The 56909-nt window shown below is 68.7% G+C and carries 48 protein-coding genes, 1 tRNA gene, 1 other RNA gene and 3 pseudogenes (2 of these 53 running past the window's edge); 18 read left to right on the top strand and 35 right to left on the bottom strand.

Translation table 11 applies throughout. The features are described from left to right. Positions 1-4036, bottom strand: partial view of a filamentous hemagglutinin/adhesin gene (gene fhaB / locus BN118_RS09625; RefSeq protein WP_014905776.1) — the 5' end (the start) only. 6719 nt of this gene lie to the left of the window's left edge; the window shows 4036 of its 10755 coding nt (coding positions 1-4036); its start codon is at positions 4034-4036; its stop codon lies beyond the left edge, outside the window. Between the two features lie 426 nt (positions 4037-4462). Between fhaB and bvgA the strand changes: the two genes are divergently transcribed. Further along, on the top strand, positions 4463-5092 hold the full coding sequence (gene bvgA / locus BN118_RS09630) for a virulence response regulator transcription factor BvgA (RefSeq protein ID WP_010930609.1): 630 nt from the start codon (positions 4463-4465) through the stop codon (positions 5090-5092). An 8-nt stretch (positions 5093-5100) separates the two neighbouring features. Continuing rightward, on the top strand, positions 5101-8817 hold the full coding sequence (bvgS, locus tag BN118_RS09635; RefSeq protein WP_014905777.1) for a virulence factors two-component system sensor histidine kinase BvgS: 3717 nt from the start codon (positions 5101-5103) through the stop codon (positions 8815-8817). A gap of 43 nt (positions 8818-8860) precedes the next feature. Here bvgS and bvgR read toward each other — a convergent pair whose 3' ends face one another. From bvgR to clpB, 8 genes and pseudogenes are all read right to left on the bottom strand, one after another. Next, positions 8861-9736 carry a virulence regulation phosphodiesterase BvgR gene (bvgR, locus tag BN118_RS09640; RefSeq protein ID WP_003816497.1) on the bottom strand — a complete coding sequence of 292 codons (876 nt, stop codon included), beginning with the start codon at positions 9734-9736 and terminating at the stop codon, positions 8861-8863. 133 nt (positions 9737-9869) lie between these two features. After that, a complete protein-coding gene (locus tag BN118_RS09645; protein WP_010930607.1) occupies positions 9870-10664 on the bottom strand; it encodes a putative hydro-lyase in 795 nt (264 codons plus the stop codon). Between the two features lie 57 nt (positions 10665-10721). Next, entirely contained in the window at positions 10722-12071 is a 1350-nt protein-coding gene (locus tag BN118_RS09650) for an amidase (protein WP_010930606.1), read from the bottom strand. Between the two features lie 60 nt (positions 12072-12131). Next, a pseudogene (locus tag BN118_RS09655) lies at positions 12132-12818 on the bottom strand (DUF2848 domain-containing protein). Between the two features lie 55 nt (positions 12819-12873). Beyond that, positions 12874-14115 (bottom strand): annotated as a pseudogene (locus BN118_RS09660) (TRAP transporter large permease). Further along, positions 14088-15038 (bottom strand): IS481-like element IS481 family transposase, encoded by a 951-nt coding sequence (locus tag BN118_RS09665; protein ID WP_005012067.1) that lies wholly within the window; start codon positions 15036-15038, stop codon positions 14088-14090. Before BN118_RS09665 ends, BN118_RS09660 begins: the two are co-directional and overlap by 28 nt. 87 nt (positions 15039-15125) lie before the next feature. After that, positions 15126-15479, bottom strand: a pseudogene (locus BN118_RS19495) (autotransporter outer membrane beta-barrel domain-containing protein); the annotation flags it as partial. Positions 15480-15794: 315 nt separating this feature from the next. Further along, complete coding sequence (gene clpB / locus BN118_RS09670) at positions 15795-18392, bottom strand: ATP-dependent chaperone ClpB (protein WP_003818587.1); 2598 nt, start codon at positions 18390-18392, stop codon at positions 15795-15797. 337 nt (positions 18393-18729) lie between these two features. Here clpB and btr point away from each other — a divergent pair, with 337 nt between their 5' ends. Further along, on the top strand, positions 18730-19458 hold the full coding sequence (btr, locus tag BN118_RS09675; protein ID WP_010930241.1) for an oxygen-responsive transcriptional regulator Btr: 729 nt from the start codon (positions 18730-18732) through the stop codon (positions 19456-19458). After that, positions 19455-20609 carry an alpha/beta hydrolase gene (locus BN118_RS09680; RefSeq protein WP_003818585.1) on the top strand — a complete coding sequence of 385 codons (1155 nt, stop codon included), beginning with the start codon at positions 19455-19457 and terminating at the stop codon, positions 20607-20609. Before btr ends, BN118_RS09680 begins: the two co-directional genes overlap by 4 nt. 33 nt (positions 20610-20642) lie before the next feature. On the opposite strand, the gene BN118_RS09685 is transcribed toward BN118_RS09680, so the two are convergent. From BN118_RS09685 to BN118_RS09710, 6 genes are all read right to left on the bottom strand, one after another. Next, positions 20643-20984, bottom strand: coding sequence for a 2Fe-2S iron-sulfur cluster-binding protein (locus BN118_RS09685; RefSeq protein WP_003818584.1), 342 nt, complete (start codon positions 20982-20984; stop codon positions 20643-20645). Further along, positions 20981-21598 carry an NUDIX domain-containing protein gene (locus tag BN118_RS09690; RefSeq protein ID WP_010930239.1) on the bottom strand — a complete coding sequence of 206 codons (618 nt, stop codon included), beginning with the start codon at positions 21596-21598 and terminating at the stop codon, positions 20981-20983. Before BN118_RS09690 ends, BN118_RS09685 begins: the two co-directional genes overlap by 4 nt. Before the next feature lie 49 nt (positions 21599-21647). Further along, positions 21648-21866, bottom strand: coding sequence for a DUF3820 family protein (locus tag BN118_RS09695; RefSeq protein WP_003810443.1), 219 nt, complete (start codon positions 21864-21866; stop codon positions 21648-21650). 24 nt (positions 21867-21890) lie between these two features. Next, positions 21891-22217 (bottom strand): hypothetical protein, encoded by a 327-nt coding sequence (locus BN118_RS09700; protein ID WP_003818581.1) that lies wholly within the window; start codon positions 22215-22217, stop codon positions 21891-21893. Positions 22218-22361: 144 nt separating this feature from the next. After that, entirely contained in the window at positions 22362-23267 is a 906-nt protein-coding gene (locus BN118_RS09705) for a sigma-70 family RNA polymerase sigma factor (protein WP_003818580.1), read from the bottom strand. Further along, complete coding sequence (locus BN118_RS09710) at positions 23260-23706, bottom strand: carboxymuconolactone decarboxylase family protein (RefSeq protein WP_003810437.1); 447 nt, start codon at positions 23704-23706, stop codon at positions 23260-23262. The genes BN118_RS09705 and BN118_RS09710 overlap by 8 nt, the downstream gene beginning before the upstream one ends. Before the next feature lie 227 nt (positions 23707-23933). Here BN118_RS09710 and BN118_RS09715 point away from each other — a divergent pair, with 227 nt between their 5' ends. Continuing rightward, a complete protein-coding gene (locus tag BN118_RS09715) occupies positions 23934-24362 on the top strand; it encodes a copper resistance protein NlpE (RefSeq protein WP_003818579.1) in 429 nt (142 codons plus the stop codon). A gap of 7 nt (positions 24363-24369) precedes the next feature. On the opposite strand, the gene BN118_RS09720 is transcribed toward BN118_RS09715, so the two are convergent. The 3 genes from BN118_RS09720 to BN118_RS09730 all read right to left on the bottom strand — a co-directional run bounded on the left by BN118_RS09720 (position 24370) and on the right by BN118_RS09730 (position 25835). Beyond that, the gene (locus BN118_RS09720; RefSeq protein WP_003818577.1) at positions 24370-24588 is read right to left on the bottom strand and encodes an oxidoreductase-like domain-containing protein; all 219 of its coding nucleotides are present in this window, start codon (positions 24586-24588) and stop codon (positions 24370-24372) included. Positions 24589-24599: 11 nt separating this feature from the next. After that, positions 24600-25484, bottom strand: coding sequence for a hypothetical protein (locus BN118_RS09725; RefSeq protein ID WP_010930237.1), 885 nt, complete (start codon positions 25482-25484; stop codon positions 24600-24602). Positions 25485-25640: 156 nt separating this feature from the next. Further along, positions 25641-25835: a hypothetical protein gene (locus BN118_RS09730; RefSeq protein WP_019247642.1), complete on the bottom strand. Its 195-nt coding sequence runs from the start codon at positions 25833-25835 to the stop codon at positions 25641-25643. 285 nt (positions 25836-26120) lie between these two features. Between BN118_RS09730 and BN118_RS09735 the strand changes: the two genes are divergently transcribed. The 9 genes from BN118_RS09735 (at position 26121) to BN118_RS09770 (ending at position 33368) form a co-directional block, all read left to right on the top strand. Next, entirely contained in the window at positions 26121-26801 is a 681-nt protein-coding gene (locus BN118_RS09735) for an RraA family protein (RefSeq protein WP_010930236.1), read from the top strand. Next, complete coding sequence (locus tag BN118_RS09740) at positions 26798-28000, top strand: aminotransferase class I/II-fold pyridoxal phosphate-dependent enzyme (RefSeq protein WP_010930235.1); 1203 nt, start codon at positions 26798-26800, stop codon at positions 27998-28000. Before BN118_RS09735 ends, BN118_RS09740 begins: the two co-directional genes overlap by 4 nt. Before the next feature lie 162 nt (positions 28001-28162). Then, a complete protein-coding gene (locus BN118_RS09745) occupies positions 28163-28879 on the top strand; it encodes an ABC transporter substrate-binding protein (protein WP_010928212.1) in 717 nt (238 codons plus the stop codon). 103 nt (positions 28880-28982) lie between these two features. Then, positions 28983-29672, top strand: a complete 690-nt coding sequence (locus tag BN118_RS09750; RefSeq protein ID WP_003810422.1) for an amino acid ABC transporter permease — start codon at positions 28983-28985, stop codon at positions 29670-29672. Then, entirely contained in the window at positions 29665-30354 is a 690-nt protein-coding gene (locus BN118_RS09755) for an amino acid ABC transporter permease (protein ID WP_003810420.1), read from the top strand. The genes BN118_RS09750 and BN118_RS09755 overlap by 8 nt, the downstream gene beginning before the upstream one ends. A gap of 19 nt (positions 30355-30373) precedes the next feature. Beyond that, positions 30374-31111 (top strand): amino acid ABC transporter ATP-binding protein, encoded by a 738-nt coding sequence (locus BN118_RS09760; protein ID WP_003818574.1) that lies wholly within the window; start codon positions 30374-30376, stop codon positions 31109-31111. A gap of 112 nt (positions 31112-31223) precedes the next feature. Next, positions 31224-32159 (top strand): LysR family transcriptional regulator, encoded by a 936-nt coding sequence (locus BN118_RS09765; protein ID WP_010930233.1) that lies wholly within the window; start codon positions 31224-31226, stop codon positions 32157-32159. Positions 32160-32219: 60 nt separating this feature from the next. Further along, complete coding sequence (locus tag BN118_RS20485; RefSeq protein WP_019247643.1) at positions 32220-32384, top strand: hypothetical protein; 165 nt, start codon at positions 32220-32222, stop codon at positions 32382-32384. 120 nt (positions 32385-32504) lie between these two features. Beyond that, positions 32505-33368 carry a DMT family transporter gene (locus BN118_RS09770; protein WP_014905778.1) on the top strand — a complete coding sequence of 288 codons (864 nt, stop codon included), beginning with the start codon at positions 32505-32507 and terminating at the stop codon, positions 33366-33368. Positions 33369-33433: 65 nt separating this feature from the next. On the opposite strand, the gene BN118_RS09775 is transcribed toward BN118_RS09770, so the two are convergent. The 9 genes from BN118_RS09775 to BN118_RS09805 all read right to left on the bottom strand — a co-directional run bounded on the left by BN118_RS09775 (position 33434) and on the right by BN118_RS09805 (position 45891). Then, positions 33434-34384 carry an IS481-like element IS481 family transposase gene (locus BN118_RS09775; protein ID WP_005012067.1) on the bottom strand — a complete coding sequence of 317 codons (951 nt, stop codon included), beginning with the start codon at positions 34382-34384 and terminating at the stop codon, positions 33434-33436. A 98-nt stretch (positions 34385-34482) separates the two neighbouring features. Next, a complete protein-coding gene (gene recR / locus BN118_RS09780; protein WP_010930424.1) occupies positions 34483-35091 on the bottom strand; it encodes a recombination mediator RecR in 609 nt (202 codons plus the stop codon). A 50-nt stretch (positions 35092-35141) separates the two neighbouring features. Further along, the gene (locus tag BN118_RS09785) at positions 35142-35468 is read right to left on the bottom strand and encodes a YbaB/EbfC family nucleoid-associated protein (RefSeq protein ID WP_010930423.1); all 327 of its coding nucleotides are present in this window, start codon (positions 35466-35468) and stop codon (positions 35142-35144) included. A gap of 46 nt (positions 35469-35514) precedes the next feature. Continuing rightward, on the bottom strand, positions 35515-37605 hold the full coding sequence (locus BN118_RS09790; RefSeq protein ID WP_010930422.1) for a DNA polymerase III subunit gamma/tau: 2091 nt from the start codon (positions 37603-37605) through the stop codon (positions 35515-35517). 166 nt (positions 37606-37771) lie between these two features. Then, positions 37772-37869: signal recognition particle sRNA small type (gene ffs, locus BN118_RS19500), an RNA gene on the bottom strand. A gap of 538 nt (positions 37870-38407) precedes the next feature. After that, positions 38408-41812, bottom strand: a complete 3405-nt coding sequence (locus BN118_RS09795; RefSeq protein ID WP_010930421.1) for a UvrD-helicase domain-containing protein — start codon at positions 41810-41812, stop codon at positions 38408-38410. Between the two features lie 12 nt (positions 41813-41824). Then, complete coding sequence (locus BN118_RS09800) at positions 41825-44485, bottom strand: PD-(D/E)XK nuclease family protein (protein WP_010930420.1); 2661 nt, start codon at positions 44483-44485, stop codon at positions 41825-41827. 21 nt (positions 44486-44506) lie between these two features. Then, positions 44507-44653, bottom strand: a complete 147-nt coding sequence (locus BN118_RS20490) for a hypothetical protein (RefSeq protein ID WP_004568212.1) — start codon at positions 44651-44653, stop codon at positions 44507-44509. Between the two features lie 35 nt (positions 44654-44688). Next, positions 44689-45891, bottom strand: a complete 1203-nt coding sequence (locus BN118_RS09805; RefSeq protein WP_010930419.1) for an MFS transporter — start codon at positions 45889-45891, stop codon at positions 44689-44691. Between the two features lie 246 nt (positions 45892-46137). Between BN118_RS09805 and BN118_RS09810 the strand changes: the two genes are divergently transcribed. After that, positions 46138-46212, top strand: a tRNA-Arg gene (locus BN118_RS09810). 365 nt (positions 46213-46577) lie between these two features. Continuing rightward, positions 46578-47690, top strand: coding sequence for a D-alanyl-D-alanine endopeptidase (gene pbpG / locus BN118_RS09815; protein WP_023994932.1), 1113 nt, complete (start codon positions 46578-46580; stop codon positions 47688-47690). A 6-nt stretch (positions 47691-47696) separates the two neighbouring features. Here the strand turns inward: pbpG and BN118_RS09820 are convergent, their stop codons facing one another. From BN118_RS09820 to BN118_RS09840, 5 genes are all read right to left on the bottom strand, one after another. Beyond that, the gene (locus BN118_RS09820; RefSeq protein WP_010930418.1) at positions 47697-48065 is read right to left on the bottom strand and encodes a ribbon-helix-helix domain-containing protein; all 369 of its coding nucleotides are present in this window, start codon (positions 48063-48065) and stop codon (positions 47697-47699) included. A 105-nt stretch (positions 48066-48170) separates the two neighbouring features. Continuing rightward, positions 48171-48749, bottom strand: coding sequence for a DJ-1/PfpI family protein (locus tag BN118_RS09825; RefSeq protein WP_010930417.1), 579 nt, complete (start codon positions 48747-48749; stop codon positions 48171-48173). A 117-nt stretch (positions 48750-48866) separates the two neighbouring features. After that, a complete protein-coding gene (gene ybaK, locus BN118_RS09830; RefSeq protein ID WP_010930416.1) occupies positions 48867-49355 on the bottom strand; it encodes a Cys-tRNA(Pro) deacylase in 489 nt (162 codons plus the stop codon). 13 nt (positions 49356-49368) lie between these two features. Further along, positions 49369-50301 (bottom strand): site-specific tyrosine recombinase XerD, encoded by a 933-nt coding sequence (gene xerD / locus BN118_RS09835; RefSeq protein ID WP_010930415.1) that lies wholly within the window; start codon positions 50299-50301, stop codon positions 49369-49371. Positions 50302-50338: 37 nt separating this feature from the next. Next, entirely contained in the window at positions 50339-51226 is an 888-nt protein-coding gene (locus BN118_RS09840; protein ID WP_010930414.1) for a LysR substrate-binding domain-containing protein, read from the bottom strand. 157 nt (positions 51227-51383) lie between these two features. On the opposite strand from BN118_RS09840, the gene BN118_RS09845 reads away from it, so the two are divergent. Then, on the top strand, positions 51384-53078 hold the full coding sequence (locus tag BN118_RS09845; RefSeq protein WP_003819848.1) for a thiamine pyrophosphate-binding protein: 1695 nt from the start codon (positions 51384-51386) through the stop codon (positions 53076-53078). A 79-nt stretch (positions 53079-53157) separates the two neighbouring features. Continuing rightward, the gene (locus BN118_RS09850) at positions 53158-54351 is read left to right on the top strand and encodes an acyl-CoA dehydrogenase (protein WP_010930413.1); all 1194 of its coding nucleotides are present in this window, start codon (positions 53158-53160) and stop codon (positions 54349-54351) included. Between the two features lie 137 nt (positions 54352-54488). Here the strand turns inward: BN118_RS09850 and BN118_RS09855 are convergent, their stop codons facing one another. From BN118_RS09855 to BN118_RS09865, 3 genes are all read right to left on the bottom strand, one after another. Continuing rightward, positions 54489-54932 carry a MaoC family dehydratase gene (locus BN118_RS09855; protein ID WP_010930412.1) on the bottom strand — a complete coding sequence of 148 codons (444 nt, stop codon included), beginning with the start codon at positions 54930-54932 and terminating at the stop codon, positions 54489-54491. Positions 54933-55065: 133 nt separating this feature from the next. Beyond that, positions 55066-56625, bottom strand: coding sequence for an acetolactate synthase large subunit (locus BN118_RS09860; RefSeq protein ID WP_014905779.1), 1560 nt, complete (start codon positions 56623-56625; stop codon positions 55066-55068). A 128-nt stretch (positions 56626-56753) separates the two neighbouring features. Then, a protein-coding gene (locus BN118_RS09865; RefSeq protein ID WP_010930410.1) for an amino acid ABC transporter ATP-binding protein crosses the window boundary here: on the bottom strand, positions 56754-56909 show its 3' end. 597 nt of this gene lie beyond the right edge of the window; the window shows 156 of its 753 coding nt (coding positions 598-753); its start codon lies off the right edge, out of view; the stop codon is at positions 56754-56756.

A 56909-nucleotide genomic window follows, 5' to 3' on the forward strand; every position in this document is an offset into this window, starting at 1 on the left:
CGGCGATCTGCATCTCGCCTTTGGTGGCCATGACGCCGTCGTGCACGATGGCCTCGGCAGCCTTGACCACCAGGGCGCCGGCCGTGCCCGCCGGAGCCTGGCTCTGGAAGGTGCCCCTGTTCTCGATGCGCTGCGCCTCGATGCGCTGGGTGCCGTCCGAGCCGACCAGGAACTCGTTCGTCAAGGCGCCGCCCACCTCGAGCACGCCCTGCTTGCCGGCCGAGATGTAGCCCTTGTTGACCAGGTTGCCAGTCGTGCGCACGGTGACGCTGGCGCCATTCTCCTTGTTGCGGCCGTTGCCGATACCGCCGGCATGGCTGACCAGCTCGCCGGCCTCGACCACGATCGGACCGCCATCGGCCACGAGCGCGGCGTCGGACACAACCGATTCGTCCTTACGCGCTTCGCCCGTGACCGCGTCGGTGATCTGCGGACGTCCGTCCACGACGTCGATCTGGCGCCCGGACATGGTTTCGTTGTTGTCGTTGACGGCCCGCAACGTACCATTGAGAAACAGCTTCTTCGCGACCTTCACCGACACCGCCGGCTTGCCCTTGTCCCCTTTGGCAGCCAGCACGCTCTGGCTGATCTTGCTCTCGATGGTGGAATGCTCGAGCACGGCCGAATCGGCCGATATGGTGACCGTCCCGTTCTCGGTCAAGGCATCGTTGCGCAACAGCAAGGTGCCGCCCTTCGCATCCATGATGATGTCGCCCTGGGCCAGCACGCCCTGATGCGGATCGCCGCGCCCGACCGTGACATTGCCCTGGGCGCGGACCACCACGCTGCCGGGCGTGAAGAAATCCTGCCGCAGCGCGCGGCGCGCCCGCCGTGGCGAGGCGGTCTCGACAGCGCCTGCCTTCAGCGCGCCGATGCCGACCGAACCGGTGCTGTCGATGCGTGCCCGGCTAGCGCTGGCTCTGTCTACGGTGACGCCCTGGCCCGAGAGCTCCAGCGCCCCTGCGACTTCCGCCGCCGCCAGGCTGAGGGCCCCGCCGGCGGCGGCCTGAAGGCCGCCATCGCTCTTAACCGACCCGAGCTCCAGCTTCTGCTGCGCGCGCGCCTGCAGATCGCCGGTCGTGTCGACGATACCCAGCGTCATGGAGCGCCCCGCTTGCAGATCGGCGCCTGCATCGCTCACCAGCTTCGCAACGCGCACGTCTCCCGTGCCATTGACGTCCACCGCCCCTACGGCGGCCAACGTGCCCAGGTCCAGGTGCTCGCCGCCCTGCACATGCAGCGTGCCGCTAGCCTTGGCCGATTGCAGCGCCACGCCGGCGCCTCCGTCCAGGGCCAGCGCGCCGCGCGCCTGCACGGCGCCCAGATCGAGCTGGCGGCCGCTCGACACATGCAGACCGCCCCCGCTGGTGGCGGCCGTTACGCGCACCGCATCCTTGCCGCTGACCCGAACGTCGCGATTGGCGTGCAGCGAGTTCGCCGCCACCGTGGATCCGCCGCGCACGTCGATCGAACCGGCGGCCTCCACCGCGCCCAGCGTGGCGCCGCCTTCCGCCCCCAGCGAAATGTCGGCAAGACTGCGGGCGTGATCGACCCTGACCGCATCGCGCCCGGACACGCTGATCGCGCCGTCGGAACCGAGGGAGTCCGCTCCGACCGCGCCCCAGCCTTCGAGCCCGATACCGCTCTTGGCGGAAACCTTGCCTACATCCAGCGCGCCGTGCGCCGAAATGGCGACCCTGGACGCGCTGTTGACGCTCTGAACCGACACGCGTTCGCCGCCCGTCACGGAGATGTTGTCCAGCGACTTCAACTCGGCCACGGTCGCCGCGCGCGCGGCCGATACCGTCAGCTCGCCCTTGGCCGCGAGACTGCCCAACGCAGCCTGCCCGTCGCTGGAAACCCGCAATTGCCCGCCCGCGTGCGCGCCATCCAGTCGCACGGCATCGCGGCCGTTCACGGTCATGGCACCGGCCGATTTCAGGAACCCGGCCTGCAACGCGTCGCCCGCCTGCAGCGCAAGGTCGGCGGCAGCCGCGACGTCTCGCACCGTCATGGCGCCCGCGCTGGTGGCGCGGACCTGCCCATCCGACTGGACATCGCCCAGGTTGACGGCGCCGCCGCCGCTGACGGTGACGGCGCCACGGCTGCGCATATCCTTGGCCGACACGCTGCCGCCTGCCTGGACGCCGATCGCACCGAGGGCCGTCATGCTATCGATCGACAAGGCGCCGTGCGCGGAGACCTTCACATCGCTATCGCTGCGCGCACGGCCGATATTGACGCGCCCCTCGCCGGAGATATCCGCGCCGCGCGCTGCGCTCAGGTCGTGCAGATCCACCTGGCCGCGCCCGCGCACGCGCAATTCCGCGTCGCTGTTCGCGTTGGCCACGCTGACCGCCTCTCCACCCTGTACGCCGATGGCGCCCTTGGACTGCAGGTTGCGGGCCGCCAGCGCTCCTGCGGCAACCACGGTCATGCCGCGTGCGCTCGAAGCGTCATCCAGCGCGACCTCCCGCTGCCCACGCACCTCAAGTTGGGCACTGGAGACCAATTGCTTCGCCCGCAGGTTTCCGCCAGCGCTTACCGACAGCGCACCGTCGCTCGCAACCGAACCCAGCGTGACGGCCTGCTTGCCGTCCACGTCCAGTCGCCCCGTCGCCGACAGCTTGCCCGCCTTGAGGGCGCCGCCGGCACGCACCGACAGCGCATTGCTGCTGGCCGACCCCAGCGCGACGGCCTGCTTGCCATCCACGTCGACCCGTCGCGTCGCCGACAGCTTGTCCGCCTTGAGGGCGCCGCCCGCGTTCACGGACAGCGCCTGACGGCTGCTCGCCGCGCCAAGCTGGACGGCCTGGCGGCCCGACACCAGCAACGTCCCCCCGGCATTCAACAGCGTGGCCTGTACCTTGCCGCCGCCTTGCACCGCGAGGTTTCCAACGCTGCTGGCCGACGCGATCTTCACCGCCCCGCCGCCCGCGACGTTCACCGCCCCCCCCCCGGAGGCCAGTTTGCCGGCCGACACGACCCCCGCGCCCTTGAGGCTGAGCGGGCCGCGCTGGACCGTGGCGTCGCCCAGCGCGATTTCGCCCTGCGACGACACGGTGATGGCCGATGGCGAGGACAGGCTGCCGAGCTGGCGCACGCCCAGGCCTGAATCGCTGGACACCAGCGTGATGTGCTTGCCGTACATGGCGCCCGCCGCCGTGCCGTCAATCGCGTAGGCGCCCGCGGCGGCGCCGCGCGCGCCTGCGGCGATCGGCGTGGCGCGGCGGGTTGCGTGGTCGTACCGGTTGGCGCCGGCGATCACCGCGATGTCGGCCAGGGGCTTGCCCTGCTTGCTCGACACGGCACCCTGCAGCTTGACCAGGCGCGCCACCACGTCGAAATAGCCCAGGCCGGTGGCATTGACGCCGCCTCGTTCGATCGTGACGGTGCCCTGTTGGACATCAAGGCCGATGCGGCCGCCGTTGACGCTGGGACGCCCCGTCGTGAGCGTCAGGTTGCTGGCGTTGAGCGTGCTCAGGCCGTTGACGCTGATGCCGTTGGGGTTGGCGATGATGAGGTCGGCGCCCTTGCCATAGACTTCGAGCGTACCGGCCAGGCGGCTGGGCGAAGTGTCCGTGACTTCGGCAAGAATGGCCGAGGCCTGGCGAGTCAGGTTGGGGTTCTTGGTCAGCGCCCCGCCGATCCTGGACACGCCGTCGGTCAGGCCGTTGTTGAAGACCACGCCAGGGTTGGCGACGTTGAACTGCTGGAACTTGTTGTGCGAGACGCCGCCGGAATTTGGGTCGGCGATATTGACAACGGGAACCTTGTTCCCGCCCTGCAGCACCTGTGTCTGCCCCTGAGGAACCAAGCCCTGGGCGTGCGTTACTAACGGAAGACCCGTACACGCCAACATCAGGGCCCAGGCCAGCGCATTGGGCGCTACGGACAGGCTCGTGGCGCGGGCCCCACTTCGCGCTTGACCACGCGTGCGCCCACAGAAGGTGTTTCCGACGGTGCAATGCTCGCTCACGGGAACAAGCATGCCGCGAACATGGCTGAAGACCAGCCTGTACAGGTTCGTGTTCATATTCCGACCAGCGAAGTGAAGTAATCGGCAGAATCCGTTATCGGCCTGCTCGTTTTAGGTTTTGAAATCCAGTGCCATAGTCTGGATAAACCTCAGCACTTCGTCAGTCAGTAATGATCCCGTCCATCAATGGATATTTATACAAGACTTGTAGGAAATTTCTTAGTCAAACCATCAAACCCTGTCCGGCACGTATAGGCGTGCGCCGACAACCCGCTCCCCGGCCCGCCGCGGGTGCCAGCGCGGGAATTCAGACTTTTCCTATTTTGGTATAGGATACTGTTTAGCAGCACTCATGCCCGTATCGTTGCTTGCTGACGTATAGGAGAATGTGAAATTTCGCAGCCATTCCTTTGACGCATCAATGACATTACGCGTTGCAGGATTTTTTTCTCGCCACGAAACTCAAAGCATATTCTTCTTATCATGTACAACAAAGTCCTCATCATTGACGATCACCCTGTACTGAGATTCGCCGTCCGGGTCCTGATGGAAAAGGAAGGATTCGAAGTCATCGGCGAAACCGATAACGGCATTGACGGGCTCAAGATCGCCCGCGAGAAAATTCCCAACCTCGTCGTACTCGACATCGGCATTCCCAAGCTGGACGGGCTGGAAGTCATCGCCCGGCTGCAATCGCTGGGGTTGCCGCTGCGCGTGCTGGTGCTGACCGGCCAGCCGCCTTCGCTGTTCGCCCGCCGCTGCCTGAACTCCGGCGCCGCAGGCTTCGTGTGCAAACACGAGAACCTGCACGAGGTCATCAATGCCGCCAAGGCGGTGATGGCCGGCTACACCTACTTCCCCAGCACCACGCTCAGCGAGATGCGCATGGGCGACAACGCCAAGAGCGACAGTACGCTCATCAGCGTGTTGTCCAACCGCGAACTGACCGTCCTGCAACTGCTGGCGCAAGGCATGTCCAACAAGGACATCGCTGACAGCATGTTCCTCAGCAACAAGACCGTCAGCACCTACAAGACGCGCCTGCTGCAGAAGCTGAACGCCACGTCGCTGGTGGAACTGATAGACCTCGCCAAACGCAACAATCTCGCCTAGCGCCGCGCATGCCCGCCCCGCACCGCCTGTACCCCCGCAGTCTGATCTGCCTGGCTCAGGCGCTATTGGCATGGGCTTTGCTGGCATGGGCGCCCGCGCAGGCAAGCCAGGAGCTGACCCTGGTCGGCAAGGCTGCCGTTCCCGACGTCGAGGTCGCGCTCGACGGCGACGACTGGCGTTGGCTGGCCCGCAAGCGGGTACTGACGCTGGGTGTGTACGCACCGGACATTCCTCCGTTCGACGTCACCTATGGCGAACGCTACGAAGGCCTGACGGCCGACTACATGGCGATCATCGCGCACAACCTGGGGATGCAGGCGAAAGTGCTGCGATACCCCACGCGCGAACAAGCCCTCAGCGCGCTGGAAAGCGGGCAGACCGACCTCATCGGCACCGTCAATGGCACGGACGGCCGGCAACAGAGCCTGCGTCTGAGCGTTCCCTACGCCGCCGACCACCCGGTGATCGTCATGCCCATCGGCGCACGCCACGTTCCAGCCTCGAACCTGGCCGGCCAGCGGCTGGCGGTCGACATCAACTACCTGCCCAAGGAAACGCTCGCACGGGCCTACCCGCAGGCTACGCTGCATTACTTCCCCTCATCCGAGCAGGCGCTGGCCGCGGTGGCCTATGGGCAGGCCGACGTATTCATCGGCGATGCCCTGACCACCTCGCACCTCGTATCGCAAAGCTATTTCAATGACGTTCGCGTAGTCGCCCCGGCCCATATCGCGACGGGCGGAGAATCCTTCGGCGTGCGCGCCGACAACACCCGCCTGCTGCGGGTGGTCAACGCCGTACTCGAAGCCATTCCGCCTTCCGAACACCGCAGCCTGATCTACCGCTGGGGACTGGGCAGCAGCATTTCGCTCGATTTCGCGCACCCCGCGTATTCCGCGCGCGAGCAGCAATGGATGGCAGACCACCCCGTCGTCAAGGTGGCGGTCCTGAATCTGTTCGCGCCCTTCACCCTGTTCCGCACCGACGAACAGTTCGGCGGGATCAGCGCCGCCGTGCTGCAGCTGCTGCAATTGCGCACCGGCCTGGACTTCGAGATCATCGGCGTCGACACGGTCGAGGAACTGATAGCCAAGCTGCGTTCGGGCGAAGCCGACATGGCCGGCGCCCTGTTCGTCAACAGCGCGCGGGAGTCCTTCCTCAGTTTCAGCCGGCCGTATGTGCGCAATGGCATGGTGATCGTCACGCGCCAGGACCCCGACGCGCCCGTCGACGCCGATCATCTGGACGGCCGCACGGTCGCGTTGGTGCGCAACAGCGCCGCCATTCCCCTGCTGCAGCGGCGCTATCCCCAGGCGAAGGTGGTGACCGCCGACAACCCGAGCGAGGCGATGCTGATGGTGGCCAATGGACAGGCCGACGCCGTCGTGCAGACGCAGATCAGCGCCAGCTATTACGTCAACCGCTACTTCGCCGGCAAGCTGCGCATCGCCTCGGCGCTGGACCTGCCCCCGGCCGAGATCGCGCTGGCGACGACGCGCGGCCAGACCGAACTGATGTCCATCCTGAACAAGGCGCTCTACAGCATTTCGAACGACGAGCTCGCCTCCATCATCAGCCGCTGGCGCGGCAGCGACGGCGATCCGCGCACCTGGTACGCCTACCGCAACGAGATCTACCTGCTGATCGGGCTGGGCCTGTTGTCGGCCCTGCTGTTCCTGAGCTGGATCGTCTACCTGCGGCGCCAGATCCGCCAGCGCAAGCGGGCCGAGCGGGCGCTGAACGACCAGCTGGAATTCATGCGCGTGCTCATCGACGGCACGCCTAACCCCATCTATGTGCGCGATAAGGAAGGCCGCATGCTGTTGTGCAATGACGCCTACCTCGACACCTTTGGCGTGACTGCCGATGCGGTACTGGGCAAGACCATTCCGGAAGCCAACGTGGTGGGCGACCCGGCGCTGGCCCGCGAAATGCACGAGTTCCTGCTCACGCGCGTGGCCGCCGAGCGCGAGCCGCGCTTCGAGGACCGCGATGTCACGCTGCACGGCCGCACCCGCCATGTCTACCAGTGGACGATTCCGTACGGCGACTCGCTGGGCGAACTCAAGGGCATCATCGGCGGCTGGATCGACATCACCGAACGCGCCGAGCTGCTGCGCGAGCTGCACGACGCCAAGGAAAGCGCCGACGCCGCCAACCGGGCCAAGACCACGTTCCTGGCAACGATGAGCCACGAGATCCGCACGCCGATGAACGCGATCATCGGCATGCTGGAGCTGGCGCTGCTCCGTCCGACCGACCAGGAGCCGGATCGCCAGTCCATCCAGGTCGCGTACGACTCGGCCCGCAGCCTGCTGGAGCTGATAGGCGACATCCTGGACATTGCGAAGATCGAGGCGGGAAAATTCGACCTGGCGCCGGTGCGCACGGCGCTGCGCGTCCTGCCCGAAGGGGCGATCCGCGTCTTCGACGGATTGGCGCGCCAAAAAGGCATAGAGCTGGTATTGAAGACCGACATCGTGGGCGTCGACGATGTATTGATAGACCCCTTGCGCATGAAGCAAGTGCTCTCGAACCTGGTGGGCAACGCCATCAAGTTCACCACCGAAGGCCAGGTTGTCCTTGCCGTGACCGCACGCCCCGACGGCGACGCCGCGCACGTGCAGTTCAGCGTGAGCGACACCGGCTGCGGCATCAGCGAGGCCGACCAACGGCAGCTGTTCAAACCGTTCTCGCAAGTGGGTGGCAGCGCCGAGGCCGGGCCGGCGCCGGGCACCGGCCTGGGCCTGTCCATCAGCCGGCGCCTCGTCGAATTGATGGGGGGAACGCTGGTCATGCGCAGCGCGCCAGGGGTGGGCACAACGGTTTCGGTGGACCTGAGGCTGACCATGGTCGAAAAATCCGTGCAGGCCGCGCCGCCCGCTGCGGCCACTGCGGCCACGCCGTCCAAGCCGCAGGTATCGCTGCGCGTGCTGGTCGTCGATGACCACAAACCCAACCTGATGCTGCTGCGCCAGCAGCTGGACTACCTGGGCCAGCGTGTCATCGCCGCCGACTCCGGCGAAGCCGCCCTGGCCCTGTGGCGCGAGCATGCGTTCGACGTCGTGATCACCGATTGCAACATGCCCGGTATCAGCGGCTACGAATTGGCGCGCCGCATACGCGCCGCCGAGGCCGCGCCCGGTTACGGACGTACGCGGTGCATTCTGTTCGGCTTCACGGCTTCGGCGCAGATGGACGAAGCGCAGCGCTGCCGCGCCGCCGGCATGGACGACTGCCTGTTCAAGCCGATCGGCGTGGACGCCTTGCGGCAACGCTTGAACGAAGCCGTGGCACGGGCCGCGCTCCCCACGCCCCCCTCGCCCCAGGCTGCCGCGCCGGCCACGGACGACGCCACCCCGACGGCGTTCTCGGCCGAGTCGATTCTTGCCTTGACGCAGAACGATGAGGCGCTGATCCGGCAATTGCTCGAAGAAGTGATTCGCACCAACCGGGCGGACGTCGACCAATTGCAAAAGCTGCACCAGCAGGCCGATTGGCCGAAGGTCTCGGACATGGCGCACAGGCTGGCCGGCGGCGCGCGCGTGGTCGATGCCAAGGCCATGATAGACACTGTGCTGGCGCTGGAGAAAAAAGCGCAAGGCCAGGCTGGCCCCTCACCCGAAATCGACGGCCTGGTACGTACGCTTGCGGCGCAGTCCGCCGCGCTGGAGACGCAACTGCGCGCCTGGCTGGAGCAACGGCCGCATCAAGATCAGCCCTGAAGCCACGAACCCGCCCGAACCGGCATCCCTGCTTGCGCGGACCTTACGGATAATTGGGCGGCATCTCGCGGCGGTAGTACCAATACAGGAAGCGCTGGCCCGTCATGGGCGGGGCCACATGGTCGCCCAGCAGATACCGGCATGGCAGCAGATCGGCGGCCTGGGCCATGGCCTCGTCGACCACGCCGGCGGCCATGACGGGAATCCGCTGCGCCGAGGCCTGCTGTGCGATGGCACGGCACGCCTCGCCGGCCCTGCCGCCCTGGCGCAGGGCATACATGAGTTCTGGCATCAGGGCGATGCCGCAGATTTCCAGCGCGTCCAGGTGCGGCGGCGACTCGGCATCGAACGTGCTGACGGTAAGCACCAGGTTGCATCCGGCCCGGTGCAGCCGCCGCAGGCTATGCAGGCTTTGCTGGCCATAGGGCGACTGCAGCAGGCTGGGCGAAACGGCCAGCGTCAGCGCAAACGGGGGCAGGCCGCGGTGGTCCAGATTGCGCAGGACGTCGTCGCTGTAGCTGCGGCTCATGAGGCATATGGGCTCTGGCTGGATGAACAGCCCCACATGGCGGTTGCCGCGGCGCATGGCCGCGGCCAGGTCGAAAACCTGCGCCAGCAGCTGTTGCGCCAGCGCGATATGCAGGTTGTCGCGCACCAAGGCGGCCATGTAGCAGTGCTCGGGCACCAGCCCCCAATGCCGGTGCGCCCACTGTATCGTCGTGGCCACGCCGAACAGGCTGCCCGTGCCGGCATCGACCACGGGCTGGAATGCTGGAATGAATTCATCGCGCTTGAGCGCGGCGCGCAGTTCTGCGACGGTGGGCCCTTCGACGGGCGCCAGCCGGGCGCGCAGGGTGCGCCGGGACGGACTGAGGGAAGCCTCGAAGCTGCTGCGAGCGCTGTTGGTCCAGTGGATCATGGAGCAGTACTGACGTTGGCGAAATGAACAACGTCATATTGGAATGGACCGATGCCATCCAAGCCATAGGATACAACTCACATGTCCGCCGTACTTTTCCCAATCGTACTGCGTGGGCGCGTTCGCCCATCTCTTAGAAGGCGGCCAGCCGGCTGTTGAGCAGATCGGTGACCAGCATGTGGCCGGGCGCATGGGTGATGCAGAATTCCGGACGCACGGCCGCGACGACCGATTGCGGCGTAACGCCGCAGGCCCAGAAAACCGGTATCTCGCCGGCGCGGATTTCGACCGCGTCGCCGTAGTCCGGACGGCCGAGGTCGGCGATACCGATCAATGCGGGGTCGCCCAGATGGACGGGCGCGCCATGCACGGACGGAAAGCGCGACGTGACCTGGATGGCGCGGATTGCGTCCGCGGCCTTCAGCGGCCGCATCGAAACCACCAGCGGCCCCGAGAACGGGCCGGCTGGATGCGTGGCGATGTTGGTACGGTACATGGGCACGTTGCAGCCCTGCTCGATGTGGCGGACCGGCAGGCCATTCTCGAGCATGGCCTCCTCGAACGAGAAGGAGCAGCCGATGAGGAAGGCCACCAGATCGTCGCGCCACAGGCCGCGCACGTCGAGCGGCTCGTCCACCAGCTTGCCGTCGCGCCAGACGCGGTAGCGCGGCACATCGGTGCGGATGTCGATATCGAGGCCGAGCTCGGGCAAGGACGGGTCGCCGGGTTCGGAGACCGCCAGCAAGGGGCATGGCTTGGGATTGCGCTGGCAGAAGCGCAGGAAGTCGCCCGCCACGGCCTGCGGCAGGATGGCCAGGTTGGCCTGTACATGGCCGGGCGCGAGGTTGGCCGTGGGCCCGGTCAGCATCCCGCCGCGCGCGTCCAGGCGCGCCTGATGGCCCGCGCCGGCCAGGGAAAGAATCGTCATGATGGCAGCAACTCGATGGTAAGGGGCGGGCCGGCGCACCGCCGGCCCGCCGGATGGTTACCCGCCCAGCAGGTCTTCGATGGCCATGCCGATGGCGAGCACGCGCCGGTCCGAGCCATTGGCCGCGGCGACCATCAGTCCGACCGGGGCGGTGCCGGCCTCGTGGCAAGGCAGGCTGAGCGCGCTGCCGTCGAGGAAGTTGATCAGCGTGGGATTGCGCAGGATCAGCAGGTTGGTGGAGCCGAACAAGGCATCGGAGGCTTCCAGGTCGGCGATGGCGGGCGCGACGACCGGCACGGTCGGCAGGACCAGGGCATCGTAGCCGGCGATGCGCGCCTCGACCCCGGCCCGCCAGGCCTGCCGGGCCGCCAGCAGGTCGATGTAGTCGGCCGCGGACATGTCGGCGCCGCGGCGGATACGCGCCACGACGCGCGGGTCGTAGCGATCGGCGGCGCGTTCGATCAAGTCGCGGTGCCACGCCCAGGCCTCGGCCGCGGTAAAGCCGCCCTTGCTGTTGATGTCGGCCAGTTGCGCGAACTCCGGCACGGCGATTTCGTCGATACACGCTCCCGCCTCGGCCAGTTTCGCCAGCGTCGCGGCAAAAGTGGCCGACACATGCGCATCCAGGCCGTCGAGCGCCAGCGTGGTCGGTACTGCCAGGCGCAGGCCGCGCAGCGCGGCCGGCGCGGGCATGTCCGCGTCGTCGCCGCCGGCCAGGATGGCGTCGAGCGTGGCGCAGCACCGCACCGAGGGCGCGAGCGGGCCAATCGAATCGAGGTTGGCCGACAGCGGCAACACGCCCTGCATGGACACGCGCTGCGCGCTGGGCTTGAAACCCGCGAGGCCGCACAGCGCGGCCGGGATGCGCACCGATCCGCCGGTGTCCGAACCGATGGCCCCGCTGGCCATGCCGTCGGTCACCGAGACGGCCGCGCCCGAAGAGGAGCCGCCGGGAATGCGCCCGGTGGCGCGATCCCAGGGGTTGCGGGGCGTGCCGTAGTGCGGGTTCAGGCCCAGGCCCGAATAGGCGAACTCGGTCATGTTGGTGCGTCCGACGATGACCGCGCCGGCGGCGCGCAGGCGCCGCACCACCACCGCGTCGCGGACCGCGGCTGGCTCGCCCTGGCGCGCGACCGAGCCGGCCATGGTGGTTTCGCCCGCGACGTCGAACAGATCCTTGATCGAGATGGGCAGGCCGTCGATGGCCGAGCGCGTGACGCCGGCGGCGCGCAGCGCATCGGCCGCGCGGGCCTCGGCGCGGGCCTGCTCGGCGTACACGCGCGTAAAGACGCGCGCGCCCTCCCCGGCCGGATCGGCGGCGCGCGCCAGGGCGGCTTGCGTCAGCCCGCTGGAAGTGTCGCGGCCTTCCTGCAAGGCCAGGCTTTGTTGTTTCAACGTCGGTAGCATGGGAACAATCCGTGTGCCGCGCCGCGGCGGTTGGGGGTTGAGGAAAGGCCCGCCGGCCGCTCAGGCGATTTCCGGCAATACTTCCACATCATAGCGGTGGCGCAGGGTGCGCTGGCGGCGCGGATCGTGCAGCTCCATGATGAACGTGGTCGAGGCGCGGATGCCGCCGATGGCGGCCACCGTGCCGCAGGTCATGCCCGTGCCCTCGGGCAGCGATGCCTGGCCCTGCGTGTAGCCGGCGATCAGGTCCTGCGGCGTGCGCAGCGAGGCCAGCGTCCCTTCCTGGTACAGCACCTCGGCGCCGTTCTCGACGATGTACGAGCGCAGCACCAGTTCGTCCCAGTGCTCGGCCACGTCGGCATGGCGCCATGCGTCGCTGGCCACCGGCTTGACGCAGACCTGCTTGGACAGGGCGACGCTATGGGCCTCCAGCTTGCGGTCCGTATGGTCGGAGGCCAGGCTGACGTACAGTTCGCCGCCGACGCTGAAGACGAAGGTTTCGGCCTCGCCCGACGAATCGGGGCCGACGGCCTACACGCGGCCGGCCTGGCTCAACTGGTTCTCGGCGATGCGGTAATACAGCGGCACGCTGCTCGGGCGCGGTACGCCCAGTTCCGCGAGCTCCTCGATGTGGTGTTCGATGGCGGCGCGGTCGCGTCCGGCCCAGCCGGCCACGACCAGGTTGCGGATTTCGGTCTCGACGGTGCGGGTGGCGCCATCGGCCTGGACTTGGAATGCGATTTTCATTTGATACCTTGCAGTAAAGCGCGCGGCCGCCATGGCCGCGCCTGTCCCTAGACGATTACCCGAACACGCGCGGCAGCCATAGCGCCAGGTCGGGGAAGAAGGCCAGCAGCGCCAACATGACGAACATGGCCAGCACGAACGGCAGCGCGCCGTTGATGACCGCCGTCATCGAACCGCTCTTGCGCAGGCTTTGCACCACGAACAGGTTCAGGCCGACGGGCGGCGTGATGAGGGCGGCCTCGACCAGCACGATGATCAGGATGCCCAGCCAGATCGGGTCATAGCCCAGCGCGATCATGATGGGCGCCACGATCGGGATCGTGGTGATCATCATGGACAGCGTTTCCATGAAGCAGCCCAGCACCAGGTAGAAAATCACCACGATCAGCAGCATCCAGCCCGGCGACAGCCCCAGCCCCGTGATGGACTGCACCAGCGCATCGGTCAGGCCGGTGGCCGACATGACGAAGTTCAGGAAGCTGGCCGCCAGCACGATCAGCATGATCATGGCGGTCGAGCGCATGGTGCCTTCGATCGCCTCGCGCAGCATGGTCCAGGTCAGGCGGCGGAACCAGGCGGCCAGGATCAGCGCGCCCAGCACGCCGAGCGCGGCAGCCTCGGTCGGCGTGGCCAGGCCGGCGTAGATCGATCCGACCACCAGGAAGAAGATCCCCATGGGCGGCCCGAGGTGCACCAGGCTGGCGATGCGCTCGGCCCAGGAGGCCTGGATGCGGTGTCCGCCCCATGACGGCTTGGCGACGCAGGCCACCACGACCGTCATCATGAACAGGGCCGCCATCGCGAAGCCGGGGATGATGCCGGCCAGGTACAGCTTGGGTACCGACGAGTTGGTCAGCACGCCGTAGATCACCAGGTTGATGGACGGCGGGATGAGGATGCCCAGCGTGCCGCCGGCGGCCAGGCTGCCGAGGAACAGCGGCTCGTTGTAGCCGTACTTCTTGATCTGCGGGATCGCTACCGTGCCCACCGTGGCGGCGGTGGCCACGCTGGAGCCGGATGTGGCGGAGAACAGCGTGGAGGCGCCGATGTTGGCGTGCATCAGCCCGCCCGGCAGCCAGGACAGCTACAGGCTCATGGCGGCATACATGCGTTCGGCAAAACCGGCGCGCAGCAGCACCTCGCCCAGCATGATGAACAGCGGGATGGCGACCAGCAGGAATTCGTTGTTGGCGCTCCAGGTCACCTCGCCGATGGCGCGCGTCAGCGGCAGCATCGAGAAAAGCGGATCGAGGATCAGGCCCAGCACGCCTAGCTGTGAACTGTCAATAGGTTGTATTCGTCCAGGTTGAGTCTGGAGATGGGTACAGCGCGCCCGATGCCTTGGTGGGGTCGATGCCAGTTGTAGTGGTGTAGCCAGGATTTCATGGCATCGGCTCGGTGTTGGGAGTTCTGGTAGGTGTGAGCGTAAGCCCACTCACGCAAGGCCGACTGGATGAAGCGTTCGGCCTTGCCATTGGTCTGTGGGCGGTAAGGTCGGGTAAAGCGGTGCTTGATGCCCAGCTCATGGCACAGCGCGGCGAAGGCGCGGCTGCGAAAGGCCGAGCCATTGTCGGTGAGCAAGCGCTGGATGGTCACGCCCAGGCGCTGGTAGTAGGCCACTGCGTCCTTGAGGAACTGGACGGCGCTGGGGAAGCGCTCGTCGGGGTGGATGTCGGTGAAGGCCACGCGGGCGTGGTCATCGATGGCCACGAAGACGAAGTCCCAGCCGGCCCCCTCAACGGTATCGCGTCGGTTGCCCGTGACCCGGTGGCCAGGGCGCTGGATACGTCCCAGCTTCTTGATGTCGATGTGCAGCAGATCGCCGGGGGCCTGATGCTCGTAGCGCACCACCGGCTCGGCCGGCTCCAGGTCGGCCAGGTGCGACAGACCGGCGCGGGCCAGGACGCGGCTGACGGTGCTGGCTGACACGCCCAGCGCCTGGGCGATGCGCGCTTGGGTCAGCCGCTTGCGGCGCAGCTCCACGATAGCCAGCGCCTTGGCCGGCGCAATCGCTCGGGGCGAGACCGTCGGGCGCGAGGACGCATCGGCCAAGCCCGCCTGGCCCTGAGCCAGGAAGCGGCCCAGCCATTTGCGCACAGTCGGCGCGGTGACCCCATAGGCGCGGGCCGCTTCAGGCACACAAACTTGATGGGCGATCAATTGCTGGACCATTTCGAGTCGACGTAGGAAGGTCAATCGGGCATGCTTATGGGTGTTCATCCGGCCGGGCTCCTTGAGTGAACTGGGGGATCGGCGATTTCCAGTTTCTCAAATCCGGTTCGGATGAACCATGCATACAACCTATTGAATCTTCACAGCTAGCGAGCCGGAAGGGCTGCCGGGCCGGACCGGGGCAGGCCTGCTCGACGGCGCCAACCATTGGTCCAGGCCGCCGGCGCTCAGCGAGCCGAAGCCTGCCATGCCCGCGGCCGCTGCCTGCTTCCCCGGCGGCGAGACCTCGGGCGTCTTTCGGCTGGGCGGGGCCAACCATTGGCGCAGGTCGTCCTGGCCCGCGCCAGTGGCCCAGGCGGGCGCCGCGCATATCGCGCCCGAACCCGCCAGCGCGGCGAGCCGCCAACGCCAGCAATGGCGCCCAGAAGCCGGAACGCGATGCACGCGCCGGCCGACGCGCACGCGATGCGATTTTCGATGGATGAACATAGGCTAGGACTTGTCTTACGCACACCCACATGAATGAGCATGCCGTTTATCAAGAATGATCTGCACACTTGCGAAAATGAAAGCACTCGACTAAGCATTTCCATACACAAGCACACAACCAAGTCTCCTATCGGCATCGCCCATCCGACCATAGGCAAGTGTTTGCGGATGGTGTCGCATCGGCCTTTCTCCGAGCCGAAGGCACCGCGAGGCCACCCTGAAATCGCGATGCGAGCGAACAGAAAAAACCCCTGGTCCATTGGATCCAGGGGTTGAGAGACGCGGCGCCGCGCGTGGCGGCGCCTGTCGGCGGCGTTATTGCAAAGTGCGCGTGAAGACGAACTTGCCGTCCTGCCAGTCGACCGGCACCACATCGCGCGGTCCGAACACGCCTTCGAGAATCAGCTTGGCGACCGGATTCTCGATCTGCTGCTGGATGGCTCGCTTGAGCGGCCGGGCGCCGAACACCGGGTCGAAGCCCGAACGTGCGATTTCCGCCAGCGCCGCATCGGACACGTCCAGGCGCATCTCCTGCTTCTCGAGACGCTCGCCCAGCCGCTTGAGCTGGATCCGGGCGATGGACTCGATGTGCTGGGCTTCCAGGCCATGGAAGACCACGACTTCATCGATACGGTTCAGGAACTCGGGGCGGAACGTGTGCTTGAGCTCGTCCCACACGACTTCCTTGATGACCTCGTACGGCTTGCCCGCCATGCTTTGTATGTGCTGCGACCCAAGGTTGGACGTCATGACGATGACCGTGTTGCGGAAGTCCACCGTGCGCCCCTGACCATCGGTCAGGCGGCCGTCGTCGAGCACCTGCAGCAGCACGTTGAACACGTCGGGGTGCGCCTTTTCGACCTCGTCGAGCAGGATCACGCTGTACGGCTTGCGGCGCACCGCCTCGGTCAGGTAGCCCCCTTCTTCGTAGCCCACGTATCCCGGCGGCGCGCCGATCAGCCGCGCCACGGAATGCTTCTCCATGAATTCGCTCATGTCGATGCGGATCATGTGCTCTTCGGAATCGAACAGGAAATCCGCCAGGGCACGGGTCAGCTCGGTCTTGCCCACGCCGGTGGGCCCGAGGAACAGGAACGAACCGTACGGGCGCGACGGATCCGCCAGGCCCGCGCGCGAACGCCGGATGGCATCGGAAACCAGCCGCACGGCTTCGTCCTGGCCCACGACGCGCTTGTGCAGGAAATCTTCCATGCGCAGCAGCTTGTCGCGTTCGCCCTGCATCATCTTGGCCACCGGGATGCCGGTGGCGCGCGAGACGACCTCGGCGATTTCCTCGGCGCCCACCTGGGTGCGCAACAGGCGCGGCTTGCCGCTGTCGGATTCGCCGGCTTCACGCTCGGCGCTGTCGGCGGCCTTCAGGCGCGCCTCGAGCTCGGGCAGCTTGCCGTATTGCAGCTCGGCCAGCTTGTCGAACTGGCCCTTGCGCTGCAGTTCGGCCATCTCGGCGCGCACGCGGTCGATCTCTTCCTTGATGGCCTGCGTGCCCTGCACGGCGGCCTTCTCGGCTTTCCAGATTTCCTCGTAGTCGTTGTATTCGCGCTGCAGCTTCTCCAGCTCTTCCTCGATCACGGCCAGGCGGCGCATGGAGGCGTCGTCGGTTTCCTTCTTGACGGCTTCGCGTTCGATCTTGAGCTGGATGATGCGCCGGTCCAGCCGGTCCATCACTTCGGGCTTGGAGTCGATTTCCATGCGGATACGTGCGCCGGCCTCGTCGATCAGGTCGATTGCCTTGTCGGGCAGGAACCGGTCGGTGATGTAGCGGTGCGACAGCTCGGCCGCCGCCACGATGGCCGGATCGGTGATCTCGACGCCGTGGTGCAGCTCATAGCGCTCCTGCAGCCCGCGCAGGATGGCGATGGTGGACTCCACGTCGGGCTCGCCGACCAGCACTTTCTGGAAGCGGCGCTCGAGCGCGGCATCCTTTTCGATGTACTTGCGGTATTCGTCCAGCGTGGTGGCGCCGATGCAATGCAGCTCGCCGCGCGCCAGCGCCGGCTTGAGCATGTTGCCGGCGTCCATGGCGCCTTCGGCCTTGCCCGCCCCGACCATGGTGTGCAGTTCGTCGATGAAGACGATGTTCTGGCCGTCGTCCTGGGCCAGCTCCTTGAGCACGGCCTTCAGGCGTTCCTCGAACTCGCCACGGAACTTGGCGCCGGCAAGCAGCGCCGCCAGGTCCAGCGAGAGCACGCGCTTGCCGCGCAGCGTCTCGGGCACCTCGTCGTTGACGATGCGTTGCGCCAGCCCTTCGACGATGGCGGTCTTGCCGACGCCGGGTTCGCCGATCAGCACGGGGTTGTTCTTGGTGCGGCGCTGCAGGATCTGTATGGTGCGGCGGATTTCGTCGTCGCGGCCGATGACCGGATCCAGCTTGCCCTGGCGGGCGCGCTCGGTGAGGTCCAGCGTGTACTTGGACAGCGCCTCGCGGTTGGACTCGCCTTCGGCGCCCGAGACGTTCTCGCCGCCGCGCACGGCGTCGATGGCCGCTTCCAGGGCCTTCTTCTGCAGGCCCGCCTCGCGCAGGATGCGGCCGGCGTCGCCCTTGTCGTCGGCCAGCGCCAGCAGGAACAGCTCGCTGGCGATGTAGGTGTCGCCGCGCCGCGCGGCCTCCTTGTCGGTGCGCACGAGCACGCTTTGCAGCTCGCGCCCGACCTGGACATTGTCGTCGCCCTGCACCTGCGGCAGGCCTTTCAGGGCGCTGTCGATGGCCGGCTGCACGCGGTTGACGGCGACGCCGGCGCGCGCCAGCAGGCTGGCCGCGCCGCTGTCGGGGTCGCCCAACAGGGCCGCCAGCACATGGACGGGCTCGATATAGGGATGATCGTTACGGGCGGCCAGGCTTTGCGCGTCCGCCAGGGCCTGCTGGAACTTGGTGGTAAGTTTGTCGAATCGCATAATGTACGGTTAGCAGATGAGAGAGCCCGACCGGGGTCGCGGTCAGCCCGATGATCTGAAAATGCGGGCAATGCAGGGCATTTCAAGACCTTGCGCCCGCCCCTGTTGCCGTTATGACGACTTGCTCGTTACAACACCTTGTCCCGCCAGCATATACGCATTCGTCCAAGCCGCGCCATGCGGCCGGCCGGGCCGGCCCCGGGCGCAGCGACGATGGCGCGCAATGTTGTAACCACTCCGTCAAACTGCCGCGCACGGTCCGGTCTACAATGTAACGATTCCTAGCGTGCCGGGCGCTCGCGGCGCACCGGCCCTTACGCATTGCCAGAGGTATCACATGCAAAGACGGGTTCCCCTTTCACCGGATGCGGCACACTGTTCCAGCTGCATGCTGGGGCACGTCTGCGTCCCCGTAGGCATGCCTGCCAACGAAGTCGAGAAACTGGACGAACTCGTCAAGGAGCGCGTGCGCGTGGAGCGCGGCAAAACGCTCTACGAACTCGACGATCCCCTGGACGCCGTCTACGGCGTGCGCTTCGGCTCGCTCAAGACGCAGCTCGAGGATTCCAGCGGGCAGCTGCAGATCACCGGTTTTCATCTGCCCGGCGAAATCGTCGGCCTGGACGGCATGATCGAGAGCAAGCACGTCTCGAGCGCCGTCGCCCTTGAAGACTCCGAGGTCTGCGTCATTCGCCTGCCGGAGATCGACCGCGTCTCGACCCAGCTGCCATCGCTGCAGCAGCAATTCCGCCGCCTGATGAGCCGCGAGATCACCCGCTCGCACCAGATGCTGGCGACGGTGGGCGCGATGCGCTCGGAACAGCGGCTGGCCGCCTTCCTGCTGAATCTGTCGCAGCGCTACGCGGCGCTCGGCTATTCGTCGACCGAATTCGTGCTGCGCATGAGCCGCGAGGAGATCGGCAACTACCTCGGCCTGACGCTGGAGACCGTAAGCCGATTATTCTCGCGCTTCGGCCGCGAGGGCTTGATCCGCATCAATCAACGCGAAGTCCGCCTGATCGACCTGCCCGGCCTGAAGCAGTTGATCGGCCAAGAAAGCTGTTGACCGGCACGCCGCGGGCGCCCATGGTATCCGGCCTTTTCCGCATAGGCGCGCTGCTGGCCGCCGGACTGCTGTGCGGGGGCGCATGGGCGCAGGACGCCGAGGCCGACCCCTACGGCGATCCCATCGTGGCGCCGCGCGCCGCGCCGCCGCAGTGGAAGCCGCTGAAGATCGGCCCGCCCGGGCACCGCTATGCCTTCCCCCTCTACAGCAGCAAGAACCTGGAGCGCGACGACCTGCGCGGCATCCGGCGCCTGGTGATCGTCCTGCACGGGGTCAAGCGCAACGCGGCTTCCATCCACGGCACGGTGACGGCGCTGTTCGCGGCCAATCCCGAGCGCGCCGAAGACACCCTGGTCATCGCGCCCAAGTTCGCCAGCGCCATCGACGCGGGCTTTGCCGCCATGCCGGCCTGGCGCCGCGCCTCCTGGGAGGACGGCGAGCTCAGCATGCAGGCCAGGGGGCGTCCGGCGCCGGTCAGCTCGCTGCAGGTGCTCGACGACCTGTTGCGCGAGCTGAGCGATTCGTCCCGCCTGCCGGCCCTGCGCACCATCGTGCTGGCCGGCCATTCGGGCGGGGCCCAGCTGGTGCAGCGCTACGCGGTGCTCAACAGCCTGGACGAGACCCTGCGCCGCGAAGGCCTGACGCTGCAATACGTGGTCGCCAATCCGTCCTCGTACCTGTACCTGTCGCCGGAGCGCCCACGCGCCGACGGCAAGGGGCATGCCCCTTACGAGCGCGGCATCTGCCCCACCTACAACCAATACAAGTACGGCCTGGATCACCTGCCCGCCTATGCGCGCGGCCTGGACCCGGCCAGCCTGCCGGCGCGCTATGCCCAGCGGCACGTCACCTATCTGCTGGGATCGGCCGACAACAACCCCGAGCATCAGCTGCTGGACAAGAGCTGCGGCGCCGAGGCGCAAGGCGCCACGCGGCTGGCGCGGGGGCTGGGGTATTGGCGCTACGAAGCCGGCGTGCTGGCGCCGCGCCTGCCCAGGTCGGTGGCGTGGCACCACGACGCCCAGGAAGTGGTGGATGCCGGCCATGACGCCGCGCAGATGTTCAGCTCCAGCTGCGGTGCGCGCGCGCTGCTGGGCGATCGCAGCGCGCCGCTGCCCGACGGTCCGGCCTGCCTGCCCGCCCGGCGCTGAAGCGCGGCCCCGGGGCCCGGGCTGTCCGCCCCGTCAGGCCCGCCTGGCGCCTGTCAACAGCGTGGAAGGCGGCGGCTTGGGCGGCAAGGGCGTTGCCTGCGGCGCCTCGATGGCCACCGGCGCAAGCGCCTGCGCCACGCAAGGCAGGATCCAGCCCTGCGCCTTCTCGTCGGCGCTGACGCCCGGCCATTCGACCAGATAGGCGACTTCGCCCGCGACCAGGCGGCAAAGACAGGTGCGGCAGGTTCCGTTGCGACAGGAACTGGGCAACCGGATGCCGGCGCGCGCGGCAGCCCGCAACAAGGACTCGCCGGGACGCGCGTCGAACCGCCAGCCCTGCGGGCGGACCTCTACCTCGTGGCCCGCCGGATTCATGCGGGCTGCCAGTCCAGCGGCCAGTCGCCAGCCAGCACATTCTGCAGCCACAGCACGCAGGTCAGCGTCTTGGCGTCGGTGACGCGCCCTTCGCGGCAGGCTTGCAGCAGCTCGGGCACGGTCGCGCTGTGCACATCGAGGAATTCGTCTTCGTCCAGCTGGCGCGTGCCGGCCCGCAGCTGGCGCGCGAAGAAAATGTGGATGATTTCGGTGGAATACGCGATGGCCAGGTGCAGCGCGCCGGCGCTGGCCCACTGCCCTGCCGTATAGCCGGTTTCCTCGAGCAGTTCGCGCCTGGCGCAAGCCAGCGGGTCTTCGCCCGGATCCAACTTGCCGGCCGGGAACTCGGTCATGACCTGGCCGATGGGGTAGCGGAACTGCCGCTCGAGCAGCACCCGTCCGTCATCGAGCAGCGGCACCACCACCACCGCACCGGGATGCACGATGTATTCGCGCGTGGCGTTGCGGCCGCTGGGCAGGCGCACGGTGTCGCGGCGCGCCTTGAGGAACCCGCCATCGCACAGCGTTTCGCTGCTGACCAGGGTTTCGACGAGATGGGAGGAATCGGACGGATCGGCGCTCATGGCATTCGCGGGCATGCGGGCGGCCGACACGGCCGCGCGGAAAAGAGCCAGCTTACCATCGCCGGCGCGGCGCAGAAGGTCAGGCGCGCCCGCCGCGCAAGGGCTTGAGCAGGTCGCGCAGGCCGTTGTGATCCAGCTCGTGCATCAGCGCCAGCAGGCGGCCGATCTCGCCGGCCGGAAAACCGTTGCGCGCGAACCAGGCCAGGTAATGGCCCGGCAGGTCGGCCATCAGACGGCCCTTGTACTTGCCGTAGGGCATTTCGCGCTCGACCAGCAGCGCCAGCAATTGTGGATTCATGGACGCCGCCTGATGTACCCGGTCTCAGCCCGCCTGCCGGCGCGCCTCCAGCTCTTTCAGGCATTGCGCCACGCCGGCACGCATTTGCTCGTTGGACACGGCGGCGCGGTCCGAGACGTCGCGGCAACGCTGGTACTCGCGCACGCTCTCGGGGGTGTCGCGAATGGGAACGGCCGCGGCGCCCGGCGTCTCGGTGATGCGCAACGTCGAGGGCGGGGACTGGCTGCCATCCTTGGACGGCGCGCTGGGATACTGGTATTGCTGCTGCACGGCCTGCGCCTGGGCCGCCGAGGCGGCGGCGCACAAGGCCGCCAGCAGGCCGGCGGCAAGAATGCGGTGGGTGGTCTTCATGGTTACCTCGTGACGATACGGTGCGCCGGGCGGCCGATGGCGGCCGCCGGATGGCTGCGCCTATGGTAGCCCGGCGCGGCCGCGCCCGTGCGTGCCAATCGGCAACAAGGGCAACAAGAGCGCACGCCTGCCCGCCCCGGCGGATCAGCCGGTGAATCGGGCCAGGTGCGCCAGCTTGTCGGGGTTGCGCATGATGTAGACGCGGACGATGCGCCCGCCGCACACGCCCAGCGAAATCGTGCGCGGCAGCCCGTCGCGCTCGATGCCGTAGATGGCCGGCATGCCGTTGAGCTGCACGATGCGCACCGACGACAGGTCGCTCTGGCCCTTGCGTGCCAGGCCGGCGAAGGCGCGCACGATATTGGCGCGGCCCTGTATGGGGCGCATGAACGCCAGTTTCTTGCCGCCGCCGTCGCTGTGCAGCACCGCGTCATCGGCCAGCAATTGGCGCAGGATGTCCACGTCGCCATGCTGCGCGGCGTCGATGAAGGCGCGCGCCAGCCGGATGCCCTCGCTTTCTTCCACGGCAAAGCGCGGCCGCGACTCGCGCACGCGGTTGCGGGCGCGCGCGGCCAACTGGCGGCAGCCTGCCTCGGTGCGGCCCAGCGTGCCGGCGATCTCGGCGAACGGCACATCGAACACATCGTGCAGCAGGAAGGCGGCGCGCTCGGATGCGGACAGCCGTTCCAGCGCCAGCATCAGCGCCACCGATACGTCATGCGCGATCTCGCCCGGGGCCGCACCGGCATAGGCCTGCGCGTCCGGCAGGGGCTCGGGCAGCCAGGGGCCGACATAGACCTGGCGGCGAACGCGCGCCGATTTGAGCACATCCAGGCACAGGCGGGTCGCGATGCGCGAGAGAAACGCGCGCGCATTGTCCAGCGTGGCCGGATCGATCTCGCGCCAGCGCAGCCAGGTTTCCTGCACGATGTCCTCGGCCTCGGACCAGGAGCCCAGCATCCGGTACGCCAGTCCGTACAGGTGGCGCCGGTGCGGCTCGAAATCGTCCGCGCCCGGCGTATCGATCGTAATGGCGGCGGTTTTACTCATTGACGGGATGCAGGCTGCGGAACCCCACGGCGATCCGGTTCCACGCGTTGATGGTATTGATGGCCATCGTCAGGTTAACCCGTTCCAGTTCGTCGAAGTGGGTCGCCAGCTCGGCATAGTCCGCGTCGGGCGCCCGGGTCTGCGCCAGCAGCGTGAGCGCTTCGGTCCAGGCCAGCGCGGCGCGCTCGCGCGCCGTATACAGCGGCGATTCGCGCCAGGCATTGAGCAATTGCAGGCGCAGCTCGCTCTCGCCCTGCCTGCGCGCCTCGGTATAGTGCAGGTTCAGGCAGAACGCGCAGCCGTTGATCTGCGAGGCGCGCATCTTCACCAGTTCGAGCAGGCTGTGCTCCAGGCCGCAATCGTTGACGTACGACTGCAGGGCCATCAGCGCCTGCATGGTCCGAGGGGCGACGGTGTAGGGATTCATGCGGGGCTTCATTGCGGTTTCTCCGAGGCGGCCCCCCACCATGGCGGACCATGCAGACAAGACGAGGCGGCCCCGGCCCGCGTGACAGGCGGCGCCATCAAAGATGAAACAAAAAATTTCAACCTGCCGCGTGGATGCCCGCTGATTGCGCCGGCGAGGCATGGGCAGTCAATATCCGGTTACCCCGCCAACCGCAACGCCAGCTATGGTTGGCGTTGATCAGCAAAAAGGAGCGCATCTTGAAAACCCTGCTACCCGTATTGGCGCTTGCCGCCCTGCTGTCGGCCTGCAACGCGAACGCCCCCTCGGATACGCCCGAGGGCGCGCCGCCGCCCGATACGCATACCTCGCGCAATTCGCTGGACTGGCAAGGCACGTACCAGGGCGTGCTGCCGTGCGCCGACTGCCCCGGCATCCGCACGGTGCTGACCCTGCGCGCCGACAACACCTACCAGTTGCAGACCCAGTACCTGGAGCGCCAGCCCCGCCCGGACACGGTGCAAGGCAGATTCGGCTGGCTGACGGGCGACAACGCCATCGAGCTCGACAGCGCCGGCGATCACTACCGTTACCAGGTCGGCGAAAACCGGCTGACCATGATGTCGCAAGACGGCACCCTGCCCAGCGGCCCGTTGGCCGAGCACTACGTGCTCAAGCGCAGCCAGTGACGGCGGGTCAGGCGTCGCCGCCGCCTGCCGCCTCGGGATGGCGCGCGCGCCAGGCGCGCAGCGCTTCCTGGTAGCGCTCGCGCGCCTCGTCGTAGAGATCGTAGACGCACGGAATGCAGCCGCTCTGGCAGCAATCGGAGGGCTCGGGCGGCTCGGGCGGCTGCGGCCTGGGGTCGCCGGCCACGGCCTGGTCGGGAAGTCTTTGCATAGCCCTAGGATACGCCATGCGCCGCGGCGCTATGCCTGCGCATCCAGGGCGGCCGCGCCGATCCAGTGGCCGCTGAGCAGCGGCCCGAAGCAACGCGCGGCGGCGACCCGCGCCGAATCGGGCCAGGCATCGACGCGCACCCGCAGCCCGGCGTACACGCCGTGCCCCTCGCCGGCCTCGATGCGCCCGCCCGCCTCCAGGCCTTCGCCCGAGCGGATCGCGCCGTCGGCCACGATATCGTGGCCGGCAATCATGCCCCAGCCCGTTTCCACGTGGCCGCCGGCCAGGATGGAGCCGCCGGCCTGGATGCCGCTGACCACGTTGATGTCGTATTCGGCCTGTACGTCCTGCCCCGCGCGGATGCCTTGCTCGCATTTCAGAATGCCGCCGCTGACCACCGCGTCGCCCGCCCGGATGGGCCCGGCCACGTTCAGGTCGCCGCCGGTGCGGATGTCCCAGCCGGCGCGCAACTGTCCGCCCACCGTCAGGCGCTTGCCCACCTGGACGCCCCAGGTGGTCTGGATATCGCCGCCGGCCTGGACGTCGCCGTCGCAGACGATGCTGCCGCGCGCGTCGATGCCTTCGCCGGCCTGCACCAGCGTGCCGGCGCGAATGCCGGCGCCGCAGACGATATTGCGTCCCGCGCGCAGCACCCCGTCGACGGTGATCCCGCGCCGCACCGTCACGGTGCCGGCGAACACCAGGGCCGGCGCGTCCAGCGTATCCAGGTTCAGCACCTGGTCGGTGGGGCCGAACTGGTCGATCAGCCACATGGCGTCGTCGATGCGGCCGGCCTCCACCAGCGCGTCGAGCACGGGCTGGTACTCGCCATGGCCGTTGTGGTCGCGCAGGAACCACCGGTATCCGGCCGTGCAGGGGTTCTTGGCTTTGACGAAATTCTTGGTAAGTTGCATAACGCTATCGGACAGGACGAGACATGGCGCGCCACGCAGGCTCGAGGCCGGTCCGGCCCGCGCATCCGCCAGGGATGCGCGCGAGCGGGCCGGGCCGCCGCGTGGCGCAATGCGCCGCCGCGGGCGGTGTGGCGGGGAAATGGCGTGCTTGTCTGCTCAGCCGGGTTTGGCGCGCGCATAAGCCGAACGCGCGGCCACCTCGTACGAGGCCAGCAGCATGGCCCGGCGTGCGAGATCGAGCGCGTCGATGGCGCCCAGGCCATGCGCCGCCCGCGGCGCGCAACGTTGCGCCCACCGACGGGCGGGCCCGGCGGAAAGCGTGGTGCGGCTGGCAGGAGCTGTGGCGTTCATGACCGTCGATAGCAAGCGGCGCGCCTGCTCCAGCCCTTTCGGGAACAGTACGCGCCGACCAAAAGAAGACCGCCTCGACAGGCGGTCGCGCCCATACTACCAGCCCGGGCGGCGACGTCAAGCCAGGCGGCGGGCCCGGCGCGGCGGCACGAATAAGGGTTTACCCGTACAATAGCCATGCACGAATTAATTTCGTGCATGGCGTGGAATTTATATCGTTTTGAGGAATGCGCACCGACGTCTTGTAATGCAAGCCTGTTCCGTGACGTATCTGGTTCCATTCCCATGAGTTCTATCGGTTTCCGTATCCTTCCCCTGCCCGAGCCGCCCGCGGCCGATGAGGTGCTGGCTGGCTTCGCCCAGATCGGCACGGCCCAGATCAGCGATTGCATGGGCCGCCTGTACGGCGTGCAGGGCCTGCGCCCGCTGCATGCCGGCGCTGCCCGCATCGTCGGCCGCGCCATCACGGTCAAGACGCGCCCGGGCGACAACCTGATGATCCACAAGGCCATTTCGCTGGCCGGCCCGGGCGACGTGATCGTCGTCGATGGCGCCGGCGAGACGGCCAACGCCCTGGTCGGCGAACTGATGATGATGGACGCGCAGTCGCGCGGCGTGGCCGCCTTCGTCATCGACGGGGCGGTGCGCGACCTGGATGTGTTCCAGCAAGGCGCGTTCGGCTGTTTTGCCCGCGCCGTGTCGCACAAGGGGCCCTACAAGGACGGCCCCGGCGAGATCAACGTGCCGGTGAGCATCGGCGGCCAGGTCGTGGCGGCCGGCGACGTCATCGTGGGCGACGCCGACGGCGTGGTTGCCATACCGCTGGCCCAGGCCGGGGCAGTCCTGGCGGCGGCCCGCAGGAAAGAGGACGCCGAGCTGGCAGCCAAGGAGAAGCTGCGCGCCGGCACCTATGCCAAGCCCTGGGTGGACCGCATCATCGCCGAGAAGACCGGGGACGCGCAATGAGCATCGTCGCCGACAAGATCAAGCGCATCAAACTGTCGCCCAGCGTCGCCACGCGCGCCATCGTGGCCCAGCTGCGCGAGGAAGGCCGCCGCGTCATCGACCTGACGGTGGGCGAGCCGGATTTCTCGACCCCCGCGCATATCTGCGAGGCTGCCATCGCGGCCATGCAGCGCGGCGAAACCAAGTATCCGCCGGCCCAGGGGACGATGCCGCTGCGCAAGGCGGTACGCGCCCGGCTGCGGGAAGAAACCGGCGTCGACTACCCCGAAGGCCGCATCATCGTGGGCACCGGCGCCAAGCAGGTGCTCTACAACGGCCTGGCGGCCACGCTGAACGAGGGCGACGAGGTCATCATTCCGGCCCCCTACTGGGTGTCGTACCCGGACATGGTGCTGGTCAACGGCGGCGTGCCCGTGGCGGTGACCGCGACGCCGGCCACCCAGTACAAGCTGACGCCGCAGGCGCTGGAGGCGGCCATCACGCCACGCACCAAGTGGCTGATGATGAACGCGCCCAGCAACCCCACCGGCGCCATCTACACCGCCGACGAATGGCGCGGCCTGGCCGAGGTGCTGCGCCGCCACCCGCACGTCTGGCTCATGACCGACGACATCTACGCACGGCTGAACTTCACCGCGACGCCGACGGTGCATCCGCTGCAGGTCGCGCCCGAACTGGCCGAGCGCACGCTGGTGGTCAACGGCGTGTCCAAGGCCTATGCGATGACGGGCTGGCGCATCGGTTATGGTGCGGGTCCGGAGGCGTTGATCAAGGCCATAGCCATCCTGCAATCGCAGAGCACCTCCGGCGCCTGCTCGATCAGCCAGGCGGCGGCGCGCGAAGCGTTGGCCGGCCCGCAGGATTGCGTGGCCGAATTCGCCCGCACCTTCAAGGCCCGGCGCGACGCCGCGGTGGCGGCCCTGCAGGGCGCGCCCGGCCTGTCCGTGGTGATGCCCGAGGGGGCCTTCTACGTGTTCCCGGACTGCGCCGGCGTGCTGGGCAAGACCACGCCCGACGGCCGCGTCCTGGAGACGGATACCGACTTCGTGCACTACCTGCTGCGCGAAGCCGGCGTGGCGGTGATCGACGGCACGCCGTATGGCGTGCCCGGCACCTTCCGGCTTTCTTTCGCAGCGGCGCTGGAGGATATCCAGCAAGGCTGCGCGGCCATCCGCGCGGCGTGCGAACGCCTGGCCTGAGCGCAACCCGATCGGCGGCGGGCCCGCGCCCGCCGCGGCTTTTTCGACAACCAACAAGGGGATCGATGATGAAACGCAATGTTCTTGCCGTGCTGACGATAAGCCTGCTCGGCCTGGCCGGCCCACGCCGACCAGCTCGACGATATCAAGGCGCGCGGCGAATTGCTGTGCGGCACGCTGGGCACCTCCCAGCCGTTCAGCTACCAGGACGCCGCCACCCGCACCGTGGTGGGCTACGACGTGGATATGTGCAAGCTGGTGGCCGACAAGCTGGGCGTGAAGGTCAACTACAAGCTGCTGTCGGTGGCCGCGCGGGTGCCCGAACTCAACGAAAGCCGCGTGGACATCCTGGCCGCCAACCTGGGCTACTCGCCCGAGCGGGCCGAGCAGATCGCCTTCAGCCACACCTATTACGTCAGCCCGCAGAAGCTGCTGGTGCGCAAGGACTCGAACCTGCAGACCATCGAGTCGGTCAACGGCCGCCGCGTGGCCGCCACCAAGGGTTCCAGCTCGGAGCGCGAGATCAAGCGCATCCTGGACAAGTCTCAGGTGCTCGGTTTCACCGACAGCTCGGCCTCGTACCTGGCCCTGCAGCAGAAAAAGGTCGACGCGCAATTCGCCTCCGAACTGGTGCTGGTGCGCCTGATGCTGCAAAGCCCGCCCACCGCGCCCGTCTCGATCATCGACAAGGCGGTGTTCGACGAGCCGTGGGGCCTGGGCATGCGCAAGTCCGAAACCCGCTTCATCGCCAAGGTGAACGAGATCCTGGACCAGGCCGAAGCCTCCGGCGAGGCGCAGCGCCTGTTCGAGAAGTGGTTCGGCGCGCAGACCCCGTACAAGCTGCAGCGCTCGTTCAAGATCGGGCCCATCGCGGGATGACGCCCCGGCGCGCCGGCCTCCGCCCGGACCTTGGCGCGCCATCCTGCCGCGGCGTGCGCCCCCACCAAGGCGCCGCCGTGCAGTCGTTTCCGGAGTTCTACGCGTGTTTTTTCTAGACGCCCATTATCTGTCCCAGCTCGCCGATGGCATGATGACCACGGTGCAGCTGTTCCTGGTGGCCTGGGTGCTGGCCTTCACACTGGCCGTGCTGCTGGTCGTGATACGCACCACCAACCTGGCGCCGTGCCGCTGGTTCGTGGACGCCTACGTCGAATACCACCGCAACGTGCCGCTGCTGGTGCAGGTGCTGTTCTGGTACTTCGGCATGCCCGAACTGCTGCCCGAAGGCGTGCGCGGCTGGCTCTACCAGCACAACGCGGAGCTCTCGCTGGCCGCCATCGCACTGGGCCTGGGCTCTGCCGCCTATATCGCCGAAGACATACGCAGCGGCCTGCGCGCGATCCCCGGCACCCAGTTCGAGGCGGCCCGCGCGCTGGGCTCGTCGTACCTGCAATGCATGCGCCACGTCATCGTGCCGCAGGCGCTGCGCATTTCGATCCCGCCGCTGGTCGGCCGGGCCCTGCTGCTGTTCAAGAACACCAGCGTGGCCATGGCGATCGGCGTGGTCGAGCTGACCTACCAGGCGCGCGAGATCGAGAACGAGACCTACCGCACCTTCGCCACCTTCGGCGCCGCCACCCTCATGTACCTGCTCGGATCGTTCCTGCTGATGTTCATCGGCTCGCGCGTGTACGCCCGCTACAACATCGGAAGCGGAGGCCGCCGTGCTTGATATCCTGCATGACTACTGGCCCATGCTGCTGGTGGGCCAATATCCCAACGGCCCGCTGGGCGGCCTGGCGCTCACCCTGATACTGGCGCTGCTGGGCCTGCTGCTGTCCATGCCGCTGGCCCTGCTGATCGCCATCGCCCGGGTCAGCCCGTTTCGCGGCCTGCGGGTGGCCAGCCGCCTGCTGGTCAACACCGTGCGCGGCATGCCGCTGCTGATGCTGATCTTCTGGGCCTACTTCGCCGTGCCCAAGCTGACGGGCGGAAGCATCAGCGGCTTCTGGACCCTGGTCACCGCGCTGGTGATCTACGAAAGCGCCTATCTGTCCGAGGTCATCCGCTCCGGCATCGAGGCCATTCCCAAGGGCCAGATCGAAGCGTCGCGCTCGCTGGGCGTGGGCTACTGGACGACCATGCGCAAAGTGGTGCTGCCGCAGGCGCTGTTCAACGTGCTGCCCAGCATGACCAGCCAGTTCGTCTCCACCATCAAGGAGACCTCGCTGGGCTATGTGATCAGCGTCAATGAGCTGACCTTCGCGGCCAACCAGGTCAACAACCTGGTGCTGACCCAGCCGCTGCAGGTGTTCGGCATCCTGGCCATTATTTACTTCCTGGTGTGTTTCAGCCTGAGCCGCAGCGTGGCCTGGCTGGACAGCTGGGTACGCCGCAGCCGCAGCATGGCGTGACGGCGGGAGGAATCACAACATGATCAAGCTAGAAGGCGTCAACAAGTGGTACGGCGAGCACCATGTGCTCAAGGATGTGAGCCTGGAGGTCGGGCGCGGCGAAGTGCTGGTCGTGTGCGGCCCGTCGGGCTCGGGCAAGTCCACGCTCATCCGCACCATCAACCGGCTCGAGCCCATCGGCAAGGGCGTCATCCGCATCGACGGCCAGGACATCCACGCCAAGGGCGTGAACATCAATACGCTGCGCCGCGGCATCGGCTTCGTGTTCCAGCAGTTCAACCTGTTTCCGCACATGAGCGTGCTGGACAACGTGACGTACGCGCCGCTGCACATCCTGAAGACGCCGCGCCGCGAGGCAGAGGCGCTGGCGCACCAGCTGCTGGAGCGCGTGGGCATGGCGCACAAGGCGCAGGCCTACCCCGGCGCGCTGTCCGGCGGCCAGCAGCAGCGCGTGGCCATCGCCCGGGCGCTGGCGCTCAAGCCGCCCATCATGCTGTTCGACGAACCGACCAGCGCGCTGGACCCGGAGATGGTCGGCGAAGTGCTGCAGGTGATGAAATCGCTGGCGCGCGACGGCATGACCATGGTCTGCGTGACGCACGAGATGGGCTTCGCGCGCGAGGTCAGCGACCGGGTGATCTTCATGGACGCCGGCGAAATCCTCGAGATCGCCACGCCGCAGCGCTTCTTCAGCGCGCCCGAGCATCCGCGGGCGCAGCGCTTCCTGGCCGACATCATCGGGCACCACCCGGCCTGATGCGCAGCGACACCTTGCATGGCGCCGCGGCGCCATGAACCGGCGCATGGCGGCGGCGCCGTGGGGCGATGGTATGGTTGGGCTTTCCGATCAACAGCCCGCCTACTCTGCCATGTACACCCTGAAGCAACTCGAGGCGTTCTACTGGAGCGCCGTGCTGGGCAGCTTCAGTGCGTCCTCGCGCAAGCTGCACACCACCCAATCGGCCGTGGCCAAGCGGGTCGGAGAGCTGGAAGGGTTCGCGGGCACGCCGCTGTTCGAGCGGCGCGCCAAATCGCTGGTCCTGACCCAGCCAGGCCGCAAGCTGTTCGAGGGCGCGCGCGAGATGCTCGAGCTCAACAGCCGCATGGTGCTGGACATGGCCGACCCGTCGCGCTTCGAAGGCAGCGTGCGCCTGGGCGTGACCGAGCTGGTGGCGCTCACTTCGCTGGCCGGGGTCATAGAACGGCTCAACCAGCGCTATCCGAAGATCCAGCTGGTGCCCGAGATCGAGGCCGGCATCACGATGTACCAGCAGCTCGAGCGCGACGAACTGGACCTGGCCATCATGCCCGGCCCCTTCTGGAGCTACGAGTACGACTGCGTACAGCTCGGCTCGGTGACCAACGTCTGGATGGCCAGCCCTGCGCTGGCGCTGGATGCGGCGCGCGCACTGACGCCGCACGACCTGGCGCCCTTCCCCGTCATCAGCCAGCCGCAGAACTCGGCGCTGTCGCACCTGTACGATGCATGGTTCGCGCAGCAAGGCCTGTCGGTCAAGCGCGTGCTGACCTGCAACAGCCTGGCCATGATGGCGCAGCTGACCATGCTGGGGCTGGGCATCAGCCACCTGCCTTCGGCCTACTTCGACCCGCTGGTGGCGCGCGGCGCGCTGTGCCGGCTGCGCGTCCAGCCCGACCTGCCCACCATCCACTATTACGCCGTCTACAAGAAGAGCCTGATCAATCCGGTCGTCAGCACGGTCATCGACATCGCGCGCGAGACCTGCAACTTCGAGGTCGAGGGCGCGTTCCTGCCGCTGCCTCCCGGCGGCCTGCGGTCCGGTTGACGCCGCCGGCGTCCCTGTGTAGTGTATAGGGTTCCTGCGTCCCACCACCTGGGTGCCTCCATGATCCGCTTCGGTCTGCCTTGCCCGCCCGCCGCCGCCTTTGCCGGCGGCCTGCCGCGCGCGCGCACGACCCTGGCGGGCCTGCAGGCCCCGCCGCCTGTCGTCTCGCCGCCAGCCGGCCAGCTGTGCGGCGCCCCGCCGTCGCCCCGGCACGCCCAGGGCTGATCCGCAGCCCTCCCGGCCCTTTTCCGTCGCCGCTGCACCGCGGCCGCCTTGCGCGGCCATGGCGCGCGCGCCCGCGCGTGCGCCGGCGGCCCGTGCGTTATTCGACACAGGTGATTCGACATGCCATTCAATCAAACCGTCTGGGCCGCACGCGGCTCGACGGCGCTTTTCGTGCTGCTGTGGAGCAGCGGCGCGATCTTCGCCAAATGGGGGCTGGACTATGCCTCGCCCTTTGCCTTCCTGGTGCTGCGCTTCGCCCTGGCGCTGGCCGTCCTGACAGCCCTGGGCCTGCGCGCGGGGCGCTGCCTGCCCGCGCCTGGCACGCGCCTGCGCACCGCCGCCACCGGCGCGCTGCTGCTGGGCGGCTATTCGATCTGCTATCTGCTGGCGCTGCAGCACGGCGTGACGCCGGGCGTGCTGGCCACGGTGCTGGGCGTGCAGCCGCTGCTGACGCTGCTATGGCTGGAGCGCGACCTGCCGGCACGCCGGCTGGCCGGGCTGACGCTGGCCCTGGCGGGCCTGGTGCTGGTGGTGTGGCGCAACATCGATGTGGCACGCCTGAACCACGCCGGCATGGCCTACGCCCTGGCCGCGCTGGGCTGCATGACGGCGGGCGCCCTGCTGCAGAAAGGGTCGCGCCAGGCGCCCGGCGAGGTCTTGCCGCTGCAGTACGCGACAAGCCTGGCGCTGTGCCTGGCGCTCGCGCCCGGACAGCCCTGGCAGGTGCAGTGGAGCCCCGGTTTCGTGGCGGCCTGGCTGTGGCTCGCGCTGGTGATATCGGTGGCGGCCACGCTGCTGCTGTACCGCCTGATCCAGGGCGGCAACCTGGTCAACGTGACCAGCCTGTTCTACCTGGTGCCCCCCGGCACGGCGCTGCTGGATTACCTGCTGCTAGGCAACCGGCCAGCGTCGGCCAGCCTGGCCGGCATGGCGGCCATCGTTGCCGGGCTGGGGCTGGTGTTCGGGCGCCGGCGCGCGCATTGAGCATGCCGGACAGGATGCCTTGGCAACGAGCCGGCGCGGCGCTATGGTATGCGGATAGCGCCGCGCTAGCTGTGAACTGTCAATAGGTTGTATTCGTCCAGGTTGAGTCTGGAGATGGGTACAGCGCGCCCGATGCCTTGGTGGGGTCGATGCCAGTTGTAGTGGTGTAGCCAGGATTTCATGGCATCGGCTCGGTGTTGGGAGTTCTGGTAGGTGTGAGCGTAAGCCCACTCACGCAAGGCCGACTGGATGAAGCGTTCGGCCTTGCCATTGGTCTGTGGGCGGTAAGGTCGGGTAAAGCGGTGCTTGATGCCCAGCTCATGGCACAGCGCGGCGAAGGCGCGGCTGCGAAAGGCCGAGCCATTGTCGGTGAGCAAGCGCTGGATGGTCACGCCCAGGCGCTGGTAGTAGGCCACTGCGTCCTTGAGGAACTGGACGGCGCTGGGGAAGCGCTCGTCGGGGTGGATGTCGGTGAAGGCCACACGGGCGTGGTCATCGATGGCCACGAAGACGAAGTCCCAGCCGGCCCCCTCAACGGTATCGCGTCGGTTGCCCGTGACCCGGTGGCCAGGGCGCTGGATACGTCCCAGCTTCTTGATGTCGATGTGCAGCAGATCGCCGGGGGCCTGATGCTCGTAGCGCACCACCGGCTCGGCCGGCTCCAGGTCGGCCAGGTGCGACAGACCGGCGCGGGCCAGGACGCGGCTGACGGTGCTGGCTGACACGCCCAGCGCCTGGGCGATGCGCGCTTGGGTCAGCCGCTTGCGGCGCAGCTCCACGATAGCCAGCGCCTTGGCCGGCGCAATCGCTCGGGGCGAGACCGTCGGGCGCGAGGACGCATCGGCCAAGCCCGCCTGGCCCTGAGCCAGGAAGCGGCCCAGCCATTTGCGCACAGTCGGCGCGGTGACCCCATAGGCGCGGGCCGCTTCAGGCACACAAACTTGATGGGCGATCAATTGCTGGACCATTTCGAGTCGACGTAGGAAGGTCAATCGGGCATGCTTATGGGTGTTCATCCGGCCGGGCTCCTTGAGTGAACTGGGGGGTTGGCGATTTCCAGTTTCTCAAATCCGGTTCGGATGAACCATGCATACAACCTATTGAATCTTCACAGCTAGGTCGAACGGCGCTCCATCAAGGCCCAGGCAATGGTGCCGGCATCGACATACTCGAGCTCGCTGCCGGCCGGCACGCCGCGCGCCAGCCGGGTGACTTTCAGGCCGCGCTCGCTCAGGGCATCGTCCAGGAAGTGGGCCGTCGTCTCGCCCTCGGCGGTGAAATTGGTGGCCAGGATGACCTCCTGGACCACGCCGTCGCAGGCGCGCTCGATGACGCGCTGGAAGTCGAGCTCGCGCGGCCCCACCCCTTCCAGCGGCGCGATGCGTCCCATCAGCACGTAGTACAGCCCGCGGTAGCCGTGGCTGGACTCGATCATGTTCTGGTCGGCCGGCGTCTCGACGATGCACAGCAGGCCGGGATCGCGCTTGGGATTGGCACAGGTCGCGCAGACCTCGTCTTCGGTGAAGCTGTTGCAGCGCGCGCAATGGCGCAGGTGCTGCACGGCGGCGGAAAGCGCGCGGCCCAGCATGTCGGCCCCCTGCAGGTCGTGCTGCAGCAGGTGATAGGCCATGCGGCGGGCCGAGCGCACGCCCACGCCAGGCAGGCGGCGCAACGCCTCGATCAGGGCGATCAGCGGTTCGGGTTCGGGTAGTTGGGGATCCATCGCGCAGACAGCAGCGCGCCCGGCGGCCCGGCTGGGCCGCCAAGGCGATATCAGAACGGCAGCTTCATGCCCGGGGGCAGCGGCATGCCGGCGGTCACCGACGCCATTTTTTCCTGCGAAGTGGCCTCGGCCTTGCGCAGCGCGTCGTTGAACGCCGCGGCCACCAGGTCTTCGAGCATGTCCTTGTCCTCGCCCAGCAGGCTGGCGTCGATGGCCACCCGCTTGACGTCGTGGCGGCAGGTCATGGTGACCTTGACCAGGCCGCCGCCCGCTGCGCCTTCGACCTGGATCTCGGCCAGCGCGTCCTGCGCCTTCTTCATGTTTTCCTGCATTTGCTGCGCCTGGCGCATCAGGCCGGCGAGTTGTCCTTTCATCATGATCGATGCTTCCTCGGATTAGGGGATTGAGTCTGACCGGCGCCGCTCAGGCGGCCGGCGGATTGTCTACATGGCGGATCGAGCCGGGCACGACGCGGCCGCCGAAATCGGCGACCAGCGCCTGCACGAAGGGATCGACCGCCACCGCGTCTTCGGCGGCCTGCTGGCGCGCCGCGCGTTCGATCTGGGCCACCGCATGCGCGGTGCCGTCTCCGGTGACGCCGACTTCGATCTCCAGCCGCAGGCCCTGGCCGAAATGTTCGCACAGCACGGTCTGCAGGCGCACGCGGCTTTCGCTTTCGGCCAGCGTGCGCACGGCCACGCGCAACAACACCGCGTCGCCCTGCACACCGGCCCACTCGCTCTGGCGCGCCAGTTCGGCGGCAAGGCCGGTGACCGGCAAGCGCGCGGCCAGCTCGGGCCAGCCGGTCGGCGACATGTCCGCAAGGCGCGACCGCGCCGCGCGGCCACGGCCGCCGGATTCGCGGCGCGGCGTCGGCGCCCGTGGCGCCGGCATGGCCGCGGCAGCGGGCGCCAGCGTTTCGAATTCGTCGTCCGGATCGGCGGTGAAGCTGTGCTCGGGCACGAAGCCGCCGCCAGCCTCGTCGGGAATGGCCTCGTCGACCCAGGCCGGCGGACCGTCGTCGTCCGCCGCGACCGGCGCCGGCGCGGCCGCGGGCTGGGCCGGCGCGGGGGCGGCCACGGCCTCGGGCAGGTCCTCCCAGGGCGGCACTGGCGCCGGCGCGGGCTCGGCGGCGCGGGCCTGGGCCGCCGGCGCCGCCACGGGTTCGGGTTCGGCGACAGCCGGCGGCGTCGCCGCAACCGGCGTGGCCGCGGGCCGGGGCGCTGGCTCAGGCTCGGGTTCAGGCTCGGGCGCGGGCTGCGGCTTTGATTCGGATCGGGCTACGGCGCGCGGAGCCGCGGCGGCCTGCGGCGCAAGCGCGGGCGCAGGCGTTGGTTCGGGCCGGGTTTCGGCCGGCGCCGCGGCGGCGGGCGCCGCGGCCCGCGGCGTCGTGTCGGCGCGCGGCGCCTGCACGGCCGTTGCCGGGCCGGCCTCGCCATTGAGCGCCAGCATGCGCAGGCAGGCCATCACGAAACCGGCATACTCGTCGGGCGACAGCGTCAGCTCGCCACGGCTGTGCACGGCCACCGAATAGAACAGTTGCACCGCATCGGGATGCAGGGCGGCGGCCAGGCGCGTAATGTCCTCGGTCAGCGGATCGTCCTGCGGCAAGGCGCCGCGCACGCGCTGCTCGATGGCCACCCGCGACAACAGCACCGCCAGGTCGGCCAGCGCGCCGGCATACGACAGGCCGCGCACCGCCAGCTCATCGGCCACCGCCAGCACCCCGGCGGCGTCGCCCGAGGCCAGCGCATCCAGCAGGCGTACCAGATGGCGCTGGTCGATCGTGCCCAGCATGCCGCGCACCGCTTCTTCGCTGAGATTGCCGGCGCTATAGGCAATGGCCTGGTCGGTCAGCGACAGCGCGTCGCGCATGGAACCGCCGGCCGCCTGGCCGATCAGGCGCAGCGCCGGCACTTCGAAGCCGATCTGCTCTTCGCCCAGCACTGCCTGCAGATGCCCCACGATCGCGTCGGGCGGCATCTGCTTGAGATTGAACTGCAGGCAGCGCGACAACACCGTGACCGGGATTTTCTGCGGATCGGTGGTCGCCAGGATGAACTTGACGTGCGGCGGCGGCTCTTCCAGCGTCTTGAGCATGGCGTTGAAGGCATGCCCGGTCAGCATGTGCACTTCGTCGATCATGTAGACCTTGAAGCGGCCGGCCCCCGGCGCGTAGACCGCCTGCTCGAGCAGCTGGGTCATTTCCTCGACGCCGCGGTTGGAGGCGGCATCGAGCTCGAGGTAGTCGACGAAGCGGCCCGCATCGATTTCGGTGCAGGCGCGGCATTGGCCGCAAGGCTTGGACGTGATGCCGTTCTCGCAATTGAGCGACTTGGCCAGGATGCGCGACAGGGTGGTCTTGCCGACCCCGCGCGTACCGGTGAACAGCCAGGCATGATGCAGGCGCTGCGTGTCCAGCGCGTGCGTGAGGGCTCGCACCACGTGATCCTGCCCGATCAGGGTATCGAAGGATCGCGGGCGCCACTTGCGGGCCAGTACCAGATAAGTCATGGGCGGATTGTAGAGCCAGTTGCGCGCGCCCGGCACGGCGCGCTGGTTCACTGACCGGCGCGCGAACGCGCCCGCCGGAATGCAAAAGGGGCGCCGCAACCAGGAATGATGCGATCCGCCTGGATCGCGATACATTCCGGTCACGGCGCCCCTTTCAGGGATACCGGTAGGCGAGCCTTACTCCGGCACTGGTTCTGAACGACTATGGCTGCTTCGTTCCCGACCTGACCAGATTCACCGCCGAACCATGCGAAGGGGCCCGCCAGCTACGCATTCTAACAGAATGCGTAGCTGGCGAGCCCCGGCCCGACCGGACCCATCAGGGTCCGGTCGGGCCGTCGGGGCAAAGGGGTGGGCCCCCTCCCCAGCCCTCCCCCCGAGGGGGAGGGGGTGGTGGGAGGGTAGTGTGGAGCGACGGTTTGCGTGTCTGGCTGCGGTGGGGTGCTGCTTGGGGCGGCCTGCGCCTATCCCCTGGCGGGGATGGCGCGGCCTTGCACCGGTGCCCGTCCCGCATGAGGACTGCCGCCTGCCCATGCGTGTGCCTGTCCCCGCAGGGACAGGCACACGCAGCAGCGGTTCAGCGCGACGGTTCGTGTGCCTGGCTGCGGTGGGGTGCTGCTTGGGGCGGCCTACGCCTATCCCCTGTCGGGGATGGCGTGGCCTTGCACCGGTGCCTGTCCCGCATGAGGACTGCCGCCTGCCGTGCGTGTGCCTGTCCCAGCGGGGACAGGCACCCCGCAGTACGCCATCGACGCTTCGCCGCCAAGACGGTATCTGCCCCCGCGAGGACAGGCTCCCGACGCTACAGGTCGATCCAGGCGCGGGCGCGGGGGAAGTAGAGGGCGGCGCGGGCGGGGCGGCCGTCCAGGGCGGTGACCTGGGCGCAGTAGCGCATCAGTTGCTCGCCATGGCGCTGGCGCATGCGGATCGCGAATTGTTCGGGCGTCTCGTGTTCATGCGGACGGCCGGTCTTGTAGTCGACGATGAGCCAGCCATCTTCGGTGCTCAGCGCCAGGTCGATGACCGATACGCGGCCGGCGGCGTCGATGAGGGGCCATTCGCGGCGCGCGCGGGCCTGGCCGAGCAGCCAGCGGCCGCGCTCGTCGTCCAGCGTGGACTGCAGCGTATCCAGCACGGCCTGCGCGGCGGCGTCGGCCTGCCCGGCCGGGATGCCGGCGCGGGTCAGCTGGCGCCGCATGGCCGGCAGGCGTACGGCCAGCGCATCGGCCGACCAGTGCTGCGGGCCGTCGCCGCCGATGCGCGCCAGCCAGGCATGCGCCAGCGTGCCGACCGCCGCGTCATAGCCCGCTTCCAGTTGCCAGGACGGATGCTCGGCGCCTTGCCCGCCGCCGTATACGCCCGCCGCGGCCTCGCGCGGCAAGGTCCGGGCCGCCAGGCTCGCCAGCCCGGCGCCGGCCAGGCGGCGCAGCGGCTCGCCCACGAGCGCCGGCTGCTCGCCCGTGGCCGCCGCCTGGTCTTGCGCCACGTCGGGCGGCTGCGGCACCGACAGGTGCGGCCACAGCCGGCCCAGCAGGCTGGCCGACGCGGGCGTGCGGGCCTGGCCGCTGGCCGCGTCGACCGCCACGTGCGCCACCAGGTGCAGGCGCTGGCGCGCGCGCGTGGCCGCCACGTAAAACAGGCGGTCGGTTTCGTAGGCGGCGCGGCGCGCCTCGCGCGCGCCCAGGTAGCGCGACACCGGGTCGGCCTCGGTTTCGGCGCGCGGCTTGATCGGACCGAGCAGCACCCTGCCCCTGCTTTGCTCGAAACGCACCAGCGGCGCCTGGTCGCCGCGCGGCGCCCGATGCAGGCCGTACAGGATGACGGTATCGAACTGCAGCCCCTTGGATTTGTGCATGGTCATGATTTCGACCGTGCCCTGCTCGCCGGTGGCCTGCGGCGCGGCGAACAGGCGCGCCACCGCGGTGTCCAGCAAGCCGGCGTCCAGTCCGCCGTGCGGCGCCAGCCGCTCGATCAGCTGGAACAGGCTTTCGGCATCGCTGGCCGCGCTGGATCCCGCATACAGGCCAGGCCCGCCCAGGCGCCGCCACAATTGCTCCAGCCAGGCGGCCAGCGGCAGCAGGCCGGCGTCATTGGCGCGATCCAGCAGGATCGCCGCCACGGCGCGCAGGCGCCGGTATTCGTCGGGCGCCAGCGCCTGCTCGGCCAGACAGCCCGGCGCCGGCGCATCGAACAGGCTGCCCTGCCCGCCCTCGGAGCGCGCCGCGCCGCGCAGCGCGCGTTCGAGCAGCGTGGGCACCGGCGTCAGTTGATCGGCGCCGAACAGGCGTTGCAGCGAAGTCAGGGTCAGGCCGCACCATGGCGCGCGCAGCACCGACAGCCAGGCCAGCCGGTCGCCCGGATGCGCCAGCGCGCGCGCCAGCTGCACCAGATCGGCCACCACGGGGCGCAGCCCCAGCGGCACCAGCTCGACGGCGCGGCAGGGAATTCCTTCCTGCGCCAGGCGGCGCGTCAGGCTGCCCAGGTGGCTGCGGGCGCGCACCAGGATCGCGACGGGATGGCGGCTGCCTTCGTGCTCGGCCAACGCCGCGCGCACCAGGCCGACCGCGATGTCCTCGGCCTGCCTCTCGGCGCTGGCGGCGTCGCCGCATTCCCAGGCGGGGTGGAACAGCACCGCCTCGCCCGGCGCCGTCTCGTGGAACGCGGTCGAGGGGCTGTAGGCAATGGCGCCGGAATCCGCGTCATTGGCGCGCGGCAGCAATTGCGCGAACACGCGGTTGACCCAATCCACCACGCCGCCTTGCGAACGGAAGTTGTCGGTCAGCTGCAGGAAGCCCGGCCGGATCTGGCCCACGCCCCGCTCGGCCACCTGCAGGAACAGGCCGACCTCGGCCTTGCGGAAACGGTAGATGGACTGCATCGGGTCGCCCACCAGGAACAGCGTGCGGCCATCGCCGTCCTGCCAGCCGGCGGTCAGCGTGGCCAACAGGTCGATCTGGCCCTGGCTGGTGTCCTGGAATTCGTCGATCAGCAGATGGCGGATCGACGCGTCCAGCTTGAGCAGCAATTCGCCGGGATCGTCGCCGCTGCCCAGCGCGTAGGCCGCGCGCTGGGCGATCTCGATGAAGTCGACTTCGCCGGCCCGCGCGAACTGCACGCGCAGCTGCGCCACCGACAGCGCCAGCGTGGTCAGCTGCGCGCTCAGCACATCCCATTGCGCGTCCGAGAAATGCGCATCAGGCATGTCGCGCACCGCCGCCAGCGCGCGCACCCAGGGCGCGCCGCCATCGCAGGCGGCCAGCCAGGCGGTGAACGGCTCCTTGTGGTCGCAGCCGGCCGGAAACCCCAGGTTCTTGTTCACGCCCTTGGGGCTGCGCAAGGCGCCCGTGCCGGTCAGCAGCAGATGCGCCAGCGCGCGCCATTGGTCCAGCGCCTCGGCCATGGGCGGCAAGGGAGCGTCCCAATCCTGCAAGGCCGCCAGCCGCGCATCGCCGCTGCCCGCCAGCGCCGCCGCGGCCAGGCGCGCCGGCCCGCACAAGGCCTGGCTCCAGCCGCGCGGCAATTGCCCGCACAGGCTGTCCAGCTCGTGTTCGAGCGCCTCGGCCAGCGATGCTTCCAGGCCATCGCGGTCCAGCCCGAACTGCAGCAGCGGCATCCATTGGTCGCGCTGGCCCAGCATCGCGGCGATGGCGTCCTTGGCGGCCTGCACGTCGACGTCCAGGTGCGCCAGCAAGGCGCGCACCGCGTCGTGCTCGTCGGCCAGTTCCAGCGTGGCGCGCGCCGCCGCCTCGTAGTGCGCGCGCGCGTCGTCGGCGATATCGGGCATGCCACCCAGTTCCGACAGCCAGGGCATGCCGCGCACCAGGCCGGCGCAGAACGAGTCGATGGTGCGGATGGCCAGCCGCGCCGGGTGATCGAGCAGGTGCCAGCCCTGCTCCTGGTCGCGCGCCAGGGCGGCGCGCGCCAGTTCCCAGCTGCGCCGCTCGTGCGCCGAGCGCGGCGGCTCGCCGGCGCCCAGGCTCAGCTTGTGCAGCACGCGCGCGTGCATCTCGGAGGCGGCCTTGCGCGTGAAAGTGATGGCGACGATTTCCTCGGGCCGCGTCACGGTGGCCAGCAAGGCAAGAATGCGGTCGGTCAGCAGTTCGGTCTTGCCCGAACCCGCCGGCGCCTGCACCAGGAACGAGCGCGACGGGTCCAGCGCCTGGCGGCGCGCGGCGTGGTCATGCGGCAAGCGTTCGGGTTCGGTCATGGCTGGCGGCCCTCAGGCATCCTCGTCGTCCAGGTGCAGGCGCAGGAACGGCATCGCGTCGCAGAACTTCAGGTCGTCCTGGCGCAGCGCCACGTTGGCCGCGTATCCATTGGCGTATTCGTCGGCCAGCATCTCGACCGCCGCGCGCCAGCGCTGCAGGATGCGCGGCCATGGCTGCCCCTCGAACGCCTTGCTCTGCTCGACCGGCGTGACGCCTTCGATGCCCAGGTCGTCGGCCGCCAGGCCTTGCGCGCTGACCTGGCGCGCATGGATCTGCGCCAGCATCAGTCCGGCCACCTCGGTGTCCGCGCCATCGGCCAGTACCGAGGCGTAGAACGGCAATTGCAGGTTGACCGGGCGCGCCCGCGCCCAATCGGATTCGGGCCGGCCCGGCGCCGCGCCGGTCTTGTAGTCGACGATGAGCGCGCGGCCGTCGGCCAGGCGATCCATGCGGTCCAGCCGCACCTTGAGCGCCAGCGCGCCGCGCTGCCAGCTGTGCTCCTGTTCGATCTGCGCCACCTCGAACGGCTGGCGCTGCGCCTCGCTGTCGAACCAGTTGGCCAGCACCGCGGCCGCGCGCGCGCACTCGAGTTCGCGCAGCGCCGCCGGATAGCCGGCCAGTTCGGTACGCGCCGCCTCGCCGATGGCCTGCTCGACCAGCGCCGCCAGACGGCCTTCGGCCATCGCGGCGTGCAAGGCCTCCTGGTCGGGCAGCATGCGCCACACCAGTTCGAGCGCGCGGTGCAGGAACTGGCCGCGCACGCTGACCGTGGCCGCATCGGCATAGGGCGCCATGGCGCGTCCGCCCAGGCGATGGCGCACGAAGGCCCACAGGGGATTGCGCGCCTGGGTATCCAGCACGTCCAGGCCGCCGCGGCTTTGCCGCTCGGCCTGCAGCGGCGGCCCCTGGCTGTCGTCCAGGATCTCCTGCTCCAGCGCGGCGACTTGCGCGTCGGTGCCGGGCTGCCAATCGGCCGGCGCCGCGCGCACGATCAGCGGCGAGGGCCGCAGCTCGCGCTCGCCATCCATGGCGGCGTGGCTGGCGATCATCTCCGGCGCGCAGCGGCGCAAGGCCATGAACATGCCTTCGGCCCACTCGCGCTCGCGCTCGGGCGTGGCGCGCGGCGCGCCGACCTGGCGCAGCACGGCCAGCGGCAGCAGGGGATTGGGCTTGGGCGAGGCAGGCAGGACGTCGTCGGTCAGGCCCAGCACCCAGATGCCATCCCAGGCGCCGCCCTCGGCCTCGAGCAGGCCCAGCACGTCCAGCCGCGCCGACGGATCGCGCTGCGGCTGGAACGAGCCGGCGCGCGCCGCGCTGGCCAGCAGGCGCACCGCGGCGCGCCCATCCAGGCGGCCGGCGGCCGGCGCCAGCGCCGTGAATTCGGCCAGCAGGTCGCCCAGCGCCCCCATGACCTGATAGGCCACGCTGTCGAGCGCGCGTTCGCCCGGAAAGCCCAGCGCCGTCAGCGCGGCCTTGAAGCGCGGCGCCCAGGCGTCGCAGGTATCGCTGCGCTGGCCGGCTTGCCAGATTGCCATGGCCTGCGACCACCCCTCGGCCAGGCGCGGGCACTCCTCCAGGCCGCGCTGCCAGTCGGCCGGCCCCACATGGGCCAGCGCCTGGCGGCGCCAGCGCGCATCGAGCGCCGCATGGCGCGGCCCTTCCTGCAGGTCGCCGGCGCAATGGCCGGCCAGCAGGGCCGCGCCGAACAGCGCGGGCTCGCCCGCGCCGCACGCGGCCACCTCGGCCAGCAGCGCCAGCCAGGCCAGGGCGGCGCGCACCGCCGGCCACTCGTCCAGCGCCCGGCCCACCGCCACGTTGAAGGGCAAGGGCGCGTCCTGGCCGGCCAGCGCCTGGCCCAGCACGCGGCGCGCGAACGGCGCCTCGGCCTCCAGCTGCGGCGACACGATGGCGTAGCGGCCGCGCGGATCGGCGCGCAGGCGGTCGGCCGCCCAGCGCGCCGCCGCGCGCCATTCGGCGCCGCGATCGGCGGCCTCGAAGCGTTGCGGCCATGCCGGCTCGCGCACGGCGTCGCGCCACGCCACCACGTCGGCGCCGCCATCGGCCAGCGCGCGCAGCAGGCGTGCGAAGCGCGGCGAGATATCGACGAAGCCCGCCAGCGCCACGTGGCGCGGCGCGCGCAAGGCGCCCTGCCGCAGCGCCTCGAGCACGCGCTCGTAGCCCTGGTTGGCATCCTCGGCGTCCAGCTCGCCGAGCATGGCGCGATAGCGCGCGCGCCAGCGCGAAAACCCGCGGTACTCGTCGGTCTCGGCGCCGGCCGGCACATGCGCCTGCCACTCGTCGACCAGCAGGTCCGCGTCCAGCGCCAGCCGCGCGGCCTGGTCGGCGTCCAGCAGCGCGCGATCGGCCTCTTCCAGGCGGATCGCCTCGCGCCACACCAATTGGGTCGCGAAGCTGGACAGACGGTAGGCCGGCACTTCGTAGCGCTCGTCGAACGCGAGCTCGGCGACGCAATCGGCCAGCCAGGCCGACAGCGGCATGATGCGCGGCAGCTCGCTGACCTGGCGTTCGCTGCTCAGCTGCGCGGCCAGGTCCAGCGTGAGCCGGCGCGAAAGCCGATTGTTGACGGTCAGCACCAGCGTGTCGATCGCGGGCAGTTCGCCGAGATCGCGCAGCGTGCAGGATGGAAAATCAGTGCGGAAGTCGTCCGACATGGGCCCAGGGCGGCGCGCGGCCTAGAAGCCGCACAGCGCGGCGATGTTTTCCCAGTTGATGGCCATGTCGGGGCTCAGGTAGCTCCAGAATCCCAGGGCCAGCACGGCCGACAGGACCAGCCAGCCGGCAATGCGCCAGCGGCGCGAAACAGAAACGGACGTAGGCATGGCGGCAGGCAGTACGGTTGCGGAAACTCCGTGGCTCAGGCGCGCGCCGCGGCGGGCTGCGCCAGCGGCTGCTCGCGCACCGGCAGGCACAGCAGCGCCGCGACGACCGCCAGCGCCACGCCCGTCCACCATACCAGATCGTAGTTGCCCGTGCGCGCATACACGGCCCCGCCCATCCACACGCCGATGAAGCTGCCGACCTGGTGGCCCAGGAAGGCGATGCCCGACAGCGTCGCCGCATAGCGCAGCCCGTAGATCTGGCCGATCAGGCCTTGCGTGAGCGGCACCGTGCCCAGCCAGAACAGGCCCATCCAGCCGGCGAACACATACAGCACCAGCGGCGTCAGCGGCACGGCCAGCAGCAACAGCATGCCGAAGGCGCGCAAACCGTAAATCGCGGCCAGCAGCAGGCGCTTGCTGTAGACCCCGCCCAGCTTGCCGGCATAGAACGAGCCGATCACGTTGCACAGGCCGATCAGCGCGATGGCGGTGGCGCCATGGCTGGCCTTCATGCCGGCGTCGACCACGTAGGCCGGCAGGTGCAGCGTGATGAACGCGGTGTGAAAACCGCAGACGAAATAGCTCCACGACAGGAAGTGGAACGACGGATGCGCCATCGCCTGGCGCACCGCTGCGCCCAGCGATTGCTGCACGCCGCCGTGCACGCCGGGCTTGCCGCGCAGGAAATACGCCAGGGGCGCGCCCACGGCCACCAGCAGCGACAGCACCCACAACGCGCCGGGCCAGTCCAGCCCGGTAATCAGCTGCTGCCCGGCCGGCACCACCAGGAACTGGCCCAGCGAACCGCCTGCGCTGGCGATGCCCATGGCCGTGCTGCGATAGGCCGCCGGCACCGAGCGCGCCACCACCGGCAGGATCACGGGGAAGGTGGTCCCCGCCTGGCCCAGCCCCACCAGCACCCCGGCCGTCAGGTACAGGGTGGCCTCGTCGGTGGCGAAACGCGTGCCTATCATGCCCAGCGCATACAGCACGGCGCCCAGCACGATGGTGCGGCCCGATCCGTAGCGGTCGGCCAGGATGCCCATGCCGATACAGGCGGCGCCCCAGACCAGGTTCTGCAAGGCGAACGCCATCGAGAACACTTCGCGCCCCCAGCCGTGCGCCAGGTCCATGGGCTGCATGAACAACCCGAACGTGGCGCGCACCCCCATGGCCAGCAGCACCACGCCGGTGCCGATGAACAGGATGCGCAGGGAGGGTTTCTCGGATGTTGACATGGAACGTCGTCTGCCTTCGGAGGTAGTAATCGGTCACCCCGCGGCGGGGGCGGATCCGCGATCATATACAAATCCTCGCGATGCCATCGAGGAATACCCCGATACCGTCCGCCATCCGCACTGCTCGCCAGCCGTTTCGCCAGGCGCCGTGCGAGCGCCGGCTACGTCCGCCAAGGTGCTAGAATCCTGCTCGGCCGGCGCACCGATACGCGCACGCGCATCCGCGACCACGCACCGCCCGCCCGTCTCGCCGTAGTTAAATGGATATAACCGGCCCCTCCTAAGGGTCAATTGGTGGTTCGATTCCACCCGGCGAGGCCAGCCCCTTTTCCCGGCGTGCCTGTCCCGCATGAGGACAGGCGCCTGCCCGTGCGGGTGCCTGTCCCCGCTGGGACAGGCACACCGTCGTCTCCGTCCCCGCCGCGACCGGCACCTCCCGCGCCGCGCCGTTCAGCCGATTGCAGGGAAAACCGGTATACGCTGCGACCTCGGCGCGCGGCAATACTCCGCGGCCAGGATGGCCGGCAATACGTCCCTAAATTTAATTCACGCAAACTCTTGCGCATCAGTTCAAATTGCTGTTTAAGTTTGGCGCGTAACTCCCTAATTCACCTGGATTTTTTCCGCCCCGACCAAATCCGGCGATTGCAACAATCCCATACAGCCAGACAAGGTTTGCTTACATCATGGCATTTCACTGGACGCGCGCGGTAGCGAGAGCATTGGCGCCCCTGGCGCTGGCGATAGGCGCGCTGCTTCCCTACGCCGCGCACGCCGCCAAAGCCGACCCGTGCAGGACCAACGCCAAGTCGGCCGCCTGCAAGTCCCAGCAGGCCAAGAAGGCCTCGGCCAAGAAAGCCCCCGCCAAGACCGCCTCCAGCAAGAAATCCGCCAGCACCGCCAAGAAGAAATCCGCCAACAGCAAGAAAACCGCCAGCGCCAAGAAGGGCAGCACGCGCAAATCGACCATCCGCGCCCGCACGCGCACCGCGCGCGCCAGCGCCGCGGCCACGGCCGCCATGCCGCCGGCGGCGGCCTCCCCGGCCGCCGAAGCGGCCGCGCTGCGTTCCAGCACCGCCTACGTACAGGACCTGGAAACCTCCACGGTGCTGTTCGCCAAGAACGAAAACGTGGTGCGCCCGATCGCCTCGATCTCCAAGCTGATGACGGCCCTGGTGGTGGTGGACGCCAACCTGCCGATGGACGAGATGATCGAGATCACCGACGATGATGTCGATACGCTCAAGCACACCACTTCGCGCCTGCGCGTGGGCACGGTGCTCAGCCGCGGCGACATGCTGCACCTGGCGCTGATGTCCTCGGAAAACCGCGCCGCCCACGCGCTGGGCCGCAACTATCCGGGCGGCATGCCGGCCTTCGTCGCCGCCATGAACGCCAAGGCGCGTTCGCTGGGCATGCTGAACACGCGCTTCGTCGAGCCCACCGGCCTGTCCAGCGAGAACGTGTCCTCGCCGCGCGACCTGGCCCGCATGCTGCGCGCCGCCTCGCAGCGCCCGCTGATCCACCGCTATTCGACCGACACCGAGTACGAGGTCGAGATCAACAACCGCACCCAGACGTTCCGCAACACCAACCTGCTGGTGCGCAAGCCCGACTGGGACATCAAGGTCTCGAAGACCGGCTTCATCAACGAGGCCGGCGAATGCCTGGTCATGCTGGCGCGCATCAATGGCCGCGACATGGCCATCGTGCTGCTGGATTCGCAAGGCAAGCTGTCGCGCATCGGCGATGCCGTGCGCATACGCCGCATCGTGCAAAACGATGTGGCGATGCTCTGAATACCGCTAGCCCAGCGGCCGGCTGTCGTAGAGGTTGGCGGGCAGGCCGCGCAATACGGCCTGCGCATCCAGCGACCGGATCGGCACCGTGGCATCGGCCGGAATGCGGCCCTCGGCCTGCAGCACCTGGTAGCGCAGGCAGCACACGCGCAGGAACGACGTGAAGTTGGCGGCCTCGCCGCGATACTGCACCAGTTCGTCGTACAGCCGCTCGATCAGCTGCGTGACGCGCATGCCGTCGCGCGCGGCGATTTCCTCCAGCACGTCCCAGAACAGTTGCTCCAGCCGCACGCTGGTGGCCACGCCGTGCAGGCGCAGCGAACGGGCCTGCACGGAATACGAGCGCTGGTTGGCGCGGATGAAGATTTCGCACATGAGGATCCCCGGCACGCGGTTGGTGCATGACACCCCCACTGTACGGCCAGCGGCCGGCAGGCGACAAGCGCGCGCCGGCCGGCGGCCGTACAGCCCGTATTGGGGTCAGTGCGAAATGCGGGTGCCCAGCACCGCCAGGAACTGCGCCAGCCATGCCGGATGCGCGGGCCACGCCGGGGCGGTGACCAGGTTGCCGTCGGTATGGGCCTGGTCGATGCCGATCTCGGCGTAGGTCCCGCCGGCCAGCCGCACCTCGGGCGCGCAGGCCGGATAGGCCGAGCAGGTGCGCCCCTGCAGGATGCCCGCAGCCGCCAGCAATTGCGCGCCATGGCAGACGGCGGCGATGGGCTTGCCGGCCTGGTCGAAGTGGCGCACGATGTCCAGCACCCGCTCGTCCAGGCGCAGGTACTCGGGCGCCCTGCCCCCGGGAATCACCAACCCGTCGTAGTGCTGCGGCTCGACCTTGGCGAAGTCATGGTTGAGGGTGAAATTGTGGCCGCGCTTTTCGCTGTAGGTCTGCGCGCCCTCGAAGTCGTGGATGGCCGTGGCGACCGTGTCGCCCGCCTTCTTGTCGGGGCAGACGGCATGCACCGTGTGCCCGACCGCCAGCAGCGTCTGGAACGGCACCATGGTTTCATAGTCCTCGGCGTAATCGCCCACCAGCATCAGCAGCTTCTTGCTCATCGTCGTCTCCATGGAAAGGAGCCGGCCGCCGTAACGCGCCGGCCTGGTCATGCGACGATTGTGGACGCGCGCGCCGGCGCGGGTGGTAAGGGGATACCGCGCCCGGATGCGGCGCCGTTACGGCAAGGCCACCTGCACGGCGCGCGCGCCCAGCAGGTCGACCAGCGCCTGCGGCGCGATGCCGACCAGGTAGCCGCGGCGCCCGCCATTGACGTAGATCTGCGGAAAATCCAGCACGCTGGCCTCGACCCACACCGGCATGCGCTTGCGCGTGCCGAAGGGCGAGGTGCCGCCGACCTGGTAGCCGGAGTGGCGCTGCGCCACCTCGGGCTGGCATGGCGCGACCTTTTTCAGGCCGGCCTGGCGCTCCAGGTTCTTGGTGGACACCTCGCGATCGCCGTGCATCAGCACCACCAGCGGATGGCCGCCCTCGTCTTCCATGATGAGCGTCTTGACCACGGCGTGCGGATCCAGGCCCAGCTGGCGCGCCGCCTCGCCGGCGCCGCCATGGTCGACGTAATCGTAGGTATGTTCGGTGAACGCCACCTTGCGCTGGCGCAGCAGCTGGGTGGCGGGCGTTTCGGAAACGTGGCGGTTCTTGCTCATGGCGGATGGACGCTCAGGCGCGCGGATGATGGGCGGCATGCAGCGCCTTCAGGCGTTCGCGCGCCACATGCGTGTAGATCTGGGTGGTGGAAATGTCGGCATGGCCCAGCAGCATCTGCACCACGCGCAGGTCGGCGCCGTGATTGAGCAGATGCGTGGCGAACGCATGGCGCAGCACGTGCGGCGACAGCGGCGCGTGGATATCGGCCGCCAGCGCGTATTTCTTGACGAGCTGCCAGAAGGCCTGGCGCGACATCGGCTCGGCGCGCGCCGTCACGAACAGCGCATCGGCCACGCGCGCGCCCAGCAGCTCCGGGCGGGCGCTGCCGGCATAGCGCTCGATCCAGTGCGCGGCTTCCGCGCCCAGCGGCACCAGGCGGTCCTTGCCGCCCTTGCCCATGACGACCCGCACCACGCCTTCGTTGAGGCTGACGTCCAGCGCCTTGACCGAGACCAGCTCGGACACCCGCAATCCGGTGGCGTACAGGGTTTCGAGCATGGCGCGATCGCGCAGGCCGCGCGCGGTGTCCAGGTCCGGCGCCTGCAGCAGCGCGTCGACCTGCGCCTCGGACAGGGTCTTGGGCAGGCGCGGCGGCTGCTTGGCGGTGACCAGCGTCAGGCAGGGATCGCTCGGGGTCAGGCGCTCGCGCAATGCCCAAGCGTAGAAGCGCCGCAGCGCCGCCAGCCGCCGGTTGGCCGTGGTGGCGCGGCTTTCCGCGTGGCGCGCGGCGAACCAGGCCTCGATGTCGCCCTTGCCCGCCTCGCGCAGGCTGGCGCCGGTGGCCAGGCCCGGATGGCAGGCGAGGTTCTCCAGCCATTGCGCGAACGCGCTCAGGTCGCGCCGGTAGGCCGCCAGCGTGTTGGCGGCCAGGCCGTCCTCCAGCCAGACGGCATCGATGAAAGCGTCGAGGTCAGCCTGCGAGGCCAGCGGGGCGGAGGAACTCATGGCGGCAGTGTACGCAGGGGCATCCTGGCCGGCGGCGTCATACCGCGCTCTTGAGCCACACCTCGAAGGCCTTGAGCGCGCCGGAGCGCTCGCTGCGCTGCGGATAGCCGAAGTAGTAGCCCTGGCTGACCGACAGCGCCTGCGGCACGGGCATCACCAGCGTGCCCGCGTCCAGCGCGTCCTGCACCAGGAAGCGCGGCATCAGCCCCACGCCCAGTCCGGCCTGCACCGCGGCCAGCATCATGGTGAACAGATCGTAGCGCGGGCCGCCGGCGGCCTGCGGCCCGTAGGCGTACTGGTTGGCGGCGTACCACTGGCACCAGGCGTCCGGGCGCGAATACAGGTACAGGTGCATCATGCCGCCCAGCGCGCCGTCGTCGCGCCCGGGCGCGCGCTCGGCCAGCTCCGGCGCGCACACCGGCACCAGCTCGCGCTCGGGAAACAGCAGCACCCCCTGCGTGCCCGGCCAGATGCCGTCGCCATGGTAGAGCGCGCCGTCGAAGGGCTGGTCCTTGAACTGGAACGGCAGCGTGCGCACCGACAGGCTGACGGTGATGTCGGGCTGGACGCGCTGGAAATCGGCCAGGCGGGGGATCAGCCAGGTGGTGGCCAGCGTGGGCACCACCGCGATGTGGATACTGCGGCCCATGCCCGTGCGGCTGACCAGCCCGAACGTGTCCTTCTCGATCTGGTCCAGGTGGTGGCGGATGCGGCCGGCATACTCGGCGCCGTGGTCGGTCAGCACGATGCGGCGGCGCACGCGCGTGAACAGCTGCACGCCCAGGCGGTCCTCCAGGCTGGCCACCTGGCGATAGACCGCGCTGTGCGTCAGCGACAGCTCTTCGGCGGCGCGCGAGAAGCTGCCCAGCCGCGCCGTGGCCTCGAAGGCCTGCAAGGCGCTCAAATTAGGGATACCGTTACGCATTGGGCTCTGTCCTGGAAGCCGGTCGCCGAAAAAGAGCGGCGCTTGGTGCAATGCAACACGCAACAACTTTCCGGCACGTCAATAGATTGTGCAATTTTATCAATTGCTTTGTGCAAGTGAGGAACATTATGCTCAGCGATCACACCCCCGGCGAATCATGACTACTGCTAATCACTCCACCCCCGCATCCCGCCTCGGCGGCCATATCCTGGTCGACCAGCTGGCCGCCCATGGCGTCAAGCATGTGTTCTGCGTGCCGGGCGAAAGCTACTTGGCCGTGCTCGACGGCCTGCACGACGCCAGCATCGACGTCACCGTGTGCCGCCAGGAAGGCGGCGCGGCCATGATGGCCGACGCCCACGGCAAGCTGACCGGCGAGCCGGGCATCTGTATGGTCACGCGCGGCCCCGGCGCCTCCAACGCGCTGGCCGGCGTGCACATCGCCAAGCAGGACTCCACGCCCATGATCCTGTTCGTGGGCCAGATCGAGCGCGGCATGCGCGAGCGCGAAGCCTTCCAGGAAATGGACTATCGCGCCGTGTTCGGCACCCAGGCCAAGTGGGTGACCGAAATCGACCAGGTCGAGCGCATTCCCGAACTGATTTCGCGCGCCTTCCACGTGGCGACCTCCGGACGTCCGGGGCCGGTGGTTATCGCGCTGCCCGAGGACGTCCTGGTCGAAACCGCCAGCGTGCCCGATGCGCCGCGCTATGAGGTGATCGACGCCGCGCCGGCCGCCGGCCAGATGGACCAGCTGGCGCAAATGCTGGCGCAGGCCAAGGCGCCGGTGGCGATCCTGGGCGGCTCGCGCTGGAATGCCCAGGCGGTGCAGCAGTTCGCCGATTTCGCGCAGCGCCACGCCTTGCCGACCGCGGTGTCGTTCCGCCGCCAGATGCTGTTCCCGGCCGACCACCCCTGCTTCATCGGCGACGTCGGGCTGGGCATCAATCCGGCGCTGCTCAAGCGCATCGAACAGGCCGACCTGGTGCTGATGGTGGGCGGCCGCATGTCGGAAAACCCCAGCCAGGCCTACACCCTGCTGGATATCCCGGTGCCGCGCCAGAAGCTGGTGCACGTGCATCCGGACAGCGCCGAGCTGGGCCGCGTCTACCGCGCCAACCTGGCGATCAACACCTCGCCGGCGGCGTTCTGCGCCGCGCTGGCGCAAGCGAACGGACCGTCCCAGCCGGCCTGGGCCGACGATACGCAGGCCATGCGCGCGAGCTATCTGCAATGGAGCGACCCCGCCGCCATCCGCACGCCCGGCGCGCTGCAACTGGGCGAAGTGATGGCGTTCCTGGAAAAGACCTTGCCGGCCGACGCCATCATGGCCAACGGCGCGGGCAACTACGCCACCTGGCTGCACCGTTTCCACCGTTACACGCGCTACGGCACGCAACTGGCCCCGACCTCCGGCTCGATGGGCTATGGCCTGCCCGCCGCGGTGGGCGCCAAGCGCATCTGGCCGCAGAAGACCGTGGTCTGCTTCGCCGGCGACGGCTGCTTCCTGATGCATGGCCAGGAATTCGCCACGGCGGTGCAGTACGACCTGCCCATCGTGGTCGTGCTGATCGACAACGGTATGTACGGCACGATCCGCATGCACCAGGAGAAGCACTACCCCGGCCGCATTTCGGCCACGAGCCTGAAGAACCCCGACTTCGCCGAGTACGCGCGCGCCTTCGGCGGCCACGGCGAACGCGTCGAGACCACCGAACAGTTCGCGCCGGCCTTCGAGCGTGCGCTGGCCAGCGGCAAGCCCGCCATCCTGCACTGCCTGATCGACCCGGAAACCATCACGCCGTCGACCACGCTGGAGAAAATCCGCGCCGCGGCCCTCAAGGCACAGTAAGCGTGCGGACGCGGCGATGCCGCGCCCGCATATCCACGATCCGGATTTGAGTTTTTCGTATCTACACTGGAGTACCCGCATGTCCTCGACGCCCTCGTTCCACTGGCAAGATCCCCTGTTGCTCGACCAGCAACTGACCGAAGAAGAGCGCATGGTGCGCGACGCCGCCGTGGCCTACTCGCAAGACAAGCTGGCGCCGCGCGTGCTGGAAGCCTTCCGCCACGAAAAGACCGACCCCGCCATCTTCGCCGAAATGGGCGAACTGGGCCTGCTGGGCGCCACCATCCCCACCGAATACGGCGGCGCCGGCCTGAACTACGTCTGCTACGGCCTGATCGCGCGCGAAGTCGAACGCGTCGATTCCGGCTACCGTTCGATGATGAGCGTGCAGTCGTCGCTGGTGATGGTGCCCATCAATGAATTCGGCAGCGAAGCGCAGAAGCGCAAGTACCTGCCCAAGCTGGCCGCCGGCGAGTGGATCGGCTGCTTCGGCCTGACCGAGCCCAACCATGGCTCGGACCCCGGCGGCATGGAAACCCGCGCCACCAAGACCCCCGACGGCTACAAGCTGACCGGCAACAAGATGTGGATCACCAACTCGCCCATCGCCGACGTGTTCGTGGTGTGGGCCAAGTGCGTGGGCGGCGACTTCGACGGCAAGATCCGCGGCTTCATCCTGGAAAAGGGCATGAAGGGCCTGTCGGCGCCGGCCATCCATGGCAAGGTCGGCCTGCGCGCCTCCATCACCGGTGAAATCGTGATGGACGAAGTGGAAGTGTCCGAAGAGCAGATGATGCCTGGCGTGTCCGGCCTGAAGGGCCCGTTCACCTGCCTGAATTCGGCGCGCTACGGCATTGCCTGGGGCGCGCTGGGCGCGGCCGAGGCCTGCTGGCACACCGCCCGCCAGTACACCATGGACCGCAAGCAGTTCGGCCGCCCGCTGGCCGCCAACCAGCTGATCCAGAAGAAGCTGGCCGACATGCAGACCGAGATCACGCTGGGCCTGCAAGGCTGCCTGCGCCTGGGCCGCATGAAGGACGAAGGCACCGCCGCAGTCGAGATCACCTCGATCATGAAGCGCAACTCGTGCGGCAAGGCGCTGGACATCGCCCGCCTGGCGCGCGACATGCTCGGCGGCAACGGCATCTCCGACGAATTCGGCGTCGCCCGCCACCTGGTCAACCTCGAAGTCGTCAACACCTACGAAGGCACGCACGACGTGCACGCCCTCATCCTCGGTCGCGCCCAGACCGGACTGCAAGCCTTCTACTAAACCCCGCGTGCCTGTCCCCGCAAGGGGGACTGGCACCGGCAAACTTCCCCGCGTGCCTGTCCCAATCCGCGAAGTGCCTGTCCCCGCACGGGGACTGGCACCGGCCGACCCGCGGCCCTTGCGCGAAGGCTGCCCCCCTACGAATCCCCGCTCAGGTCGAACAGGCTGGTGGCGTCGAGTTCGAGCACGGTTTCGCCGTGCTGGTTGTCCACCACCCAGGCCCAGTTGACGATGCCCAGGTCGTTGCGCGAAGCGGAAACGCGCGCGCCCTGCACGCGCGCGTGCAGGGTCAGGGTGTCGCCGGGGCGCACCGGCACGCGCCAGCTGACCTCGCCCAGGCCGGGCGAGCCGAACGATTCGGAGTCGTGCAGGATGGCGTCGACCGCCATGCGCATGGCCAGCGCGCAGGTGTGCCAGCCGCTGGCGATCAGGCCGCCCCAACGGCCTTCGGCGGCGCGCTGGACGTCGGTGTGGAACCATTGGGGATCGAACTTGCGCGCGAACTCCAGGATCTCTGCCTCGGTCACCTGGAGCGGGCCGCCGGTGATCACCATACCGGCACGCAGATCTGCGAATTTCATGGAACGTCCTTGCTGAAAGGCAGCGGGCAGCCCGTTGCTGCCGAGCCGCGCCAATGCAGCAGGATAGACCAAACGCGCCGCCCGCGTGTTGCGCGGCGGCATCGCGCCCGGCGTGCCGGGCGCGATGCGTGGATCAGATCACGGCTTCGATCAGGAAGGGCCCCTTGCGGGCCAGCGCCGCGCGCATCGCCTGGGTGAAGCCTTCGACCGTATCGACCCGCACGGCCTCCACGCCCAGGCCCTGCGAGACCTGCACCCAGTCGATGTGGGGGTCGACCAGGTCCAGCATGCGCTTGGCGTTCTCGCCCGGCTGGATCACGCCGACGTTCTTCATTTCGCCATGCAGCGTGGCGTAGGTGCGGTTGGCGTAGATGATGGTCAGGCAGTCCAGCCGTTCGCGCGCCTGCGTCCACAGCGCCTGCACCGTGTACATGCCGCTGCCGTCGGCCTGCAACAGCACGACCTTGCGGTCCGGGCAGGCCACGGCCGCGCCGGTGGCCAGCGGCAGGCCGATGCCGATGGCGCCGCCGGTCAGCTGCAGCCAATCGTGCGGCGCGGAATGCACGCTGTAGATGCCGAACTCGCGCCCCTGGGTGATCGATTCGTCGCAGACAATGGCGTTGTCCGGCAGCAGCGCGGCCGCCACGCGGTTGACGGCGGCGCTGGTCAGGCGGCCCTCGGCGGGCACGGCCTCGGTCAGCGCGGCCGGCCGGGTCTGCGGCGCATCGGCGGGAATGCCCAGCTCGTCGGCCAGCCATTCCAGCGCGTGGTGCAGGTCCTGCTCCGGTTCGGCCAGCACGATCTGGTCGTACTCCTGCGGCGCCAGCAGGCTGGGCTTGCCCGGGTAGGCGAAAAAGGCCACCGGCGAGCGCGAGCCGACCAGGACCAGATGGCGCACGTCCTTGAGAAAGGCCACGGCCAGGTCGACCGGGTACGGCAGGCGGACCACGGGCGGACGATTGGCGCCGCGCTCGATGCGGCGGCTGGAGGTTTCGGCGGCCAGCCGCACGCCGGTGGCGTGCGCGATGCGGCCGGCTGCGGCCAGCGCGCGGCCACGCAGCGCGGCCCCGCCCAGCAGCAAGGTGGTGGCCTGGCCGCTGCGGATGGCCTGGGCGGCGGCGCGGATGGCCTGGGCGTCGACCTGCGCCTGCGGCGCCTGGCGCACCGGCTGCGGCGCGGGCGTATCGTCGGGCAGGTCGGTCCAGGCGGCGTCGGCCGGCAGGATCAGGGTCGATACGTTGCCCGGCTCCTGGCGCGCCACCTGGATGGCCTCGCTGGTCTGCGCGGCCACCGAGGCGGCATCGCGGATGCGTCCCACCCAGTGCGACATCGGCTGCGCCACGGCTTCGACGTCGCTGGTCAGCGGCGCGTCGTACTGCACATGGTAGGTGGCATGGTCGCCCACCACGTTGACCATGGGCGTACGGGCGCGCTTGGCGTTGTGCAGGTTGGCCAGCCCGTTGCCCAGGCCCGGCCCCAGGTGCAGCAGCGTCGCCGCCGGCTTGTCGGCCATGCGCGCGTAGCCGTCGGCGGCGCCGGTCACGACCCCTTCGAACAGCCCGAGCACGCAACGCATGCGCGGCTTGCGGTCCAGCGCGGCCACGAAGTGCATTTCGGACGTGCCGGGATTGGCAAAACAGACATCGATGTCATTGGCAAGCAGTGTGTCGCAAAGGCTGTCGGCGCCGTTCATAGTCTACGCAGAGGAAAAGGGTCAATGGGAAGAGGGACATCATAGGCATAGAGCGCGCCAGGGGCTAGAACCATTTGCCGCCCCGGCCATGGAACCACTGCCGCGCGGGCGCGCGCGGCAGGCCGGGCTCAACCCAGGATCTGTCCCAGGAATGCCTGCGCCCGGCTGCTGCGCGGCGCGCTGAAGAAACGCTCGGGCGTATCGGACTCGACGATGCTGCCGCCGTCCATGAACACGACCCGGTCGCCGACTTCGCGGGCGAAACCCATTTCGTGCGTGACGCA

Origin of the sequence: Bordetella pertussis 18323, from assembly GCF_000306945.1 — a bacterium.
Lineage (GTDB): Bacteria > Pseudomonadota > Gammaproteobacteria > Burkholderiales > Burkholderiaceae_B > Bordetella > Bordetella pertussis.

Excerpts from the sequence above, each read along its gene's own strand:
- BN118_RS09720 (WP_003818577.1), bottom strand. The coding sequence starts at position 24,588 with ATGGCGTATCCTAGGGCTATGCAAAGACTTCCCGACCAGGCCGTGGCC.
- BN118_RS09700 (WP_003818581.1), bottom strand. The coding sequence starts at position 22,217 with ATGAAGACCACCCACCGCATTCTTGCCGCCGGCCTGCTGGCGGCCTTG.
- BN118_RS09705 (WP_003818580.1), bottom strand. The coding sequence starts at position 23,267 with ATGAGTAAAACCGCCGCCATTACGATCGATACGCCGGGCGCGGACGAT.
- BN118_RS09730 (WP_019247642.1), bottom strand. The coding sequence starts at position 25,835 with ATGAACGCCACAGCTCCTGCCAGCCGCACCACGCTTTCCGCCGGGCCC.
- BN118_RS09790 (WP_010930422.1), bottom strand. The coding sequence starts at position 37,605 with ATGACTTATCTGGTACTGGCCCGCAAGTGGCGCCCGCGATCCTTCGAT.
- BN118_RS09840 (WP_010930414.1), bottom strand. The coding sequence starts at position 51,226 with ATGCGTAACGGTATCCCTAATTTGAGCGCCTTGCAGGCCTTCGAGGCC.
- BN118_RS09795 (WP_010930421.1), bottom strand. The coding sequence starts at position 41,812 with ATGACCGAACCCGAACGCTTGCCGCATGACCACGCCGCGCGCCGCCAG.
- bvgS (WP_014905777.1), top strand. The coding sequence starts at position 5,101 with ATGCCCGCCCCGCACCGCCTGTACCCCCGCAGTCTGATCTGCCTGGCT.
- BN118_RS09695 (WP_003810443.1), bottom strand. The coding sequence starts at position 21,866 with ATGAATCCACAATTGCTGGCGCTGCTGGTCGAGCGCGAAATGCCCTAC.
- btr (WP_010930241.1), top strand. The coding sequence starts at position 18,730 with ATGCAAAGACGGGTTCCCCTTTCACCGGATGCGGCACACTGTTCCAGC.
- BN118_RS09770 (WP_014905778.1), top strand. The coding sequence starts at position 32,505 with ATGCCATTCAATCAAACCGTCTGGGCCGCACGCGGCTCGACGGCGCTT.
- BN118_RS09725 (WP_010930237.1), bottom strand. The coding sequence starts at position 25,484 with ATGCAACTTACCAAGAATTTCGTCAAAGCCAAGAACCCCTGCACGGCC.
- BN118_RS09785 (WP_010930423.1), bottom strand. The coding sequence starts at position 35,468 with ATGATGAAAGGACAACTCGCCGGCCTGATGCGCCAGGCGCAGCAAATG.
- BN118_RS09710 (WP_003810437.1), bottom strand. The coding sequence starts at position 23,706 with ATGAAGCCCCGCATGAATCCCTACACCGTCGCCCCTCGGACCATGCAG.
- BN118_RS09765 (WP_010930233.1), top strand. The coding sequence starts at position 31,224 with ATGTACACCCTGAAGCAACTCGAGGCGTTCTACTGGAGCGCCGTGCTG.
- BN118_RS20485 (WP_019247643.1), top strand. The coding sequence starts at position 32,220 with ATGATCCGCTTCGGTCTGCCTTGCCCGCCCGCCGCCGCCTTTGCCGGC.
- clpB (WP_003818587.1), bottom strand. The coding sequence starts at position 18,392 with ATGCGATTCGACAAACTTACCACCAAGTTCCAGCAGGCCCTGGCGGAC.
- BN118_RS09800 (WP_010930420.1), bottom strand. The coding sequence starts at position 44,485 with ATGTCGGACGACTTCCGCACTGATTTTCCATCCTGCACGCTGCGCGAT.
- BN118_RS09775 (WP_005012067.1), bottom strand. The coding sequence starts at position 34,384 with ATGAACACCCATAAGCATGCCCGATTGACCTTCCTACGTCGACTCGAA.
- BN118_RS09805 (WP_010930419.1), bottom strand. The coding sequence starts at position 45,891 with ATGTCAACATCCGAGAAACCCTCCCTGCGCATCCTGTTCATCGGCACC.
- recR (WP_010930424.1), bottom strand. The coding sequence starts at position 35,091 with ATGGATCCCCAACTACCCGAACCCGAACCGCTGATCGCCCTGATCGAG.
- BN118_RS09850 (WP_010930413.1), top strand. The coding sequence starts at position 53,158 with ATGTCCTCGACGCCCTCGTTCCACTGGCAAGATCCCCTGTTGCTCGAC.
- ybaK (WP_010930416.1), bottom strand. The coding sequence starts at position 49,355 with ATGAGCAAGAACCGCCACGTTTCCGAAACGCCCGCCACCCAGCTGCTG.
- BN118_RS09760 (WP_003818574.1), top strand. The coding sequence starts at position 30,374 with ATGATCAAGCTAGAAGGCGTCAACAAGTGGTACGGCGAGCACCATGTG.
- BN118_RS09825 (WP_010930417.1), bottom strand. The coding sequence starts at position 48,749 with ATGAGCAAGAAGCTGCTGATGCTGGTGGGCGATTACGCCGAGGACTAT.
- BN118_RS09735 (WP_010930236.1), top strand. The coding sequence starts at position 26,121 with ATGAGTTCTATCGGTTTCCGTATCCTTCCCCTGCCCGAGCCGCCCGCG.
- pbpG (WP_023994932.1), top strand. The coding sequence starts at position 46,578 with ATGGCATTTCACTGGACGCGCGCGGTAGCGAGAGCATTGGCGCCCCTG.
- BN118_RS09685 (WP_003818584.1), bottom strand. The coding sequence starts at position 20,984 with ATGAATCCGGCGGGCCACGAGGTAGAGGTCCGCCCGCAGGGCTGGCGG.
- BN118_RS09845 (WP_003819848.1), top strand. The coding sequence starts at position 51,384 with ATGACTACTGCTAATCACTCCACCCCCGCATCCCGCCTCGGCGGCCAT.
- bvgR (WP_003816497.1), bottom strand. The coding sequence starts at position 9,736 with ATGATCCACTGGACCAACAGCGCTCGCAGCAGCTTCGAGGCTTCCCTC.
- BN118_RS09645 (WP_010930607.1), bottom strand. The coding sequence starts at position 10,664 with ATGACGATTCTTTCCCTGGCCGGCGCGGGCCATCAGGCGCGCCTGGAC.
- BN118_RS09650 (WP_010930606.1), bottom strand. The coding sequence starts at position 12,071 with ATGCTACCGACGTTGAAACAACAAAGCCTGGCCTTGCAGGAAGGCCGC.
- BN118_RS09820 (WP_010930418.1), bottom strand. The coding sequence starts at position 48,065 with ATGTGCGAAATCTTCATCCGCGCCAACCAGCGCTCGTATTCCGTGCAG.
- BN118_RS09855 (WP_010930412.1), bottom strand. The coding sequence starts at position 54,932 with ATGAAATTCGCAGATCTGCGTGCCGGTATGGTGATCACCGGCGGCCCG.
- bvgA (WP_010930609.1), top strand. The coding sequence starts at position 4,463 with ATGTACAACAAAGTCCTCATCATTGACGATCACCCTGTACTGAGATTC.
- BN118_RS20490 (WP_004568212.1), bottom strand. The coding sequence starts at position 44,653 with ATGCCTACGTCCGTTTCTGTTTCGCGCCGCTGGCGCATTGCCGGCTGG.
- xerD (WP_010930415.1), bottom strand. The coding sequence starts at position 50,301 with ATGAGTTCCTCCGCCCCGCTGGCCTCGCAGGCTGACCTCGACGCTTTC.
- BN118_RS09665 (WP_005012067.1), bottom strand. The coding sequence starts at position 15,038 with ATGAACACCCATAAGCATGCCCGATTGACCTTCCTACGTCGACTCGAA.
- BN118_RS09740 (WP_010930235.1), top strand. The coding sequence starts at position 26,798 with ATGAGCATCGTCGCCGACAAGATCAAGCGCATCAAACTGTCGCCCAGC.
- BN118_RS09860 (WP_014905779.1), bottom strand. The coding sequence starts at position 56,625 with ATGAACGGCGCCGACAGCCTTTGCGACACACTGCTTGCCAATGACATC.